This window comes from Paractinoplanes bogorensis (assembly GCF_018829635.1).
Lineage (GTDB): Bacteria > Actinomycetota > Actinomycetes > Mycobacteriales > Micromonosporaceae > Actinoplanes > Actinoplanes bogorensis.
On the sequence record NZ_JAHKKG010000007.1, the window covers coordinates 284,017 to 341,687 of the forward strand.

General features: G+C 70.8%; 52 protein-coding genes (2 of these 52 only partly in view). 34 read left to right on the forward strand and 18 right to left on the reverse strand.

Annotated elements, in window-relative coordinates:
* The 5 genes from KOI35_RS23755 to KOI35_RS23775 form a co-directional block, all read left to right on the forward strand.
* On the forward strand, positions 1-571 hold the end of the coding sequence (locus KOI35_RS23755) for an alpha/beta fold hydrolase (RefSeq protein WP_215790161.1). It extends 911 nt beyond the left edge of the window; the window shows 571 of its 1,482 coding nt (coding positions 912-1,482); the start codon falls outside the window, past its left edge; it ends in the stop codon at positions 569-571.
* A 46-nt stretch (positions 572-617) separates the two neighbouring features.
* Entirely contained in the window at positions 618-2,387 is a 1,770-nt protein-coding gene (locus KOI35_RS23760; protein ID WP_215790163.1) for an ABC transporter ATP-binding protein, read from the forward strand.
* A complete protein-coding gene (locus tag KOI35_RS23765) occupies positions 2,384-4,303 on the forward strand; it encodes an ABC transporter ATP-binding protein (RefSeq protein WP_215790164.1) in 1,920 nt (639 codons plus the stop codon). The genes KOI35_RS23760 and KOI35_RS23765 overlap by 4 nt, the downstream gene beginning before the upstream one ends.
* Before the next feature lie 49 nt (positions 4,304-4,352).
* Positions 4,353-6,140 carry a gamma-glutamyltransferase gene (gene ggt / locus KOI35_RS23770; protein WP_215790166.1) on the forward strand — a complete coding sequence of 596 codons (1,788 nt, stop codon included), beginning with the start codon at positions 4,353-4,355 and terminating at the stop codon, positions 6,138-6,140.
* Between the two features lie 110 nt (positions 6,141-6,250).
* Positions 6,251-7,552, forward strand: coding sequence for a hemolysin family protein (locus KOI35_RS23775; RefSeq protein WP_215790168.1), 1,302 nt, complete (start codon positions 6,251-6,253; stop codon positions 7,550-7,552).
* Between the two features lie 143 nt (positions 7,553-7,695).
* Here the strand turns inward: KOI35_RS23775 and KOI35_RS23780 are convergent, their stop codons facing one another.
* Both KOI35_RS23780 and KOI35_RS23785 read right to left on the reverse strand, forming a co-directional pair.
* The gene (locus KOI35_RS23780; RefSeq protein ID WP_215790170.1) at positions 7,696-8,340 is read right to left on the reverse strand and encodes an alpha/beta fold hydrolase; all 645 of its coding nucleotides are present in this window, start codon (positions 8,338-8,340) and stop codon (positions 7,696-7,698) included.
* A 54-nt stretch (positions 8,341-8,394) separates the two neighbouring features.
* Complete coding sequence (locus tag KOI35_RS23785) at positions 8,395-8,751, reverse strand: hypothetical protein (protein ID WP_215790172.1); 357 nt, start codon at positions 8,749-8,751, stop codon at positions 8,395-8,397.
* A 118-nt stretch (positions 8,752-8,869) separates the two neighbouring features.
* On the opposite strand from KOI35_RS23785, the gene KOI35_RS23790 reads away from it, so the two are divergent.
* From KOI35_RS23790 to KOI35_RS23835, 10 genes are all read left to right on the forward strand, one after another.
* Positions 8,870-9,664, forward strand: a complete 795-nt coding sequence (locus tag KOI35_RS23790; protein WP_215790173.1) for a hypothetical protein — start codon at positions 8,870-8,872, stop codon at positions 9,662-9,664.
* A gap of 71 nt (positions 9,665-9,735) precedes the next feature.
* Positions 9,736-10,185, forward strand: a complete 450-nt coding sequence (locus tag KOI35_RS23795; RefSeq protein WP_215790175.1) for an SRPBCC family protein — start codon at positions 9,736-9,738, stop codon at positions 10,183-10,185.
* Positions 10,182-10,532 carry an ArsR/SmtB family transcription factor gene (locus tag KOI35_RS23800; protein ID WP_215790177.1) on the forward strand — a complete coding sequence of 117 codons (351 nt, stop codon included), beginning with the start codon at positions 10,182-10,184 and terminating at the stop codon, positions 10,530-10,532. The genes KOI35_RS23795 and KOI35_RS23800 overlap by 4 nt, the downstream gene beginning before the upstream one ends.
* A 91-nt stretch (positions 10,533-10,623) precedes the next feature.
* On the forward strand, positions 10,624-11,559 hold the full coding sequence (locus tag KOI35_RS23805) for a TolB family protein (RefSeq protein ID WP_246613640.1): 936 nt from the start codon (positions 10,624-10,626) through the stop codon (positions 11,557-11,559).
* Positions 11,560-11,605: 46 nt separating this feature from the next.
* Positions 11,606-11,971, forward strand: coding sequence for a hypothetical protein (locus KOI35_RS23810; protein ID WP_215790179.1), 366 nt, complete (start codon positions 11,606-11,608; stop codon positions 11,969-11,971).
* A gap of 10 nt (positions 11,972-11,981) precedes the next feature.
* Positions 11,982-12,656, forward strand: a complete 675-nt coding sequence (gene trmB / locus KOI35_RS23815) for a tRNA (guanosine(46)-N7)-methyltransferase TrmB (RefSeq protein ID WP_308121131.1) — start codon at positions 11,982-11,984, stop codon at positions 12,654-12,656.
* Between the two features lie 41 nt (positions 12,657-12,697).
* Entirely contained in the window at positions 12,698-14,767 is a 2,070-nt protein-coding gene (locus KOI35_RS23820; protein ID WP_215790181.1) for a sensor histidine kinase, read from the forward strand.
* 59 nt (positions 14,768-14,826) lie between these two features.
* Entirely contained in the window at positions 14,827-16,230 is a 1,404-nt protein-coding gene (locus KOI35_RS23825) for a selenium-binding protein SBP56-related protein (RefSeq protein ID WP_215790183.1), read from the forward strand.
* The gene (locus KOI35_RS23830; protein ID WP_215790185.1) at positions 16,230-16,868 is read left to right on the forward strand and encodes a hypothetical protein; all 639 of its coding nucleotides are present in this window, start codon (positions 16,230-16,232) and stop codon (positions 16,866-16,868) included. The genes KOI35_RS23825 and KOI35_RS23830 overlap by 1 nt, the downstream gene beginning before the upstream one ends.
* Before the next feature lie 3 nt (positions 16,869-16,871).
* Positions 16,872-17,753: a GNAT family N-acetyltransferase gene (locus KOI35_RS23835; RefSeq protein WP_215790187.1), complete on the forward strand. Its 882-nt coding sequence runs from the start codon at positions 16,872-16,874 to the stop codon at positions 17,751-17,753.
* Positions 17,754-17,992: 239 nt separating this feature from the next.
* Here the strand turns inward: KOI35_RS23835 and KOI35_RS23840 are convergent, their stop codons facing one another.
* On the reverse strand, positions 17,993-18,181 hold the full coding sequence (locus tag KOI35_RS23840) for a hypothetical protein (RefSeq protein WP_215790189.1): 189 nt from the start codon (positions 18,179-18,181) through the stop codon (positions 17,993-17,995).
* Positions 18,182-18,908: 727 nt separating this feature from the next.
* Positions 18,909-19,514 (reverse strand): hypothetical protein, encoded by a 606-nt coding sequence (locus tag KOI35_RS23845; RefSeq protein ID WP_215790836.1) that lies wholly within the window; start codon positions 19,512-19,514, stop codon positions 18,909-18,911.
* Positions 19,515-19,771: 257 nt separating this feature from the next.
* Here KOI35_RS23845 and KOI35_RS23850 point away from each other — a divergent pair, with 257 nt between their 5' ends.
* On the forward strand, positions 19,772-20,695 hold the full coding sequence (locus KOI35_RS23850) for a WGR domain-containing protein (protein ID WP_215790190.1): 924 nt from the start codon (positions 19,772-19,774) through the stop codon (positions 20,693-20,695).
* A 22-nt stretch (positions 20,696-20,717) separates the two neighbouring features.
* On the opposite strand, the gene KOI35_RS23855 is transcribed toward KOI35_RS23850, so the two are convergent.
* Together KOI35_RS23855 and KOI35_RS23860 are read right to left on the reverse strand one after the other, a co-directional pair.
* Entirely contained in the window at positions 20,718-21,332 is a 615-nt protein-coding gene (locus KOI35_RS23855; RefSeq protein ID WP_215790193.1) for an NADPH-dependent F420 reductase, read from the reverse strand.
* Between the two features lie 2 nt (positions 21,333-21,334).
* Entirely contained in the window at positions 21,335-22,069 is a 735-nt protein-coding gene (locus KOI35_RS23860) for an SDR family NAD(P)-dependent oxidoreductase (protein ID WP_215790195.1), read from the reverse strand.
* Between the two features lie 99 nt (positions 22,070-22,168).
* On the opposite strand from KOI35_RS23860, the gene KOI35_RS23865 reads away from it, so the two are divergent.
* On the forward strand, positions 22,169-22,762 hold the full coding sequence (locus KOI35_RS23865) for a TetR/AcrR family transcriptional regulator (protein ID WP_215790196.1): 594 nt from the start codon (positions 22,169-22,171) through the stop codon (positions 22,760-22,762).
* Here the strand turns inward: KOI35_RS23865 and KOI35_RS23870 are convergent.
* Positions 22,751-23,866: an amidase gene (locus tag KOI35_RS23870; protein ID WP_215790198.1), complete on the reverse strand. Its 1,116-nt coding sequence runs from the start codon at positions 23,864-23,866 to the stop codon at positions 22,751-22,753. The genes KOI35_RS23865 and KOI35_RS23870 overlap by 12 nt on opposite strands.
* Positions 23,867-23,914: 48 nt before the next feature.
* Between KOI35_RS23870 and KOI35_RS23875 the strand changes: the two genes are divergently transcribed.
* A complete protein-coding gene (locus KOI35_RS23875) occupies positions 23,915-24,655 on the forward strand; it encodes an alpha/beta hydrolase (RefSeq protein WP_215790200.1) in 741 nt (246 codons plus the stop codon).
* Here the strand turns inward: KOI35_RS23875 and KOI35_RS23880 are convergent.
* Both KOI35_RS23880 and KOI35_RS23885 read right to left on the reverse strand, forming a co-directional pair.
* Positions 24,652-25,557 (reverse strand): proteasome assembly chaperone family protein, encoded by a 906-nt coding sequence (locus KOI35_RS23880; RefSeq protein WP_215790201.1) that lies wholly within the window; start codon positions 25,555-25,557, stop codon positions 24,652-24,654. The two genes, KOI35_RS23875 and KOI35_RS23880, sit on opposite strands and share 4 nt — an antisense overlap.
* A gap of 58 nt (positions 25,558-25,615) precedes the next feature.
* A complete protein-coding gene (locus tag KOI35_RS23885; RefSeq protein WP_215790203.1) occupies positions 25,616-27,952 on the reverse strand; it encodes an EAL domain-containing protein in 2,337 nt (778 codons plus the stop codon).
* A 122-nt stretch (positions 27,953-28,074) separates the two neighbouring features.
* Here KOI35_RS23885 and KOI35_RS23890 point away from each other — a divergent pair, with 122 nt between their 5' ends.
* Both KOI35_RS23890 and KOI35_RS23895 read left to right on the forward strand, forming a co-directional pair.
* On the forward strand, positions 28,075-28,782 hold the full coding sequence (locus KOI35_RS23890) for an EcsC family protein (protein WP_308121132.1): 708 nt from the start codon (positions 28,075-28,077) through the stop codon (positions 28,780-28,782).
* 63 nt (positions 28,783-28,845) lie between these two features.
* Complete coding sequence (locus tag KOI35_RS23895; protein WP_215790207.1) at positions 28,846-29,418, forward strand: fibronectin type III domain-containing protein; 573 nt, start codon at positions 28,846-28,848, stop codon at positions 29,416-29,418.
* Here the strand turns inward: KOI35_RS23895 and KOI35_RS23900 are convergent.
* The 7 genes from KOI35_RS23900 to KOI35_RS23930 all read right to left on the reverse strand — a co-directional run bounded on the left by KOI35_RS23900 (position 29,405) and on the right by KOI35_RS23930 (position 36,358).
* Entirely contained in the window at positions 29,405-30,232 is an 828-nt protein-coding gene (locus KOI35_RS23900; RefSeq protein ID WP_215790208.1) for an NAD-dependent epimerase/dehydratase family protein, read from the reverse strand. The genes KOI35_RS23895 and KOI35_RS23900 overlap by 14 nt on opposite strands.
* On the reverse strand, positions 30,229-31,215 hold the full coding sequence (locus KOI35_RS23905; protein ID WP_246613716.1) for a cytochrome P450 family protein: 987 nt from the start codon (positions 31,213-31,215) through the stop codon (positions 30,229-30,231). The genes KOI35_RS23900 and KOI35_RS23905 overlap by 4 nt, the downstream gene beginning before the upstream one ends.
* 65 nt (positions 31,216-31,280) lie before the next feature.
* The gene (locus KOI35_RS23910) at positions 31,281-32,903 is read right to left on the reverse strand and encodes a class I adenylate-forming enzyme family protein (RefSeq protein WP_246613641.1); all 1,623 of its coding nucleotides are present in this window, start codon (positions 32,901-32,903) and stop codon (positions 31,281-31,283) included.
* 11 nt (positions 32,904-32,914) lie between these two features.
* On the reverse strand, positions 32,915-33,646 hold the full coding sequence (locus tag KOI35_RS23915; protein WP_215790211.1) for a glycosyltransferase family 2 protein: 732 nt from the start codon (positions 33,644-33,646) through the stop codon (positions 32,915-32,917).
* Complete coding sequence (locus tag KOI35_RS23920; RefSeq protein ID WP_215790214.1) at positions 33,643-34,632, reverse strand: 3-oxoacyl-ACP synthase III family protein; 990 nt, start codon at positions 34,630-34,632, stop codon at positions 33,643-33,645. Before KOI35_RS23920 ends, KOI35_RS23915 begins: the two co-directional genes overlap by 4 nt.
* On the reverse strand, positions 34,632-36,113 hold the full coding sequence (locus KOI35_RS23925; protein ID WP_215790216.1) for a cation:proton antiporter domain-containing protein: 1,482 nt from the start codon (positions 36,111-36,113) through the stop codon (positions 34,632-34,634). The genes KOI35_RS23920 and KOI35_RS23925 overlap by 1 nt, the downstream gene beginning before the upstream one ends.
* Before the next feature lie 14 nt (positions 36,114-36,127).
* The gene (locus tag KOI35_RS23930; RefSeq protein ID WP_215790218.1) at positions 36,128-36,358 is read right to left on the reverse strand and encodes a cation:proton antiporter regulatory subunit; all 231 of its coding nucleotides are present in this window, start codon (positions 36,356-36,358) and stop codon (positions 36,128-36,130) included.
* A gap of 189 nt (positions 36,359-36,547) precedes the next feature.
* Between KOI35_RS23930 and glgX the strand changes: the two genes are divergently transcribed.
* The 7 genes from glgX (at position 36,548) to KOI35_RS23965 (ending at position 48,101) form a co-directional block, all read left to right on the forward strand.
* Positions 36,548-38,659, forward strand: a complete 2,112-nt coding sequence (glgX, locus tag KOI35_RS23935; protein ID WP_215790841.1) for a glycogen debranching protein GlgX — start codon at positions 36,548-36,550, stop codon at positions 38,657-38,659.
* Positions 38,660-40,930 carry a malto-oligosyltrehalose synthase gene (gene treY, locus KOI35_RS23940; RefSeq protein ID WP_215790220.1) on the forward strand — a complete coding sequence of 757 codons (2,271 nt, stop codon included), beginning with the start codon at positions 38,660-38,662 and terminating at the stop codon, positions 40,928-40,930.
* Positions 40,927-42,657 (forward strand): malto-oligosyltrehalose trehalohydrolase, encoded by a 1,731-nt coding sequence (gene treZ / locus KOI35_RS23945; RefSeq protein WP_215790221.1) that lies wholly within the window; start codon positions 40,927-40,929, stop codon positions 42,655-42,657. Before treY ends, treZ begins: the two co-directional genes overlap by 4 nt.
* A gap of 64 nt (positions 42,658-42,721) precedes the next feature.
* On the forward strand, positions 42,722-43,852 hold the full coding sequence (locus tag KOI35_RS23950; protein WP_215790223.1) for a transporter substrate-binding domain-containing protein: 1,131 nt from the start codon (positions 42,722-42,724) through the stop codon (positions 43,850-43,852).
* Positions 43,849-44,931: a hypothetical protein gene (locus KOI35_RS23955; RefSeq protein WP_246613642.1), complete on the forward strand. Its 1,083-nt coding sequence runs from the start codon at positions 43,849-43,851 to the stop codon at positions 44,929-44,931. The genes KOI35_RS23950 and KOI35_RS23955 overlap by 4 nt, the downstream gene beginning before the upstream one ends.
* Before the next feature lie 71 nt (positions 44,932-45,002).
* Positions 45,003-45,725 carry a PP2C family protein-serine/threonine phosphatase gene (locus tag KOI35_RS23960; protein ID WP_215790225.1) on the forward strand — a complete coding sequence of 241 codons (723 nt, stop codon included), beginning with the start codon at positions 45,003-45,005 and terminating at the stop codon, positions 45,723-45,725.
* A 63-nt stretch (positions 45,726-45,788) separates the two neighbouring features.
* On the forward strand, positions 45,789-48,101 hold the full coding sequence (locus KOI35_RS23965) for a putative bifunctional diguanylate cyclase/phosphodiesterase (protein WP_215790227.1): 2,313 nt from the start codon (positions 45,789-45,791) through the stop codon (positions 48,099-48,101).
* 56 nt (positions 48,102-48,157) lie between these two features.
* Here KOI35_RS23965 and KOI35_RS23970 read toward each other — a convergent pair whose 3' ends face one another.
* The gene (locus tag KOI35_RS23970; RefSeq protein WP_215790229.1) at positions 48,158-48,541 is read right to left on the reverse strand and encodes a 6-carboxytetrahydropterin synthase; all 384 of its coding nucleotides are present in this window, start codon (positions 48,539-48,541) and stop codon (positions 48,158-48,160) included.
* A gap of 56 nt (positions 48,542-48,597) precedes the next feature.
* On the opposite strand from KOI35_RS23970, the gene KOI35_RS23975 reads away from it, so the two are divergent.
* Positions 48,598-49,290, forward strand: a complete 693-nt coding sequence (locus tag KOI35_RS23975; RefSeq protein WP_215790231.1) for an HAD family hydrolase — start codon at positions 48,598-48,600, stop codon at positions 49,288-49,290.
* A gap of 59 nt (positions 49,291-49,349) precedes the next feature.
* On the opposite strand, the gene KOI35_RS23980 is transcribed toward KOI35_RS23975, so the two are convergent.
* Entirely contained in the window at positions 49,350-52,109 is a 2,760-nt protein-coding gene (locus KOI35_RS23980) for an ATP-dependent RNA helicase (protein ID WP_215790843.1), read from the reverse strand.
* A gap of 239 nt (positions 52,110-52,348) precedes the next feature.
* Here KOI35_RS23980 and uraD point away from each other — a divergent pair, with 239 nt between their 5' ends.
* The 6 genes from uraD to aceB all read left to right on the forward strand — a co-directional run.
* On the forward strand, positions 52,349-52,855 hold the full coding sequence (gene uraD / locus KOI35_RS23985) for a 2-oxo-4-hydroxy-4-carboxy-5-ureidoimidazoline decarboxylase (RefSeq protein ID WP_215790233.1): 507 nt from the start codon (positions 52,349-52,351) through the stop codon (positions 52,853-52,855).
* Positions 52,845-53,207 (forward strand): hydroxyisourate hydrolase, encoded by a 363-nt coding sequence (gene uraH / locus KOI35_RS23990; protein ID WP_215790236.1) that lies wholly within the window; start codon positions 52,845-52,847, stop codon positions 53,205-53,207. Before uraD ends, uraH begins: the two co-directional genes overlap by 11 nt.
* Positions 53,208-53,213: 6 nt before the next feature.
* On the forward strand, positions 53,214-54,074 hold the full coding sequence (gene pucL, locus KOI35_RS23995; RefSeq protein ID WP_215790239.1) for a factor-independent urate hydroxylase: 861 nt from the start codon (positions 53,214-53,216) through the stop codon (positions 54,072-54,074).
* Positions 54,071-55,471, forward strand: a complete 1,401-nt coding sequence (locus KOI35_RS24000; RefSeq protein WP_215790241.1) for an 8-oxoguanine deaminase — start codon at positions 54,071-54,073, stop codon at positions 55,469-55,471. Before pucL ends, KOI35_RS24000 begins: the two co-directional genes overlap by 4 nt.
* Positions 55,472-55,828: 357 nt before the next feature.
* Positions 55,829-57,322: a DUF1996 domain-containing protein gene (locus KOI35_RS24005; RefSeq protein WP_215790244.1), complete on the forward strand. Its 1,494-nt coding sequence runs from the start codon at positions 55,829-55,831 to the stop codon at positions 57,320-57,322.
* A 263-nt stretch (positions 57,323-57,585) separates the two neighbouring features.
* Positions 57,586-57,671, forward strand: partial view of a malate synthase A gene (aceB, locus tag KOI35_RS24010; protein ID WP_215790246.1) — the 5' end (the start) only. The gene runs 1,462 nt beyond the window's last position; 86 of the gene's 1,548 nt are visible here — the first part of the coding sequence; it begins with the start codon at positions 57,586-57,588; its stop codon lies off the right edge, out of view.

A 57,671-nucleotide genomic window follows, 5' to 3' on the forward strand; every position in this document is an offset into this window, starting at 1 on the left:
GTTCTCGGCCTTCTACGACCCGCAGTGGTACTCGTTCGCCTACTACCTGCGCGACGCGTCGGCCGCCGCCGCGACCCCCGTGAAAAGCCGGGCCGCCGGACCGCCGACGACCGATCTGGTCCCGTACGTCTTCCCCGCGGTCATCTGCGAGGACTGGAACCTGCGGATCACCGGCTACGCCGACCTGAGCCGCCGGATGCACGCGCTCGCCCTGGCCGCCCCGCAGATGCTGATCTCGCCGCTGGCCCTGACCGCGATGACCGGCTGCCTGGGCTGGCCCTCGGCCCCGGACAACCCGCAGGCGCCGACGACGCCCCCGCCCGGGCTGGGGCCGGTGCTGCTGGTCAACTCGCGGCACGACCCGGCCACCGCCTACACGTGGGCGCAGCACGTGGCGGCTCAGCTCGGTGCGCCGACCAGCCTTCTCACGTACGACGGGTGGGGTCACGTCGCGTACAACAAGAGCCCCTGTGTCGCCGGAGTCGTCGACCGCTATCTGCTCAAGCTCCGCCCGGTCGCCCCCGGCGCCCACTGCCCGCCGGTCGAACCGGAGCCCTCCGGCGTGGGCTAGTATCTCGTTAGCAAGGCTAACTAGATCCACCCGGCTGGAGGCGCCGTTGACCCGCCGCGCACCTCGGGCGTCCATCGACCCGGACGCCGCCAAGAGCTGGTTGCGCCGGGCGCTACCGCTGGTCAAGGCCCATCGGGCCCTGCTCATCACGTCGCTCACGCTGTCCTTCGCCGGCCTGATCGTGCAGGTGCAGATCCCCAACCTGGTGCGGGTCGGCATCGACGACGCCATCGTCGAGAAGACCGCCCAGCTCAGCACGTACGTGTGGTGGATCGTCGGCCTGGCCCTGCTGCAAGGCCTGATCAACTTTCTGGCCCGGCTCTATCTGCTGCGCACGGCGTACGAACTCGAGTACGACCTGCGCAACATCGTCTACACCCATCTGGTCCGGATGCCGTTCGGCTTCTACGACCGGGTGCAGACCGGCGAGCTGATGTCGCGCTCCGGCTCCGACATCCGGGCCGTGCAGCTCTACCTGTCGTTCGGCCCGTCGATCCTGGTGCAGTGCCTGATCGCGGTGGTCGCGTTCGGGCTGATGCTCTCGATCAACGTGCCGCTGGCCGTCGTCGCCATGGTCACCATGCCGATCATCGGGCTGCTCGGCGTCGGCATGCGCAAGGCGGTCTTCCCGGTGTCCTGGATGATCCAGGCCCGGCTGGCCCACCTGGCCACCGTGGTCGACGAGAACATCCAGGGCGTCCGGATCGTCAAGGCGTTCGCGGCCGAGGGACGCCAGCTGCGGCAGCTGGCCGAGAGCGCCGACCGGATCCGGTGGGCCTATCGGCAGGACGCGCGGATCCGCAGCCGCTGGAACCCGGTGCTGGACAACCTGCCCCGCCTCGGGCTGGCCCTGGTGCTGCTGGTCGGCGGCATCATGGTGATCGACGGGCACACCACCGTGGGCACGATCGTCGCCTTCAACTCGTACGTGCTGATGCTCCAGCCGCCGTTCCGGCTGCTCGGCATGATGATCATGATGGGTCAGCGGGCGTCGGCGTCGGCCCGCCGCATCTACGACATCCTCGACACCCCGAGTGAGATCGTCGAGCGCGCCGACCCGGTCGACGTGCCGTTGCGCGGAGATCTTGCGTTCGAGGGCGTCAGTTTCGCGTACGGGAACGGAACTGTCGCCCTTGATGGTCTTGATCTGCGCGTGCGACCGGGCGAGACGATCGCCGTCGTGGGCGGCACCGGATCGGGCAAATCCACGCTGGGCCGGCTGATCGCGCGGTTCTACGACGTCACCGGCGGACGGATCACGATCGACGGGCACGACGTGCGCGACCTGGCGCTCAGCTCGTTGCGGGAACAGGTGGGCATCGTGCCCGACGAGCCGTTCCTGTTCTCGCTGTCCCTGCACGACAACATCGCGTACGGGAATCCGGACGCCACCCGCGAGTCGGTGATCGCCGCCGCGGTGGCCGCCGGGGCCGACGAGTTCATCACCGAGCTGCCCGACGGCTACGACACGGTGGTGGGCGAGCGCGGCTACACGCTCAGCGGCGGTCAGCGGCAGCGGGTCGCGATCGCGCGGGCGCTGCTGGTCAACCCGCCGGTGCTGGTGCTCGACGACGCCACCAGCGCCATCGACGTCACCGTGGAGCAGCGGATCCACGCGTCGCTGCGCGAGCAGATGCGCGGCCGGACGACCCTGATCGTGGCCCATCGGCTCTCCACCATCGGGCTGGCCGACCGGGTCGTGCTGATGGAGGCGGGCCGGGTGATCGCCGACGGCACGCACGCCTCGCTCCTCGCCTCGGAGCCGCGCTACGCCGAGGTGCTGGCCGCGTCCGTGTCCTCGGAGGCGACCGCATGAGCATGTACGGCGGCGGGTTCGGCGGCTTCAACGTCGGCGGGCGGTCGACGGTCGGCGCGGCCGGGCGCAAGGGCAACGGGCTGCCGTTCGCGGGCATCCCCGACGACCTGCGGGCCGGTGTGGCGCGGCTGGAATCGCGCGAGCCCGAGCACGGCGACCCCGGTGTCTCGTTCGACCCGGCCGGCGACTCCGGCGGGCGCATCTCGATGACCCGGCTGCTGATCGGCCGGCCCGGGCTGCTGCTGGCGGCGTCGCTCGCGATTCTCGTCGAGACGCTGCTGCTGCAGGCGGGCCCCTACCTGCTGCAGGTCGGCATCGACCACGGCATCGCCGACCGCGATCTGCGGGTGCTGATCCTGGCCACGGTCGCCTTCGTGGTGGCCGTGCTGCTGACCGGGGTGGCCACCGCGATCCGCATGCGCAAGAGCGGGCTGCTGGCCGCGGCGGCCACCCGTGACCTGCGGATCCGGCTGTTCGCGCACCTGCAGCGGATGTCGCTCGACTACTACACCCGTGAGAAGGCCGGGGTCACCATGACCCGGATGACCTCCGACGTGGAGTCGCTGCAGAGCCTGCTGCAGGACGGCTTCGCCCAGTTCCTGATCCAGGGACTGACCATGGTCGTGGTCACCGCGGTGCTGTTCCACTACAACGTCGAGCTCACGCTGATCACCCTGGCCCTGGTCGTGCCGCCACTGGCGATCGCGTCGCTGTGGTTCCGGCACGCGGCCGACCGCGGGTACGACCGGCAGCGCGACGCCATCGCGACGATGTTCGCCGACCTGTCCGAGAGCCTCAACGGCGTCCGGGTGGTGACCGCGCACAACCGGCAGGAGCGCAACGTCGTCGCCCACCGCGACGTGGTCGGCGGCTACCGGGACGCCAACGACTGGACCGGCAAGATCAATTCGATCTACGGGCCCGGTACGTCGGTGATCGGGCTGATCGCGATGGCCGTGCTGCTGCTGATCGGCGGGCGGATGGTGCTGCGGGGGTCGCTGACCATCGGCGAGCTGACGGCGTTCGTGCTCTACATCAACTCGTTCTTCCAGCCGGTGCAGCAGCTCGTCCAGTTGTATACGCAATACCAGCAGGGGAAGGCCGCTATCGGCAAGATCCGGGGGCTGTTGGCTGTTCGGTCGTCGGTCGCTCAGCTTCCTTCTGCCGTGGAGCTTCCGCCTCTCTTCGGCCGGATCGTCTTTGAGGACGTCACGTTCGGCTACGACCCGGAGCGCCCGGTGCTGGTCGGGTTGAATATGGACATCTCACCCGGCGAGACCGTGGCGTGCGTGGGCCCGACGGGGGCCGGCAAGTCGACGCTGGCCAAGCTGGTGACCCGCTTCTACGACCCGACCTCGGGCCGCATCACGATCGACGGGCACGACCTGCGTGACGTGACCCTGGCGTCGCTGCGCACCCAGATCGGGGTCGTGCCGCAGGAGCCGTTCCTGTTCGCGGGCACGCTGCGTGACAACATCGCGTTCGCCCGCCCGTCCGCGACCGACGACGAGGTCTGGGCCGCGGTCGACGCCGTCGGCCTGCGCGAACTCGTCGAACGCGCCCCCGAGGGCCTGGACACCCCGCTCCACGAGCGCGGCCAGTCGGTCTCGTCGGGGGAGCGGCAGTTGCTGGCGCTGGCCCGGGCGTTCCTGGCCGAGCCGCGGGTGGTCGTGCTCGACGAGGCCACGTCCAGTCTCGACCTGCGCTCCGAGCTGCGGGTCGAGGCCGCGCTGGACGCTCTGCTCGAGGGGCGTACGGCGATCCTGGTCGCGCACCGGCTGTCCACCGCGATGCGCGCCGACCGGATCATCGTGGTCGACGACCACCGGATCATCGAGTCGGGGACGCATGCCTCGTTGGTGGCGGCGGGCGGCGCGTACGCGGCGATGTTCGAGACTTGGGCGGCACATTCCTGACGGATCTGGTAGGCAGAGATAGACCGTCATCCAAATGCTCGGAGGATCAATGCGGATTCTGCCGGTTCTCGGCGTGACATCCCTGTCCGCCGCACTGTTAGTGGCGCCCAGCCCTGCCTTCGCGGGCGGCGCACAGCCGCTCGGCCCGACCGCGACCGGCTACGGCGGCGCGGTCTCCACAGTCGACCCGACGGCCACCGCGGTCGGCCTCGACGTGCTGCGCAAGGGCGGCAACGCGGTCGACGCGGCCGTCGCCGCCGCGGCCACGCTCGGCATCACCGAACCGTTCTCGGCCGGCATCGGCGGAGGCGGCTTCTTCGTCTACTACGACGCTCGCAAGCGCAAAGTCTCCACGATCGACGGTCGCGAGAGCGGCCCGGCCACGATGAAGGAGACCCACTTCATCGACCCGGCCGACAACACGCCGTACGACTTCCAGGAAGCTCGCGTCTCCGGCCTCTCGGTCGGCACGCCGGGCACGCTCGCCACCTGGGACGCCGCCGCCCGCAAGTGGGGCTCGAAGTCGCTGTCGAGCCTGCTCGAGCCGGCCGCCCGGGTCGGCGACAAGGGCTTCCCGGTCGACGCCACGTTCCGCCAGCAGATCGCCGACAACGCCGCCGCGTTCGGGCAGTTCGATGCGACCAAGGCGCTGTACCTGCCGGGTGGCGCGCCGCCCGCGGTCGGGTCGACCCAGCGCAACCCCGATCTCGCGGCCACCTATCGGTTGATCGCGCGGAAGGGCATCGACGTCCTCTACGAGGGCGAAGTGGGCCGCGACATTGTGAAGACTGTGCAGAACCCGCCGGTCTCCTCGACGCCGGTCGGCACCTGGGCCTTCCCGATCCGCCCGGGCACCATGACCAAATCCGACTTGTCAAACTATAAGCTTCGATTCCCGGCTCCGACCAAGTCGAAGTTCCGTGACCTGACCGTCTACGGCATGTCTACGCCGTCAAGCGGTGGCGTGGCGGTCAGCGAGGCGCTCAACATCCTCGAGACGGCCGGCCTGTCCCAGTCGGATGTGACCAAGGCGCTGCACTACTACCTCGAGGCGTCGGCGCTGAGCTTTGCCGACCGCAATCGCTACGTGGGGGCGTACACGCCGCAAAAGGTCTTGGACAAACTGGTCACGGACTCGTGGGCCAAGCAGCGCGCGTGCCAGATCAAGCCGAACGCCGCGCTGGTCAAGCCGGTTCCGCCGGGCGACCTCAACGCCACCGGATGCACCCCGGCCACCGTCGGCGGCCCGACCGAGCAGGGCCAGAGCACGACCAACCTGACCGTGGCCGATCGCTGGGGCAACATCGTCGAATACACGTTCACGATCGAGCAGACCGGCGGCAACGCGATGGTCGTACCCGGTCGCGGCTTCCTGCTCAACAACGAGCTGACCGACTTCAACTTCACCAACACGCAGGCGCCCGCCGCCGACCCGAACCTGCCCGGCCCCAACAAGCGCCCGCGCAGCTCGATGTCGCCGACGATCGTGCTCAAGGACGGCCAGCCGTTCCTGGCCCTCGGTTCGCCCGGTGGCGCGACGATCATCACGACCGTCCTGCAGATCCTGCTCAACCGGGTCGTGCTGGGCCAGTCGCTGCCCGACGCGATGGCGGCTCCGCGGGCCTCCCAGCGCAACTCGGCGGGAATTCAAGCAGAGCCTTCCTTCCGTACGACCTATGGCCCGGCCCTGACCGCACTGGGTCACACGTTCGGGCCTGACGTGCCCGAACTCGGCGCCGCGACGGCGATCGAGTTCACCCGGGGCGGCGGGTTCATCGCCTCGGCCGAGCCGGCCCGTCGTGGCGCCGGAGCGGCCGGCGTCGTCCACCCCCGCTGATCCCATAGGAAACGGAAAGGGCCGCGCTGGTTCTTTCCTGGGATGTTTTTCAGCTTGCTCCCGTACGGTCTGATCTTTCGGCCGTACGGGAGCAAGGGAGTGGATCCGCCTTGGGCGGCTATGGGTGGCAGGTCGTTCTTGTCGTAGTTCTCGTTCTGGTGAATGCCCTGTTCGCGGGCAGCGAGATGGCTCTCGTCTCACTGCGCGACAGTCAGCTCCAGCGTCTCGAGCGTCGTTCCAGATCCGGCGCCACACTGGCCCGGCTGGCCCGCGACCCCAACCGGTTCCTGGCCACCATCCAGATCGGCATCACGCTGGCCGGTTTCCTGGCGTCGGCGGCGGCCGCGGTCTCGCTGGCCCAGCCGCTGATCGCCCCGCTCGGCTTCCTCGGCGGCGCCGCCGAACCGGTGTCGATCGTGATCGTCACCATCATCCTGACGTTCTTCACCCTGGTCGTCGGCGAACTCGCCCCCAAGCGGATCGCCATGCAGCGGGCCGAAAGCTGGGCCCTGATGGTCGCCCGGCCCCTCGACGTGCTGTCGATGCTGTCCCGCCCGGTGATCTGGCTGCTCGGCAAGTCGACCGACATGGTGGTCCGGCTGCTCGGCGCCGACCCCAATGCCGCCCGCGAAGAGGTCTCCACCGAAGAGATCCGTGACCTGGTGACCCAGCAGCAGGAGTTCACCCCCGAACAGCGCACCATCATCAGCGGCGCCTTCGAGATCGCCGACCGGGTGCTGCGCGAGATCCTCGTACCCCGCCGCGACGTGGTGACGGTCCAGGCCGACGTGCCGGCCCAGGAGGCGCTGGGCAAACTGGTCGCCGGCGGTCACTCCCGGGCGCCGGTCACCGGTCCGATGGGGCTCGACGACGTGCTCGGGGTGGTCCATCTGCGTGATCTGGTGCAGGCCCAGGGTCCCGTACGCGACCACATGTTCACGCCGATCTTCCTGCCCGACTCGCTCAAGGTGTCCGACGCGATGCTCCAACTCCGCGTCCAGCGCCAGCAGCTGGCCCTGGTGGTCGACGAGCGCGGCGCCATCGACGGCATCGTGACCATGGAAGACCTGGTCGAAGAGGTGGTCGGCGAGATCTACGACGAGACCGACCGCGACGTGCTGTCGGTCGTCCACGACCCCGACGGTTCGATGCTGCTGCCCGGCACGTTCCCGGTGCACGACCTGCCCGACATCGGCGTGGACGCCACCAACCTCCTGGACGGCGACTACACGACGGTGGCCGGCCTGGTGCTGTCACGCCTGGGCCACATCCCCACCACACCCGGCGAGACCGTACGCATCGACGGCCACTCAGCCGAGGTCGTCGAAATCACCGGGCGGGCCATCACCCGCATCCGCTTGCGCACCCTGGCCACCTCGCCGGCGCCCGCGCCGTCGCCAACCGAGAGCTGATCCGCGCGGCCACGGCCGGTTGTCCACAGTTCCGGGTTGTCCACAGCGGGCGGCCGCAGCCTGCCCGCTCGGCCGATTTCTCCTGGATAATGGGTGCGGGGGCCGCCCCCTGAGGGAGGGCGGGCGCTGCCATGATCGGCTCGTCAGAGCAGGGCGCGTAGGCGGCCGGCGAAGGCTTCCGGGTCGGTGAGGTGGGCGAACGCGCTTTCCGGAGCCGGGCCCGATGCGCCTGGCCCGGAGCCCGCGACGGCCAGGCGGCGGGTGGGTGGTTGCGCCTTCCAGCTTCCGTACGCCTTGAGCAGCGCCGGATCGCGCCGCGGCTCGGCGAACGACCGGTAGTGCTCGGGGACGGTCGACACCCCCGACGCCGAGACGAGGTCGTCGACCGAGCCGGGCAGGTCGCCGGTCGGTTCGTCCAGGGTCAGCAGGCAGTGCGTGGCGTACGCGTCGGCGAACGCGATCGCCAGCCACGACGCGGTGCCGTGCCCGACCACGATCGGTGCCCGGTGCAGCTGCAGGTCGTGGACCAGGCCGGCCAGGTCGGCGGCGATCCGCTCCAGGCTGTAGTCGGTGCGGTGCGGGCACTGGCCGTGCCCGGGCAGGTCAGGGGCGATCACGGTGCAGTCGCCGGCCAGTTCGGCGGCGACCGGCCACCACATCGTCCGGTCGAAGAGCAGGCCGTGCAAGAGGACTACGGGCCGGCCGAACTGGCCCCACCGGTCGTACACGAGTCGGTTCAGCGGGCTGTTCGTGGCATGGGTGGAGCGGCGCGGGGGCTGGGGGTGCATAGCGACGGTCCTTCTTTCGTTTCGGCAGGAAACGGGCGCGGAAGGGCGCGGTCGCTATACCCGGAGCACCGGGTTTGAAGCTTGGTCGTCGCGGCAGTCCCCACCTGGAGGACCAACGAGATCGACGGCTACCAGGGCGTGGCCGTCGGTGGGCAACGTGCACCGAACGGTGACGTTGGCGGCGGGCCGCAGGCGCGAGTTGGGCACGGAGGTCCACTCGCCACCGTGCTGATGCTCGTGCGTGGAATCAACGGACTCGGTGGGCTCGGAGGCGAACGCGGCGACCGCGTGATCGTGCGAGTGGGCGCGGTGATGCTCGGCGCCGGCCGACACAAGGGCCGTGCCGGCGAGGGCGATGACCAGCATCAAGACCGCGAACAGGCCGGCGCGGGTGCGTCCGGCCCTGGTCATGGTGCCTAGCGTACGTCGGCTTCCGGACCGCCGCTCTTCGCAAGATCACGGGGCAGCGCGAACCGGCACGATCCGGCAGAATCGCGACGTGGTGCGGTGCGAGCGTTGCGGAGTCCCGTTGGAACGGCACGGCCAGGGGCACACCTGCCGGTCGGCTCACTCGGTTCCGAAGGGCCCGCCGCTCGGCTGGCATGTCGCGACCTGGGTGACGGTCGGGCTGTGCGTGCTCCTCGCCGTGTGCTCGATGGCGCTGTCGGCGATGCGCCTGCGGCTGCCCCCGCCCGGCGAGCCGATTCCGCGCACCGACGATTTCCTCGTCTTCGGCCTGCTCAGTGTGGCCTGGTTCGTGCTGGCGGCGGGCGTGCTGATCGCGTTCCTGGTCTTCGGCCGCAGCACCCGCCGGGTCAAGGAACGCTTCTCCGACGAGACCCGCTGGTACGAGCGCCCTCGTATCGTGGGCCGTCTCTACGGCGCGATGGTGCTCGTCTCGATCCTGGTCCAGCTGTTCTCCGGGGCCGGTTGGCGGCAGATCCTGATCGCGGTGACCGTGGTCCGGATCGTGGGCATCGCCCTGCTGGCCGGCTCGGTCCTGCTGACCTGGGCCCGCGTCCTGCGCCTGGCCGCCGACTCGGCCGCCCTGTCCCGGGCCGCCGCCGCGACTCCGCCCCCGGCGAGCCGCTACTCCTTCCCCGACGACGCGGGCCCGGGCCCCGACGACGCGGGCCCGGGCCCCGACAGCCCGGGCGGGGCTTGGCCGCCGGGCGCAGCCTCCAGCCCGATCGTCGAGCAGTCCCGCGGCCTCGCCCCGCACAAGGTCCCGCTGACCGCGCAGGCCTCCGAGGCCGACTGGAACCCGCACCACTGGGACCCCGAGATCGAGGACGACATCAACCGTCGCCGACGTGCAACCTAGGGGTTGCGCATCCGGCAGAATGTGCAACCCTGGAGTTGCACATTAGCGGGCGAGCTGACGGAGGCAAGGTCATGGGTAACGACAGGATCGAGCGGGACACGTTCGTGCAGGCGCCGATCGAGCGCGTCTGGGCCGTGATCACCGAGCCCGGGCACGTCGGCGCGTGGTTCGGCACCGGGGAGCCGGCCGAGATCGATCTGCGCCCCGGCGGCATCATGCGGCTCGACCACGGTGAGTATGGCGTCTTCCCCACTCTGATCGTGGCCGTCGACGCCCCGCGCTACTTCTCCTACCGGTGGGCCAGCGCCTTCCCGGGCGAGGTCGCCTCCGAAGACAACGCCACCCTGGTCGAGTTCTTTCTGGAGCCCGAGGCCGGCGGCACCCGCGTACGGGTGGTCGAGACCGGGTTCGCCGCGCTGACCATCCCGGCCGAGCGGGAGAGCACGGCCGGCTTCGACAGTCACGACGAGGGCTGGCGCGGCATGGTGGAGAACCTGCGCGAGTACGCCGAAAAGCCGTGATAGAGGTCCTCGCCGCACTGGCCGAGCCGACCCGCTGGCAGTTGCTCGACCAGCTGGCCGCGCAGAAGGAGGCCACGGCCACCAGGCTCGCCGAGGGTCTGCCGGTCAGTCGTCAGGCGGTCGTGAAGCACCTCGCCGTTCTGGAACGTGCCGGCCTGGTCGCCGGGCACCGGAGCGGCCGCGAGATGCGCTACGTCGTACGGGCGAAGCGGCTCGATGAGACGGCCCGCTGGATGGCCGCGGCCGCCCGCCGCTGGGACGACCGGCTGGCCCGGATCAAAGAGCTGGCGGAGACGGACTCACCGGAAAGGAGGGAATCTCCGAGTTTCGGTTCGGGAATCGCTTAGGAGCACAACGGTTACGACGATCCTCTCGATGTACAAAGCAGGCGGGCGTCGGGGGGCGTACGAGATGAAGGTCTTCGGCAGAGCGGCGGCATTGGCCGGAATCGTTGCCACGGCGCTGGTGCATCCGGCCGCCGCCCAGGCGGCCGCGCCATCGCTGCCGAGCCTCGTCGCGTACGTACGCACCGGCGACATCTATGTCAGCCAGGGCGCGGGGGAGAAGCGGCTCACCACCGGTGCCAACCAGGCCCGCCCGCGATGGTCGCCGGACGGCAGGTCGATCGCCTACCTCAAGGCCGGCTACCTGTGGGTGATGCGGGCCGATGGCAGTGGCAAGCGCCGGCTCACCACCCGGGCCGCGGCCGGTCCGTCGTGGTCGCCCGACGGCAAGTCGATCGCGTTCGCGTCGCTGTCCTGCTCGGGCGGCCCGGGGGTCTATTCGATCGCGGCCGCCGACCCGAAGGCGACGCCCAAGGTGCTCTTCCCGCGCGACTGCCGGGGCGAGGATCTGCCCGCCGAGCCGGCCCCGGTCACCGCTCGTGTGGCGTCGCTGACCGAGCGGCTGCGCACCGACGACGCGGTGGCCTGGTCGCCCGACGGCACCCGGGTCGCGTTCCGGGGTGGCGACTGCGAGTCGGTCTACGACGCCTGCCTGAGCGTGGGCACGGTGGCCGACGGCGGCGAGCAGGCCGTGGCCGCGTACGGCGGGGGAAGTCTGCAGACCAGCGGTTTCGCGGTCGTGCCGAGCTGGCGGGCGGACGGGGTCAAGCTCTCGTGGACCGCCTATCAACAGGGCGAGACCAAGGCCGACGACCAGCCGCTGCACGTGGTCGAGTACGACACGAAAACCCGGTCCAAGCGGGATGTCGGCGGCACCCTCGACCGCGAGATGGCGTACCTGGGAAAGAACCAGGCGGCGGTGACCGGGCAGTACCGCAACGGCTCCTGGGTCATCGTGGTCGACCTGGCCAAGGGCACCCGTACCCCGTTCCGTGAGGGGTCCCAGCCCAGTGTGCAACCAGCTCGCTAAGCAGGTGCAAACGGGTTGCCGATGGGTAGGGCGACAGGAGGCACGCATGAGCATCTCCGGACTGGGCAACGCCCGGCCGCTACCCCCGCCGGTCCGCCCGGCCCGAGCCGCGAAGCCGGACACGGAACGTGACGACGATTACCTGACCGGCCGTGACCGGGAGCTGATCTTCCAGGTGACCGGCCAGCGTGACCCGCTCAAGCAGTCGGCCACCGCGTTCGCCGCGATCCTCAGCGCCGAGCGTGCCGCCGGCCGTCTTGCTCCTGGTCAGGAGGCTACGGCGCTCTATCTCAAGGACCTCAACCGGCGCTACGAGCGTACGGGCGGACCGAACCCCGTGGCCGGGCTCCTGCCCAAGGCCCTGGGATATCTGCAGGAGGGCGGCAGCGGGCGGATCGACGTCTCTGCGTAAAAATGGGGGCGTGACGACCCACCACCCGCCGATCCGCACCTTCCATCCGCGCCGGGGCCACCTGAGCCCCCGGCGTGTCGACGCGCACGCCGCGCTCTGGCCGGTGGTGGGCCTGACGATCGAGGACGGCGACCGCACGCCCCTCGATCTCGACGAGCTGTTCGGGCGCACCAATCCCAAGGTGCTCGAGATCGGCTTCGGCATGGGTGACGCCCTGGCCGCGATGGCCGCCGCCGACCCGGACCGCGACTACCTGGGCATCGAGGTGCACACGCCCGGCATCGGCAGTCTGCTGGCCCACCTTCAAGATCAAAACCTTTCCCACGTACGGGTGGCACTCGGCGACGCCATGCAACTGATCCACCGTCTGGGGCTGGGCCGGCTGGACGCGATCCACGTCTTCTTCCCGGATCCCTGGCCCAAGTCACGTCACCACAAGCGCCGGCTCATCCAGCCGGCCAACGTGGTGCTGCTGCGTGACCGTCTGCGCCCGGGCGGAATCCTGCACTGCGCCACCGACTGGCCGCACTACGCCGAGGGCATGGCCGAGGTGCTGGCCGCCGATCCGGAACTCGAACTCGTCGACCACGACCGCGGCGCCCGCCCGGAGACGAAGTACGAGCGTCGCGGCACTCGCGCGGGCCGGCCGATCACCGATCTGCGCTTCCGTCGCCGTACCTCATGATTTGCGGCTTTTCTGCAATTAGCGACGTATAGCCTGCGGAGGTGGGTGAGCGGCAAGACGACACCGGCCGCCAAGCCTGGCCCGGCGGCCTCGACGAGGGCCTGCTGCACGAGGTCGCCGAGCTGCATCCGGCCTCGTTCGACGGCGGCGGCGCCGATGAGCTCGCCGGTCTGCTGGCCCGCGCCGCCCACGCCCCGGTCGGGCTGATCCACCTGGTGCGCGGCGACACCCTGCGGATCTACGGCGGGCACGGGCGCGACGGCGTGTGGGACCAGCCGGAAGCTCCGCTCGAGGGCACCCTGGCCTCGGCCGTGCTGGTCGCCGGCGCCCCGCTGGTGCTCAACGACCTCACCGAGCGCGGGCGGAAAGGCGCTTACCTCGGTCATCCCGTACGGGACAAGAAGGGCGCCGTCCTCGCGGTGTGCTGTGCGGCCGACTTCGAACCGCGGACCTGGACGGACGACGAGATCGCCTCGGTCGCCGAGGCCGCCCACGTGGCCGGGCTGCTGCTGACCGAGCAACTCGCCCGCTACGAGCTGGCCCGGCAGCGCCGCTTCCTCGACGCGGTGCTCGACAGCCTGCACGACGGCGTGATCGCCTGCGACGACCAGGGCCGCATCGTCTTCGTCAACGAGCGGATGCGCCGGCTCTGGGGCGAGTCGAGCCTGCCCGCCGACAGCTGGCTCGAAGGCCTCACCGACACCGAGGGCAACCCGCTGCGCCGCGACGACCTCGGCCTGTTCCGCGCGCTGCAGGGCGACCACCTGGTCGACAGCGAGGTCGTGCTGCACGGGCCGGACCGGCGCGCCCGGCACTACCTGGTCGACGCGCACCCGATCACCGGGCCCGGCGGGCGGACGGCGGGGGCGGTGCAGGCCGTCCAGGACGTGACCCGGCGTAAGCGGGTGGAGCGCTTCCGGACGTGCGAACTGGCCGTCACCACCGCGCTGGCCGACGCGCCCAGCATCGAGGCGGCCGGTCCCCGCGTGCTCGAGGCCGTGGGGACCACGCTGGGCTGGGTGCACGCCGAGTTGTGGCTGGTCGACGAGCCCGCCGCCGTGGTCCGGTCGGCCGCCCGCTGGAGTGCGCCGGGGCGGCAGACCGACATCGAGGTGCCGGTGGATCTGGCCTACGGGGTGGGCCTGGCCGGGCGGGCGTGGCAGGTGGGCAAGCCGCTGTGGATCCGAGACGTGGGACGGCCGCAGAGCCTGATCTCGGCCGAGACCGCGGCATCGGGTGCGTTGCATACGGCGCTGGCTGTGCCCGTACGGGAAGGATTTGAGACTCTGGGGGTTCTGACGGCGTTTGCCGACACGGTCGAGGATCCCGAGGACGAACTGCTCGCGCTGATGTCGGGGATCGCCGCGCACATCGGGCAGTTCGTCGAGAAGCACCGCGTCGAAGACCTGCAGCGCCAGCTGATCCGCAGCAAGAACGAATATCTGGCGCTGGTCGGGCACGAGCTGCGCACGCCGTTGACCTCGATCAGTGCCTACACCGAGCTGCTGCGCGAGGCCGACGAGAAGAGCCTGGTGGCCGACGGTCCGCGCCTGCTCGAGGTGATCGAGCGCAACACCAACCAGCTGCGGGACATCATCAACGAGTTGCTGGAGCTCTCGGCCCTGGACGGCGGGCACGCCGACATCCACCTGGCCCCGATGGACCTGGCCGAGGTGGTGCGCGACTCGCTGGCCAAGGCGCGGGCCGCGGTCGAGGGCGCGCCGCTGGTCATCGACGACGAGTTGCCGGACAAACTGGTGCTGCCGGGCGACCGCAAGCGGCTGCGCCAGGTGGTCGACAACCTGCTCGGCAACGCGGTCAAATACAGCCCCGACGGCGGGCACATCGGCGTGAAGCTGCGGGCGGCGGGCCGGGCGGCCGAGCTGGCGGTCTCGGACACCGGGCTCGGGGTGTCCAGCGACGAGCGCGAGAAGCTGTTCACCGGTCTCTACCGCACCTCGCGGGCCCGGGACTCGGCGATCCCCGGCACCGGCCTGGGCATGACGCTGAGCCGGGCCGTGGTCGGTAAACACCACGGGAGCATCGAGCTGGTCGACCACGAAGGCCCTGGTACCACGGTGCTGGTCCGGCTGCCCATGGACGCCCGTTGACAATGTGCTGACACATGTGACCCTGGTAACACGCTGGTCATCGGGCCAGGATGAAGGTCATGACCCGGTGGACTCCCGATCCGACGTTCTATCCCTCCCCGAGTGACGCGGCCGGAGCCCCGGCCGAGCAGCTGGCCTATGTGGCCGCGTTCGACCGGTCGGCCCAGCAGCCGGACGCGATCGCCGTCGTCGACACCGATCCCGGCTCCGATTCGTACGGCCAGGTGGTGGGCTGGACCGACCTGCCGCACACCGGCGACGAGCTGCACCACTTCGGGTGGAACGCGTGCAGCAGCGCGCTCTGCCCGACCGCGCCGCATCCGCACGTGTCGCGCCGCTATCTCATCGTTCCCGGCCTCCGGTCGTCGCGCATCTACGTGATCGATGTGCTGGACGACCCGCGTTCACCGCGGATCGTCAAGGAGATCCCGGCCTCGTCGCTGGCGGCCGCCGGTTACTCGCGGCCGCACACGATCCACTGCGGACCCGACGGCATCTATGTGTCGGCGCTGGGCAACGGTACCGACGGTGACGGGCCGGGTGGCATCGCCGTGCTGGATCACACGACCTTCGACGTACGGGGGAAGTGGGAAGTTGATCGTGGGGACCAGTTCCTCGCGTACGACTTCTGGTGGCACCTGACCCGCGACGTGCTCGTCACCTCGGAGTGGGGCACACCCGACATGATCGAGAACGGGATCGTGCCCGAGCTGCTGCTGGGCCGTAAGTACGGGCACCGGCTGCACTTCTGGGACCTGGCCAAGCGCACCCTGGCGCAGACAGTCGACCTCGGTGACCAGTACCAGATGACGCTGGAACTGCGCCCGGCCCATGACCCGTCACGCGAATACGGCTTCGTCGGCGTGGTGGTCAGCGTCGAGGATCTGTCCGCCTCGGTCTGGGTGTGGCACCGGTCCGAGGGCGAGTTCGCCGTGACCAAGGTGATCGACATTCCGGCCGAGCCCGCTCCGGCTTCGTCGTTGCCGCCCGCCCTGCAGCCCTTCGGCGCCGTTCCGCCGCTGGTCACCGACATTGACCTCTCGGTCGACGACAAGTTCCTCTACGTCTCGTGCTGGGGCACGGGTGAGCTCAAGCAGTACGACGTGAGCGATCCGTTCCATCCGGTCGAGGTCGGTTCGGTACGCCTCGGCGGCATCGTCGGCCGGGTCGCGCACCCCTCTGATCCCTCGTCGCCCCTGTCGGGTGGCCCGCAGATGGTCGAGGTCTCGCGGGACGGCAAGCGGGTCTACGTGACCAATTCCCTGTACGGGTCGTGGGACGACCAGTTCTACCCCGACGGCGTCGGGGCGTGGCTGGCCAAGCTCGACGTCGGCTCGTCCGGTGGGATGACCCTGGACGAGCGCTTCTTCCCGCACGGTGACGAGTTCCGCGGTCGTCGCGTGCACCAGACCCGTCTGCAGGGCGGCGACGCCAGCTCCGACTCGTACTGCTTCCCTTCTTGATGAGTTGGGGTCAGATCGCGGCTCTGGCCGGGCTCGGCGCCTTTCACGGCCTGAACCCGGCCATGGGCTGGCTCTTCGCGGTGGCCCGGGGCATGCAGGAGCGTTCCCGTACGGTCCTGTTGCGCTCGCTTCCGCCCATCGCCCTGGGTCATCTGGCCTCGGTCGCCATCGTGGCCGCGGTCGTCTCGGCCACGTCCTCGATCGTGGCCGCCAACATCGTCGGCATCGTGGGCGGCTCGGTGCTGGTCGCGTTCGGCCTGTGGCGCCTGCTCTCGGAACGCCACTTCCGCTGGGCCGGCATGCGCCTGTCGAACACGCAGCTGATCGGCTGGAGCTTCCTGATGTCGTCGGCCCACGGCGCGGGCCTGATGTTGCTGCCGGTCCTGGCGACCACGCCCATGCCGGCCTCCGAGCATTCCGGGCATCTCGCCTCGCTGGGCCCCATGGCCGCCTTGGAAGGTGTGTTCGCCTCCGGCATCCACACGGTCGCGATGTTCACTGCGATGGCGATCTGTGCCGTGCTCGTCTACGAATACGTCGGCCTGAACATCCTGCGCCGGGCCTGGTTCAACGTGGACAAACTGTGGGCCGGCGTGATGGTCGGCGCCGGAGCCCTGACCATCGCCCTTACGGTGTAGGCGATGACTTCCGGCCTCCACGAATTCCGTCCCGATCACGACGGCGACGCCCTCGCCGCCCTGCTGACCGCCGCGCGCGGCTTTTCCGACGTGGCGGCGATGATGCGCCGGGACGCCGGCCTCGACGACTTCCGTGCTCTCATCGCCGACGACGGCAGCGCCTACGCCCGTACGTTCCGTCAGCCCTGGTTCACGCCCGGCCTCTACGGCACAGGCGTAACCGTCCACCCTTCGGCTCGGCGACGGGGAACCGGCACCGCGTTGCTGGCCGCCATCACCGAGACTGCCCGCACACTGGGCGCCACCGCACAGATCGGCACCGTCCCCTCCGAAGGCCGGCCGGAGGCGCTGGCGTTCGCACTGAGCCGAGGCTTCGCCGTAGACCGACACATGACCAGGTCAGTCGTAGACCCGACCTCGATCAACCCGGCCCTGCTGACAGCGCCGCCACCTTTCGGCATCAAGATTCGTTCGCTGGACGACTTAGGCGACACCGACGAGAACCGCCGAGCACTGTGGACCATCTGCGAGCGGATAGCCGCCGACTTCCCGAACGAACGCCGGCAGCCCCGCACATACGAACAGTTCGGGCCTTTCCACGCGGCCGGGACGTTCGTGGCCCTGGATGGCACGACGTGGGCCGGCGCGGCCACGGTCGGGCCCACGTTCTACCACCACTTCACCGGGGTGGATCGGGCTTACCGGGGCCGGGGAATCGCCACGGCGTTGCGGCGAGCCACGATCAATTACGCGCTCGCCGTCGGCGCCCCAACCCTGGAAACCCACAACGACTCCACGAACGCCCCGATGCTCGCGATCAACCGAGCATTCGGCTACCACACCAAGCCCGGCATAACCGACGTATACCGGGTCATCAGCCCCTGATCGCGTTGGCCGGAGCGCCCTCCATGTTCGCCATCCTGCGCCCGGGGATCCGTATTCTCGCCGAGCGGCTCGTCCCGGCGCCGGCGGTGTCGGGGGCGGACCGGCCGTTCGTGTCGCGGGACCATTCGCGCGCAGCTCGACCTGTCCAGGAGTCCGGTTCTGACCGCGGGCGTAGCTCTCACCGGCTTCAGCAGGGCCGAGGCCGAGTAGATCTATGGGCAGGCGGGCCTTCTGATCCACTACGGCTCGGACATCGCCGACCAGGTGAACGCCATGTCGACCATCGCCGCCGGGGGAACCCGCCCGACGCCCCGTTCCGTCCCGGCGACGAGGTCCGCCTGGCGGGCGCGACGCCCGAGGCGCCGGCCACCGCGGACGAGAAATGCTCCGCTCATCGTCCGCCACGTGAGCCGAAGCCCGATGGTCACCGTCCAGTCCGACCTGGCCGGTTGGTAACCGTGCCGGCCACCGACCTGGAGCCTTCTCCCAGCTGAGCAACGCCGCAGCCACCCATGCGGTCGCCCGGTCCGCGGCAGCACTCAGCTCGCGGCGGCGCCCGGCTCTTGACGGCGCTCAGCCCGCGACGGCGCTCAGCCCGCGAGAGCGCTCGGCTTGCGACGGCGTTCGGCTGGTGTCGGCGCGTGCTCGTGGCGGTGTCCGGCTCGTGGCGGTGTCCGGCTTGCGGCGGCGTTCGGCTCGTGTCGGCGCGTGCTCGTGGCGGTGTCCGGCTTGCGGCGGCGTTCGGCTCGTGTCGGCGCGTGCTCGTGGCGGTGTCCGGCTTGCGGCGGTGTCCGGCTTGCGGCGGCGTTCGGCTCGTGTCGGCGCGTGCTCGTGGCGGTGTCCGGCTCGTGACGGTGCTCGGCTCGTGACGGTGCTCGGCCCGTGTCGGTGCTCGGCCCGTGTCGGCGCTCGGCCTGCGACGGCGCTCGGCCCGTGTCGGCGCGTGCTCGCGGCGGCGCCCGGCCTGTGACGGCGCGCGCTCGGGGCGGTGTTCAGCTGGAGACTGCGCCCGGCCCGGGGCGGCGCACGCCTGTTTGTGTCGACGTCCATTTCGTGGCGCTGGACGGCGTGACGGGCGCGACCGCCCCGGCGCGGACATGGCGGTCGAGCCGGGACGGTCGCGGGTCATGCTGCGCGGAACGCAGCGGTGGGCGGTCAGGCGGCCGGGGTGCTCCACATGGCGGTGAAGGCGGCCGCCTCGCCGGCCAGCCAGGTTTCGATGTCGGCGGGCTTGGCCGAGGTGTCGAGGCGGTGGACCTCGCCCCGGCGCAGGTCGACCAGGATCGGCTCGGCGTTGGGGAGGATCTGGTCCATGTGGCGGGCCATCAGGTGCAGCATGGCCGTCACGGTCTCGGGCGTCGGCGGCGCCTCGTCGAAGTGCAGGCGGACGGCCTCGCGCCGGCCGTCGTCGTACTTGAGGCCGAAGTGGGGGTTGATCTTCACGACCAGCGGGCCCACCGAGGCCAGCGCGTCGCGGGTCTGGGCCAGGCCGACCAGTTCGGGGTCGCCCAGGGACGCCAGGTAGGTCTTGGCGCCGGTGCTGACCGACCCGTAGAGCGGCTTCCACCGCTCCTTCACCAGGTCGACCACACCGGACAGATAGCTGCCGCCGGTGCGGAACGCGATGTCGGCCTTGAGAGCCTTGACGAGCTGACCGTGCGGGTTGAAGCCGGACCGCCGCTCACGCGCACGACGCAGCCCGCCGACGAACGTGGCCTTGGCCGGGCCGGTGCGCGTCACGTAGCGGGTGAAGCCGAGCATGGTCGCGTAGGGCGGGAGGACGGGCACGGGGTTGGTCGAGGGAACGCTCAGAACGGGCGCGGTCACGTCGATCTCCTAACTGGCCCTGACAAGATCAACAGCGCACTCGACACGCCGAAGATCAGCAGCTCACAGGCCCTGATTCGTACATACATTCTAATCGACGGGTACGACATTCCCAACCTCGCAGCCGCGTACTCGTTGCTGTCGCGTCCGCGCGAATCCGACAACCGGGCGGGGCCGCCTATCGTGGCCTGGTGACCGACTGGCGGAGGTTCGAAAAGGGTGCGGAGTACTTCTCGATCCGTCGGGAGGGGATCCGCTGCTTCCTGCGCTGGGGCGCGGACGGCACGAAGCGGGGCGGCTCGCTGCGGATGACCTGTGACGACGAGCAGCACGCCGAACGACACATGGCCGGCAAGATCCGCGAGCGGCTGCGCAAGGGCTTCGTGGAGGTGGCCGGGCAGCCGGCGCCGACCGGTGACCCCGAGGCGCTGGTGGCCGAGACCATCGGCGTCGCGCCGCTCGGGGCGTTTCGCCCGGTCCCCGGCTATCCGGACGTGGTCTGCCACGAGATGACCTTTGCGGCCTCGCCCGGCCGGGGGTTCTACCGCTACCTCGTGCTGCGTGACGCCGGCCGCAGCGCCATCAGCTTCAACGTCCGCGAGACCACCCATGATCCGATCGCGGTCGCCGCGTTCCTCGACCTTCTCGTGACCGTACGGGAGCCGCCCTTCGACGGCCGTTCGCACGCGAAGCTGCCCCTGCCCGAGCCGGTCGGGGAATTCACCCACGCGCTGCTGTGCTCACCCGCGCTGGCCCAGATGGCCGACGCCTACCCGGCGATCAGCGCGCGGGTCGCCGGCGCCTTCCCGATCCATGACTGCGAGATCGGCGACGACGATACCGAGGTGCTGGTTGACGCACGTATCCACGGGCACGGCGCACTGAACTACGCCGACTGGGCGCGCGGCCCGAAGCCGGTGGTTGATCTCCGCCTGATGCGGGAGAAGACCTTCAAGGTGTACGACCAGGGCCGGCTGGACCGGGTCCTGCGTGAACTGCCCGGCGCCGCCGCGGACGGCTTCGTGGAACTGCGCTCCTACCGCGGCGACGTCCTCCGCCTGACTCCGGCCGACACCGACGCCGCTGAACAGGCGGCAGCCTTCATCGTCGCGTAACGGCCGGGCAGATCAGGCCGGCTCAGCTTGGTGGCTGGGCGGCCAGGGCGATGTCGAAGCCGCCACCGTTGCGGGCCACGCCCACGAGAAGGATGCCGGCCCACTCCAGGGCGGAGGTCATCTCCAGCCCGCCCGCGTCGAGGGGGCGCATGTCCAAGCTCGACAGAAACGCTGCCACCCGCGCCCGTGCCTCGGCACTGTCGCCGGCCAGGAACGCGTCCATCGGTTTGTCCTGGGCCAGGACGCCGCCGAAGATCGTGTTGAAGGCCTTCACGACGTGGGTGCCCGCAGGCGCGGCGGCGGCGATCTGCTGGGCGATCGAGTTGCCCGGGGTGGTCGCGAGGCCGGTGGCGTCAGCGTTGAACGGGTTGGTGATGTCGACCAGGGTCTTGCCGGCCAGCGCCTCGCCGTAGGAACGAACGACGTCGACCGCGCCCGCGGAGAGGACGGCGAGGATGACGATGTCGCCCGCCGGTGCCGAACCGTAGGTGCCCACGGTGGCTCCGATCCGGTCGGCCAGCGACCGGGCGGCAACGGTGTCACGGCTCATGATCTCGACGGTGTGGCCGTGTTTCGCCGCGCGGGTGCCGATGGCGGTGGCCATGTTTCCCGCGCCGATGATGCTGATCGTGGTCATGGTCAGATCACCGTCGTTCCGCCGTCGACGACCAGTTCCTGGCCGTTGACGTAGCTCGAATCGTCCGAGGCGAGGAACAACGCGGCGGATGCGATCTCCGCGGGCCGGCCCATCTCGCGGCGGGGGATCACGGACTCGAACTGTGCCTTCAGGCCGGCGTCCATCACCTCCTCCATGAGCGCGGTGGAGACCTGGCCGGGGGTCAGCACGTTCACCCGGATCTTCCGGTCGCGCAGCTCGGACACCCACACCCGGGCGAAGGCGGGCAGTACGGCCTTGCTCGCCGCGTACACGCTCCAGTCGGGGTAGCCCCGCAGCGACGCGTTCGAGCCGGTCATGAAGATCGAGCCGCCGTCGTTGATCAGCGGGAGCGCCTTCTGGACCGTGAACAGCGTGCCGCGTGCGTTCAGCGAGAAGGCGGCGTCGAAATGGGCCGGGGTGATCTCGCCGAGCTGCCCCTGCTCGCCCGTGCCGGCGCTCGTCCACAGCACGTCGATCGAGCCTTTCTCCTGCTTCACGGTGAAGAACAAGCGGTCCAGGTCGTCGAGGTCGGCCGAGTCGGCCTGCACGCCGGTCACGTTGCGGCCGATCAGCTGGACGGCGTCGTCCAACGCGTCCTTGCGGCGGCCGGTGATGAAGACGTGGGCTCCCTCGTCCACGAACAACCTGGCGCCGGCCAGCGCCATGCCACTGGTCGCGCCGGTGATCACGGCGACCTTGCCATCGAGCTTTCCCACGAGCACTCCCCATCGTTAAGTACACCGAATCGTGTGCCTAAGGTAGCGACCGATCAGAGCTATGTAAACCGATCCGTACCGCCGCGTTATGCTGGTCACGTGACGGAGCTGGAGAAGGGCCCGACCGGGCAGCGCCGGGGCCGGGGCGCGCGGGAGCGCATCATCAGCGCGTCCCAGCAGCTCTTTCGCGACCAGGGCATCAACAGCACCGGCATGGACCAGCTCAGCGCGGCCGCCGAGGTGTCCAAACGCACGCTCTACCAGCACTTCGCCGGCAAGGACGAGCTGATCGCCGAGTGCCTGCGCCGCTTCGACCCGGGCGTCCTGCCCGAGGTGTTCGAGCGCGCCGACCTCACCCCGCGCGAACGACTGCTCGCCGTGTTCGAGATCCACGCGCCGCTGTGCCCGTTCATCGCCGCGGCCGTCGAGATCCCCGACCCCGAGCACCCGGCCCGCGTTCTCGCCCGCGACTACAAGCTGGCTTTTGCCGCGCGGCTCGTCGACAGCGCCCGCGAGGCCGGCGCCGCCGATCCCGAACAGCTCGGCGAACAACTCGCGCTGCTGCTGGACGGCGCCTCGGCCCGCAGCCGCGTGCTCAACACCGAGACGCTGGCCACGGCCGCCGCCATCGCCGCCGTCCTGGTCGACAACGCACTGCCGGCCGAGGAGGGCACACGTGCGTCAGTGCGGTGACCGGCCTCGAGAAGATAGTGCGAGTGCGGTCGCGCCGAGCAGTTCCTCGCCGTACGCCGGGCCGACCAGTTGCAGGCTGACCGGCACCGGGAAGCCGGGCGACCGCACCGGCATCGCCAGCGCGGGCACCCCGGCCAGGTTGAACAGGGCCGTCAGCTGGGTGAGCGGAAAACCCGCATAGCCGGCCAGCGGCGGCGGCATCGCGGGCAGTGTCGGCAGGGCCAGAACGTCCACCTCGGACAGCAGGGCCGCGACCTCGGCCTGCCACTTCGCGCGACCGGCCAAAGACGAGGCCACCTCGGCCTGGGTCACCAGGCGACCGGCGCGCAGGCCGCCCTCGACGAAGTCGCCGACTCCCTCGACGCCCAGCAGCGCGTGGTGAGCCGTCCACAGCTCGTGGACGACGATCGTGCCGAAGGCGTCGAACGCCGCGTCCCAGCCGGGCAGACGCACCTCGCGAACCGGGATCCCGGTCGAGGCCAGAGCGGCGTCGACCGCGTCCTCGATCGCCGGGTCCACGCCGTCGATCCGCAACCGCCCGACCACCCGCGCCGGGGCGTCCGCGACGGTGAAGCCGGGCTCGAGCAGACCCATGCCGGTGATGACGCCGGCGACGTCGCGGGCCAGCGGTCCGACGGTGTCCAGAGTGGGGGCCAGCGGCCATACCCCGGAGGACGGCACGCGTCCAGCCGTCGTCTTCAATCCCACGATCCCGCAGCACGCGGCCGGAATCCGCACCGATCCACCGGTATCGGTGCCCAGCCCGATGTCCGCCTGACCGGTCGCGACCGCCACCGCACTGCCGCTCGACGACCCACCCGGAATGAGGTCGGGCGCCAGCGGATTGACCGGCGTCCCGAACACCGCGTTGTCACCGACCGGGCTCACGCACATCTCGGTCAGCGTGGTCTTCCCGACGATGTGGGCACCGGACGCCCGCACACCGGCCAGGCACAGCGCGTCGGCCGCGGCGGGCAACGCCCGATCCCGTACGGCCGCGGACCCGGCCGTCGTGATCTCGCCGGCCATGTCGATGGCGTCCTTAACGGCGATCCGGAGGCCTGGGGCAGGCGGAGGGGCGAAGCGCTTGATCCAGATCGTCACCCCGTCGAACCTACGCGTGCCGCGGCGGGTCGATGGAAGACTGGGCCGATGGCGCTGATCAACGTTGACTTCTATGCCGAGTCGCTCGATCTCGGCACGTCCATGACCGTTGTGCTGCCGCAGGAGGGGGACTCGCCGCCGCCGCTGCTCTACCTGCTGCACGGCCTCACCGACGATCACACGGCGTGGACCCGCTACACGTCGATCGAGCGTTACGCGTACGACCACCAGCTCGCCGTCGTCATGCCGCAGGTGCATCGCAGCTTCTACGCCGACGAGGCGTACGGGATGAAGTTCTGGACCTTCCTGTCCGAGGAACTGCCCCGGGTCGTGCACCGGTTCTTCCGGGTCGCCGAGGGGCGCGAGCAGACGTACGTGGCAGGCCTGTCCATGGGTGGCTACGGCGCCCTCAAGTGGGCGCTGCGGGAGCCGCACCGGTTCGCCGCCGCGGCCAGCCTGTCGGGGGCGGTCGATCTGGCCTGGTTGCAGAAGCACGACGACCGCCCGCACATCCGCGAGGTGATGGACCGGGTCTTCGCCGGCCGTGACGTGACCGGAACCGGCGACGACCTGTTCCACCTGCTGGAGCGGGCCGACCGGGCCGAACTGCCGCGCCTCATGCTCCGCTGCGGCACCGGCGACCACCTGTTCGAGCAGAACGAACGCCTCGTACACGCCTGTGCCCGCGCCGGCATCCCGCTGGACAGCGAGTTCGAGCCGGGCGGGCACGAGTGGTCGTACTGGGACAGGCACATCCCGCGAGCGCTGGACTTCTTCTTAAAGAGCTAGTCCTCGCGGCCCTGCTGCTCGGCCAGGAAGCGCTCCAGCTCGGCGCCCAGTTCCTCGGCCGTCGGCAGGGGGCGGTCGGAGTCGGCCAGCAGGTTGCCCTCGCGACCGCGCAGGAAGGCGTCATATTGCGCCTCGAGTGACGCCACCAGGCGGCTGGCCTGCTCGTCGTCGGCGACCTGCTTATCCACGTCTTCCCGGACGGCCTTGGCCGCCTCGCGCAACTCACCGGTCGGCAGGGCCAGGCCGGTGCTGGCCGAGACCGAGTCGAGCAGCAGCTCGGCCGCGGCCGGGAAGGTCGTCTGGGCCAGGTAGTGCGGCACGTGGGCGGCGTAACCCATGGCGTCGTGGCCGCTCTCGCCCAGCCGGAACTCGAGCAGGTTGCCGACGCTGGCCGGCACCTGCACCTTCTGCAGCCAGGGCTCGCGGTCGCCGAGCAGCGACTTGTCGGTGGCGTGGGCGGTGACGCTGACCGGACGGGTGTGCGGCACGGCCATCGGGATCGCGTTCAGCCCGACGGTCAGCTTGACGCCGAAGCGCTCGACCAGGCCGGTGACGGCCGCGATGAACCGTTCCCACTGCAGGTCGGGCTCGGGGCCGGCGAGCAGCAGGAACTCGGTGCCGAGCTGGTCGCGCACCACGTGCAGGGCCAGGCTGGGCTCGTCGTAGCTGACCCAGTGGTCCTCGTCGAAGATCATCGTGGGGCGACGGGACCGGTAGTCGAGCAGCTGGTCGAGGTCGAACGTCGCGACCACCCGGCTGTCGAGGGAGTCCAGGAGGTTTTCCCGGGAGAGCTGGATCGCGCTGCCCGCGTCGACGAATCCGGTGAGGGCCTGGACCAGCACCGGCTCGTCGAGCTCGGGCAGCTCGTCGGACAGCTCGTAGAGCTCGTCAGGATCGAGCACGTCGAGGACCTCCTGTGTTCCGTAAGGGGTAAAACCTGCGAACACCGGAGCCCGCGGTTTAATTCCGGATACCCGACGATCTTGCCAAGCGTCCGTCGACCAGGCGCGCGCGCACCTCGGCCGGCGGCAGCGGGCGGGAGAAGTGGTACCCCTGAGCGAAACGGTAGCCCAAGCCGTAAAGCGTCTCGGCCTGCGATTCGGTCTCCACACCCTCGGCCACGGCCTTGAGGTGCAGGCCGTCGGTGATCTGGATCATGGCGGTGGCGATCACCGCCTCCTCGGACGCGCCGCCGATGCCGGCCACGAAGGACTTGTCCACCTTGAGGGTGTTGGCGGGAACCGTGCGCAGCAGGCCGAGCGACGAGTGGCCGGTGCCGAAGTCGTCCAGCGCCACCTTGACGCCGAGCCGCACGATCTCGAGCAACGTGTTCAGCGCCACACCGCCGTCGAAGACCGCGGTCTCGGTCACCTCGACCACGAGCCGGTCCGGGCTCACACCCGAGAACGACAGGGCCTCGCGCACCTCACCCGCGAAACCGGGTTCGCGCAGCTGCCGGGCCGACACGTTGACGCCCAGCTCGCGCGGGGCGACGCCGGGACCGAACTCGGCGTCCCAGGCGGCCATCTGACCCAGCGCGGTGTGCAGGATCCAGGTGCCCAGCGGCACGATCAGGCCGGTGCGCTCGGCGATCGGGATGAACGTGTCCGGCCCGATGAAACCCTGCTCCGGGTGCTGCCAGCGGATCAGCGTCTCGAGCCCGGTCCAGGAGCCGCCCGGGAGCCCGACGATCGGCTGGTAGACCAGGCTGAACTCGCCCGCGTCGAAGGCCCGCCGCAGGTCCGCCCCGAGCTTCTGGTCGGCTTCGTGGGTGCGTTCGAGGGCCTCGTCGTACAGCAGGAACTTGCCCTTGCCGCTGTCCTTGGCCGCGTACATGGCCAGGTCGGCGCGGCGCATCAACTCGGCCGGCGTGGTGCCCGGCCGGGCCTCGGCCACCCCGATGCTGGCCCCGACGAGCAGATCATGACCCTTCGCCCGTACGGGCATGGTCATGGTCTCCTCCAGCCGGTTGAGCATCTCGATCGCGTCGGGCCCGGTCACCCCGGGCAGCAGCAGCCCGAACTCGTCGCCGCCGAGACGGGAGGCCACATCGTCGCCGCGCACACTGGCGGCCAGCCGGGTGGACACCGCGACCAGCATGGCGTCGCCGACGGCGTGCCCGAGCCGGTCGTTGATCACCTTGAAGTCGTCGAGGTCGATCAGGGCCAGGCAGAACGGCTCGTCCCGGTCGAGCATGGCCTGGGCCGACTGCTCGAACAGGGCCCGGTTGGCCAGCCCGGTCAGCCCGTCGTGGGTGGCCCGGTGGGTGAGCTCGTCCTGATACTCGTTGAGCTGGGTCAGCTGCTGGTCGACCCGGCGCAGCAGCCGGCCGTTGTCGCGCAGCGCGCCGACCTGCCGCGCGACCACCAGCGCGGTCAGCAGCGTGGCGGCCAGCGCGACGATCGTCACGGTCAGGCCCGACTCGCCGCTGACCTTGAGCAGCAGCAGGTCGGTGGCGGCCACGGCGGCGTACGGGACCAGGCTGAACAGCCGGCGCCGGGGACGCCGGACGGGCTCGCCGGCGACGCGGCGGTGCCGGTCGGCGGCCAGCGCGACGCAGATCATGGTGGCCGGGATGAAGATCATCGAGCCGCTGAAGCCGGACCGCAGCTCGACCACCAGCGGGAACAGGCCGCCGCCGGCGGTGCCGACCGCGGCCGCGGCGGCGAACCAGCGCAGCGTGCCCGACTCCAGCCCGCCCATGCCGGTGACCGCGACCTTGACCATGGCCAGGGCCACGAGCAGGCCGAGCACGGCGAGCAGCAGCATCGGGACTGTGGTGCGCTGGGAGTCGCCCTCGGCGGCCGAGCGGGCCATGAAGTACCAGGCGAACACGCCGACCGTGACGGCGATGGTGAGCGCGTCGAGGACGAACCGGACGCTGGTGCCCTGACGCTCGAGCGGCAGCCGCAGCAGCGCCCAGATGATCACCGCGATGGCCAGGGCGTAGCAGACCGAGCTGAACAGGTCGTGCTGCTGCCGCGGGATCAGATCGGGCGCGACGGCGGTCACCCGGGCGTCACCGACGACGCCGAACGCCACCAGCCCCGCGGTGAGCGCCACCGAGCGCCACAGCCGCCGGACGGCCCGGTTCGAGGCGACCACGCCGGCCGTACGCCAGCATGTGACGGCAGCCACAGCGGACATCACAATGCCCGGAAGCCAGTTCCAGACCGGGCTGAACAGCTGAAGCGAGGAGTTGCCGGCGTACAGCAGGATGGCCATCACCTGCAGGACCGCGCCCGCCGCCAGCAGCGGCGTCAGGCGTAGCCGGGTCGTCGGGCGCTCTTCGGTCACGCTCCGGGTAATCGGTATGACAGGTCTCAGCCTGAGCACTTTGCCGCCGAGGGGTCGCGTGCACGTGCATGTGCACGGCACAATGGAACAGGAACGTTCCCTTCCCCCCTCGGAGCGATCTGGTGACCGACTCTTCGAACCAACCCGACGTGATCACCGAAACCGACGCGCCGCCCGGCTCGCTGTGGCAGCGGATGAAGGCCGATCCGCAGTACGCGCCTGAGCACCTCGCCCTCGAGGCGGTCCGCCGGCTCGGTCCCGAGGCCGCGGCCTGGGCCGAGCGTGAACGCGCGAACCATCCGGAGCGCACTCCCGACCAGCTGGCCGACAGCGCGGTCAAGCGGTTCACCAACCTCGCCCGCATCTCGGGTGCCGTCTCGGGCGCCACCGGCCTGCCCGGCGCGGTGCTCGACGTGGGCGTGCTGGCCTGGAACCAGGCCCGCATGGTGCTGCACATCGCGGCCGCCTACGGGCACGACCCGGCCGCCCCCGAGCGGGCGACCGACCTGCTGGTGCTGCAGCGCGTGCACAAGGTTGCCGCCACGGCCCGCCTGGCGCTGGGCGTCGCCGCCGGCCGCGAGCGCGCCGCGCATCTGTTCGCCGGGGCCGGCACGCGTCCGCTGACCGGCGTGATGATGCGGCTCGGCGTCAAGCTGGCCCAGATGGCGGGCGTCCGCGCGGCCAAGCGCATGTTCGCCAAGGTGATCCCGGGCGCCTCGATCGTGCTCGGCACCTGGGCCAACTCGGCCGCCACGAAAGACCTGGCCCGGCGCTCGCGCGAGCTGTTCGGCAAGGCTCCGGCCGTGCCCGGTCAGCGGGTGAGCCGCTAAGAGATCGGCGGCCGCGGTCGATCGGATCCGTGAAGGGGGTTCCGATCGGACGGAGGGCTGCGGGTGCGTCGTCGGCTGGGTCTCGTCGTGCTGGCACCGCTCCTGCTGACCGGCTGCAGCAAGGCCGCGAGCCCGACCGCCACGCCGAGCCCGAGCGGCCCCGCGTGGATCGTGCTGGCCTCGGGCAGCGCCACGCCCTCACCGGCACCGCTCTACGCCTCGGGTTCGGTCGCGCCGTTCCCGACCGGATACCTGCCGCTGCCCACGACCAGCCCCACCCCGAGGCCGACCGGCAGCTACGGCTGTCCGCCGGTCAAGAACAACATCATCAACGGCGCGAGCGCCACCGCGAGCACCACCAGCGGCACCGTGACCTGGTACAACCCGGCCACCTCGGACATCGTGGAATACCGCATCACGGCAATCAGCCAGGACGCCAAGGTCGGCCTCCAGCGCGACATCGGCTGGACCGTGGTCACACCCGGCGCGACCTGCGGCTACATGACCGCCACGATCGTCGGCCTCGACCGCAAGACCCGCTACATGTTCTCGGTCGACGCGGTGACCACCCGCTCGGACAGCGACGCGACCTACGACAAGACGGTGGCGCGATCCCAGGTGGTCACGACGTCCTGAGCCCCGGTGCGGGTGTCCAGCCCCGGGCCCGGGCCTTGCCGATGTCGAGCACGAGACCGTCGGTGACCTGATCAATCCCGTACGGGGAAATGGTTGGGGAAATCAGCGAAGCCACCCGGGCGAGCCGGACCGGGACGTGGCGCACCGGCACACCCAGCACGGCGGTGACGGCCGCATCACGTCGGTAGGGCTCGGCGTCGGCGATGTTGTAGGCGCCGGGTGGCCAGTCGCGGGCGGCCAGGCAGGCCGAGGCCAGATTGCCGACCGCGGTCAGACTGAGCGGCACATCCGGGCCGGGGAGCCAGGCCGCACCGGCGCGAACGGTCCGGCGCAGGCGGGGCAGCAGATGCGGATCGCCGTCGCCGTAGACCGCGCGGGGCCGCAGCACGACCGCCCCCGCGGCGAGCGCCAGGCGTTCCCCGGCGGCCTTGGTGCGCCCGTACGCGGTCCGCTGCCGATCGGTCGGATGATCCTCGCGGATCGGGTGGTCGTACGGCCCGGGACGGTAGACGCTGGCACTGCTCACCCAGACCACGGTCGTGTCGCCGGTCGCGTCGAGGAGCCGCCGGGTGCCATCGACATTCACTTTCCCGTACGCGTCGTCGGCGCCCCGATCCCCGACGGCTGCGGCCAGGTGGATGATCAGGTCGGCCGTCTTGACGTCGGGCGTGCTCCCGGCGGCATCCCAGTAGACGTGCCGTCCGACCGGTCCTGGACGCCGGCCCAGGCACACGACGTCGTTGCCCTGCGCGGCCGCTTCCCGCGCCACGGCGCTGCCGCAGAACCCGCTCGCCCCGGTTACGGCGATCCTCACGCCGTCCGGCCCCTGATGATCAGCTCGCGCCAGCTCGGGAGCGCCGCGTGGCGGTCGGCGCGGGCTCGCACCACGGTCGGGCGGTAGGGCGCCAGAGCCGCCAGCAGGTCGGTCAGCTGGGTGCGGGCCAGCGCGGCGCCCGGGCAGGCGTGCGGGCCCACACCGAAGACCAGTTGAGCCGTACGGGCTGGGGCCGGCTCTTCGGGGTCGGGGTCCCGGGTGTGGGCCTCGGCGGCGTGGCGGGCGATCAGGACAAGGCGGTCGCCGGGTCTGATCGGGCAGCCGCCCACCGTGCCGGTTCCTGCTGCCACCCGGGGGAGCAGGGGAGTGGGTGCGGTCACGCGCAACAGTTCGTCCGCGAGTGCGTTCTCGCCGGCGTGGTGCCACAGGTCGTCGTCGCAGGCCCACGCGACCGCTCTCGGCAGCGCCGCCACCGTGGTGTTGATCGCCGCGACCGCGAGCATCGCGTGGAGACCCCGTGGTTCGCCGACCAGACGGAGAAGCCGGTCCGCCGCCGCGCGCTCGTCCGCCGGTCTCCGCGGCCCCGGCACGTGGGCCTTCGCCGCCGCCGAGGCCGCCTGCTGGGCCGCCTCGGCGAGCTCGACCGGATCGACGTCCAGCTCGAGCAGCGCCGCCGCCGTGGCCCCCGCGATCTCGACCGAGAGCGGCACCAGATCGACCGTGCCGCCCGCGTCCAGCACGGGAAGCCGGTCGTCGAGCAGCTTCATCCAGATCGGCCGGAGCTTGGCCACACCCGCCGCCCCGAGCAGCGCCGACGTGTCCCGCCGGGTTCCCCGATGCTCGTCGCCGTGCTGGTCGAAGAGCGCCCCCGACCCGGCCAGCTCACCCGCCGCGCCCCCGGTCGTGCCCGCGGCCGTGCGGTCGAGCGGGATCTTGGTGAGCGCCGCCCGGAACGCTTCCGCTTCGTGCACCACCACCGTGCGCCCGAGCCGTTGCGCCGGTTTGCCGCGGGTGGCCGCCATCAGCGCGAACAGAACCGGATGGCTGCGCAGGTAAACCCGTCGGTCGCGGCGTCGTCCCCGGCTGATCAACGGTCGTCTTCCGATGGCCCGTTCGAGCGCTCGTCCGTGGTTTCAAGATCGGGCTTTGGAGCAGCCGCCGCCTCCCCCACCCGCCCAGGGACGGGGGAGAAGCTAGCGCCTGGAGCGGGGCAAACCGGGCGATCGGCGTCGCCTGTGGACGAACGGAAGACGGCGATTTCCGGGCGAGACCGGCCGAACCAGCGCCGAAAACGACTGTGGGGCTCGTCACCTGTGGATAGAGCGGCGGCGGCCACTGCGGCCGCCGCGCGCCGGTCGGGCTTGCGGGAACGGCCGGACAACGGAATCGGCGCGAACACGACCGCGTCGGGTCGTGCGGAACCCATCCGGGTCAACGGTGCCCGCAGAGCCTCGCGGACCGAGCGCTCATCAAAGCCGGCGGCCAACTGCACCACGGCCACCACCCGCTCGTCGCCGTCCACGGCGGGGACGCCCACCAGCAGTGCCAGAGCAACGCCGGGCACGTGCAGGGCGGGCTCGTACAGGCCGGGATAGATGTTCTCGGCGTCGCGCAGGATCATGTCTTTGGCGCGGCCGCCCAACACGATCCGGCGGTCGGAAACCCGGCCGATGTCGCCGGTCGCGACCCACTCGAACGGGTCCGAACCCAGATAGCGGTCGGCCGCCATCGGGCCCGACAACAGCAACTCGCCGTCGGACGAGACGCGGGCGTCGACCCCGGGCAGCAGGTCGCCGACCAGGTCGCCTTCGCCGTCGAACGCGGATTTGGCCGACGACTCCACGGCGGCGGCCGGGAACATCTCGGTCAGCGCGTAGACACCCCACGCCTCGGTCGCGCCCGCCTTGCGCACGGCGGCCAGCAGGGAAGCGCTGACGGGGGCCGAACCGCTGTAGACCCGGCCGGTGAAACGGCAGCCGTCAGCCAGCGCCGCGCGCAACTGTGGGGGAGTGAGATAGACGGCTTGCGGTGAAACGGTGCGCAGCGCGCGCCGGGTGGGCAGTGCCACCGGAGCGCCGGCGGCCAGTGCGGGCAGCAGCACGAAGAACGTGCCGCCGAGGATGGGTGCGCCGGGGATCGGCCGTACGAGGTCGTGCGCGGCCTTCATACCGGCCGAGATCGAGGCGCGGGTGTGGACGACCGCGCGGGGACGGCTGGTCGTGCCGGAGGTGAACACGACTACGGCGTCGCCGTCACCGTCGTACGGGGAAGGCAGTTGACCTTGAAGGGGCTTCAATAGAGGTGCCGAGCCGGGCAGACGGCGGCCGATGGTTTTGACGGTGCCGAGCGAGCGCAGGTCGGGCAGCGCCAGGTGGGCACGACGGGCCAAGGGAGCGGCCCAGCCGGCCACGGCCTGAGCGGCGGAGTCGGCCAGCACCAGGCGGGGCGCGGCCAGAGCGAGGCGAGCCCGTACGACGTCGGGGCCCGCGGTCGGGTCGACCACGGCGATGCGCAGGCCGAGGTGGTACGCGGCGAGCAGGGTGGCCAGCGAGCGGGCGCCGGGGCGTACGGCCAGAGCCACCGTGTCGCCGGCGACGAGTCCTTCAGCGGCGAGCGCCACCGCATAACCGCGCACCAGCCGGGCCAGGTCGCCGCGGGAAACACCGGGCAGCGCCGGACGATCGTCGTCCGCACGCAGATCAGAGATCAAGGCAGAGATCATCAGCGCGGATCCGCGGAGTGCGAGCCACTGCCCTGGTCGAGGTACCAGCGGGCGGTCCCGACGACCCCGTACGCCTTGATCCGGCGCGTGGAGTTGGCGACCACCATGTGCCGGCTGTGCACGATCGCGGGCGTGGTCCGCCGCACGCGGTTGAGGAAGGTGCGATCCGTCGGGGAGGGGCGCCGGGGCATGCCGCCGCACGCCTCGTACAGGGAAGCCGTGATCGCCATGTTGTTGCCGGCGTGCATCCGGTACGGCGCTTTGTACTCGCTGCTGCGATGCGCGGGACGCACGCGGCCGAAGCTCGCGGCCAGTGTCACGAGCACGCGGAAGAACGCCCGGCCGAGGGGGCCGTGCTCGTCGCGCCGGGCGGTGATCCGGCCGCAGGCGAGTCCCTGTGACGAGACCAGGGCGGCGCGGGCGGCGGCGACCCAGCCGGGAGCGGGCAGGCAGTCGGCGTCGGTGCGGGCCAGATGGACGGCGCCGGCCGCGATCGCGTGGCGGAATCCGGTGTCGACCGCGCACCCGACGCCTTTTTCACGTTCCGTGATGACGTACGTGGGAAACGGGCCGTGGAAATTTTCGACGGTGGAACGGGTGGCGTCGGTCGAGCCGTTGTCGACCACCAGCAGCGTGAAGTCGGTGTCGGTCTGCGCGGCCAGGGCCTCGAGCGTCGCGCCGATGCGGGCGGCCTCGTTGTAGGCCGGCACGATCACCCAGAGGCTGGTCACGACACTTCCCAGACCATGGTCATCAGGCTCACGCCCCCACCCAGGCCGACCATGAGCACGCGGTCACCAGGACCGAGTTCCGCCCGTACGCGGCTCAACTGCACGCCGATCGACGCCGATGCCATGTTTCCGAGCTCACTCACCGTGACTTCGAGTTTGTCGCGCGGGACGCCGGTGACCGCCACGAATCGGTCCAGATAGGGCAGCGTCACCTGGTGGACGAGGACCTTGGCGTAGTCGGACCAGCCCCATCCCGTACGGGCGGCAACCCGCTCGATCAGTCCGGCGCCGATCTGTTCGAACACGTCCCGGAGCTTGCCGCCGTCGCCGGTGAAGTAGGTGTGCTCGAGGCTGCGCGGGTGCCGGGATCCGCCGCCGAAGATGCCGCCGACCTCCCAGTGCTCGGAATGGGTCTCGGTGTCGACGTCGACGATGCCGCCGGTGGCCACCGGCTCGACCAGCACGGCCGCGCCCGCGTCGCCGAACGTGTAGCCGGCGAACGCCGTCCGGGCCTGGGCCAGCCCTTCGAGCCGGGGCCGCATCGCCCGCGTCGGCGTCTCGCCGGTCACGACCAGGGCGCGGCGGGCCCGACCGGCCAGGATCATCGAGCGGGCCAGGTCGATGCCGTTGAGGAAGCTGTTGCACGCGTTGGTGACGTCCAGCGCGTGGGCCCGGCTGCCCAGCGCGTGCTGCACGACGTGCGCGGTGGCGGGTTCGGTCATGTCCCGGGTCGCGCTGGCGAACAGCAGCAGGTCGACGTCGAGCGGGTCGGTTCCGGTGTCGGCCAGCACCTTGGTGGCGGCGTCGATGGCCAGGTCGGAGGCGTACTCGTCGTCGGCCGCGACCTGCCGCTGCCGGATGCCGGTGGTGCGCCGGAACAGCCCGGCCGGCACCGGGAGCCCGCCGGCGACCCGCTCCTGCAGGTCGTCGGTGAGCTCGGTCCGGGCCGGCAGGGCGTAGGCGACGCCGGTTATGCCGACGTTCATCAGGACTTGCTGCTGGAACCGGCGGGCTCGCGGACGAGGGACTGGTCCTCGTAGCAGTACTGCCAGCCGTCGCCGTCCTCGAGCGAGCGGATCAGCGGGTGCCGGCTGTCCTCGTAGTGGGCCGTCGCGTGCTTGTTGGTCGAGTCGTCGCAGCACGCCACGTGGCCGCAGATCAGGCACATGCGCAGCTGCACCCACGTGTCGCCGATCTCGACGCACTCCTTGCACTCGTCCTCGTCGGTCTCGGTGATCTGGATCCGGTCGAGGTGGGTGCAGGCCGTGCTGATCGTTTCTTCCCGTACGTATCGCCAGCGGTCATGCAGCAGCCGGTCGGGGATGACGCGGGCCAGGTACTTCGAGTTCGCGGCCAGGATGGGTGCCACCACCGCCAGGATCAGCACGTAGAGCGCGATGAACGGGCCGATCCGGTCGTCCAGCCCGGCGCCGAGCGCGAGCGTGGCCAGGATCAGCGAGAACTCGCCGCGGCCGAGCACGGTCAGGCCGACGTTGGCCGCGCCGCGCTGGTTGAGCCCGAACAGCCGGGCCGTGATCAGACCGGCGGTGACGTTCGTGACCACCGTGATCGCGATGGCGATCACCACCGGCACGATCACCGAGCCGACCGCGCCGACGTCGATGCTCAGGCCGAACGCGATGAAGAAGATCGCCGCGAACACGTCCCGCAACGGCACCGCGATGCGTTCGGCCCGTTCCCGGATCGACGTGCGGGCGACGACCAGGCCGATCATCAGCGCGCCGATCGCGTCGGAGACGCCGATCTCGGCCGACAGCCCGGCCACCAGCACGACCAGGCCGATCATGATGATCGCGGTGATCTCGTCCTCGCGGCTGTCCAGCACCATGCCGATCCACTTGGCCCCGAATCGGGCGATCGCGAACAGCAGGATCAGGTAGCCGAAGCTGATGCCGATGTTGAGCACCAGTTCGCCGGCCGAGCTCGCGCCCTCCAGGATCGGGCTGAGCAGGGCCAGGTAGAAGGCCAGGAACAGGTCTTCGATGACGATGATGCCGAGGATCACCGGCGTCTCGGCGTTGGCCAGCCGGCGCATCTCGATGAGCAGCTTGGTGGCGATGGCGGACGACGAGATGCCGACCGCACCGGCGATGACGAAGGCCTCCTTGGTGCCCCAGCCCATCGAGAAGCCCAGGGCCAGCCCGGCGCCGATGTTGATGCCGATGTACGCCCCGGCCGCCCAGAACAGGCGCTTGCCGCTGCCCAGCACCTGTTCGACCGGGAACTCCAGGCCGAGGTGGAACAGCAGGATGACCAGCCCGAACAGGGCCAGCATGTCGAGGTCTTCGGGGTGGTCGAACGCGACCGGGCCCCCGGTGCTCGGTCCGAGCAGGATGCCCGCGAGCATGAAGAAGGGAACGGTGGGCAGGCCCATGCGCCGGCCGAACCGGGCCAGCAGGCCGGCCACCAGGATCAGGGCGCCCAGCCCGATGAGATTCGCGTGCACGTGGTCCGTTCCGCTCAGTCCGTGAAGAAGGTGCCGGCCAGCACGGCGCCGATCTTGCGGGCCTGCTCCTCGGTCAGCTCGACCACCGCGGTCGGCTCGTCGCCGCGCGAGGTGAACACGTAGAGGTGGCGCTTGCCGTCACGGGACACCACGATCGAGACGCGTTCGCCGTTGCTCGAACGGAGATCCACGTCATAGCGGGTGCCGAGGCCGGGAAGCTCCTGGATGTGCACGCCTTTGCCCATGACCGCAGATCCTATGGGCTGCCGCAGGCCCCTGACCAGGCACGTGCTCCCCGATCGACTGGGAACCGGACAGTCACGCGGACGTCGGCGCAGGCATCGGAAAGAATGACCACAGGATTAGTCGGTGACGGGCTGGGCAACATCGAAGCGCCCGTCACCGCCGGCGGTGACGAAGGGTGGGAGTACGACATGCAGGTTTGGCCTGGTCACCGGTACCCGCTGGGTGCCACGTACGACGGCACGGGCACGAACTTCGCGATCTTCTCCGAGGGGGCCGAGGCGGTCGAGCTGTGCCTGTTCGACCCGTCCGGCAACGAGCGCAAGGTCCAGTTGCACGAGCAGGACGCGTTCGTCTGGCACGCCTACCTGCCCGGGGTCGAGCCTGGTCAGCGGTACGGATATCGCATGTACGGGCCGTACGACCCGTCCCGTGGCCTTCGCTACAACCCGCACAAGCTGCTGCTGGACCCGTACGCGCGGGCGGTCGACGCGGACATCGACTGGCACCCGGCCATGTACGCGTACGACATGGAAAATCCGGACCAGATGTCGGATCTCGACTCGGCGCCCTACATGGCCAAGGGCGTGGTGGTGAACCCGTACTTCGACTGGGGCAACGACCGCCGGCCGGACATTCCGTACCACCACTCGGTGATCTACGAGACACATGTGAAAGGTCTCACCGAGCGGCATCCCGACGTCCCCAAGGACATGCGCGGCAGCTACTCGGCGATCGGCCACCCGGCGATCATCGAGCACCTCAAGAGCCTGGGCATCACCGCGGTCGAGCTGATGCCGGTGCACCAGTTCGTGCACGACAACCGGCTCGACGACCTGGGTCTGCGCAACTACTGGGGTTACAACACGCTCGGGTTCTTCGCGCCTTACCACGGCTATTCGTCGACCGGCACGCTCGGCCAGCAGACCCAGGAGTTCCGGGGCATGGTCAAGGCGCTGCACAAGGCGGGCATGGAGGTGATCCTCGACGTGGTCTACAACCACACCGCCGAGGGCAACCACCTGGGCCCGACGATGAGCCTCAAGGGCATCGACAACCGGACCTACTACCGCCTGGTCGACGATCAGCCGCAGTTCTACATGGACTACACCGGCACCGGGAACAGCCTCAACGTCCGCAGCCCGCAGAGCCTCCAGCTGATCATGGACTCGCTGCGCTACTGGGTCACCGAGATGCACGTCGACGGCTTCCGCTTCGACCTGGCCTCGACGCTGGCCCGCGAGTTCTACGACGTCGACCGGCTCTCCACCTTCTTCGAGGTGGTGCAGCAGGACCCGGTGGTCGGTCAGGTCAAGCTGATCGCCGAGCCGTGGGACGTCGGCCCCGGCGGTTACCAGGTGGGCAACTTCCCGCCCAACTGGACCGAATGGAACGGCAAATACCGCGATACCGTACGCGATTTCTGGCGGGGCGAACCGGCCACGCTGGCGGAGTTCGCGTCCCGGATCACCGGCTCGGCCGACCTCTACCAGGACGACGGCCGCAAGCCGTTCCACTCGATCAACTTCGTCACCGCGCACGACGGGTTCACGCTCAACGACCTGGTGGCCTACAACGACAAGCACAACGTCGCCAACGGCGAGGAGAACCGGGACGGCGAGAGTCACAACCGGTCGTGGAACTGCGGCATCGAGGGCCCGACCGACGACGCCCAGGTGCTCGAGCTGCGGGCCAAGCAGCGGCGCAACTTCCTGGCCACGCTGATGCTGTCGCAGGGCGTGCCGATGATCTCGCACGGCGACGAGCTCGGCCGCACCCAGCAGGGCAACAACAACGCCTACTGCCAGGACAACGAGCTCGCCTGGATCGACTGGGGCAACGCCGACGAGACGCTGCTCGAGTTCACCCGCAAGCTCACCGCGTTCCGGCACCGCCACCAGGTGTTCCAGCGCCGGCGCTTCTTCACCGGGCTGCCGGTGACCGCCCGCGGCGGCGGCGACCCGCTGCCCGACCTCGAGTGGTTCACCCCGGACGGGCGCCAGATGGCCGGCGACGACTGGGGCAACGACTTCGGCCGGGCGGTCGCGCTGTTCGTCAACGGCGAGGGCATCCGCGAGCGCGGCCAGTACGGCCAGCGGCACGTGGACAGCTCGTTCCTGCTCTTCTTCAACGCGCACGATGCCCCGATCGAGTTCGCCACTCCACCCGCTGAATACGGCGAGAAGTGGGAAAGGGTCATCGAGACGGCGGAGCCGTCCCCGGATCGCCCGTCGGTCGTCGAGGCCGGTCACAAGATCTGGGTGCCCGACCGCTCGCTCATCGTGTTGGACAGGACGGTCTGAATGCCCCCTTCCGGAACCTATCGAGTCCAGGTCCGCCCCGAGTTCCCCCTCTCAGCCACCGCTGAGCTGGCCGATTACCTGGCCGACCTCGGTGTCAGCCACCTCTACACGGCACCTCTGCTGACCGCGACTCCCGGTTCCGAGCACGGGTACGACGTCGTGGACCACTCGCAGGTGAATCCCGCCCTCGGGGGCGGGGCTGCGTTGTCCGAACTGTCCAGTGCGCTGAAGGCGGCCGGCCTCGGCCTGGTCGTCGACATCGTGCCCAACCACGCCGGGGTCGGGGTGCCGCACGCCAACCCGACGTGGTGGGACGTCCTTCGTCGTGGGCGCGACTCCGAATTCTCCGATTTCTACGACATCGACTGGTCACGTGGGCGGCTGCTGCTACCCACACTGGCCGATTCCCCGGACGCCCTGAACGACCTGCGTGTCGAGGACGGCGAGCTGCGCTATTTCGACAAGCGCTACCCGATTGCCGACGGCACCGACGGGGGCACGCCCCAGGAAGTGCACGATCGGCAGCACTACGAGCTGGTCAACTGGCGGCGCGGCGACAGCGAGCTCAACTACCGCCGGTTCTTCTCGATCGTCGACCTGGCCGGGCTGCGGGTCGAGGACCCCAAGGTCTTCGACGCCACCCACGCCGAGATCCTGCGCTGGTATCGCGAGGGGATCGTGCAGGGCATCCGGATCGACCATCCGGACGGGCTGCGCGACCCCGGGGCGTACCTGGACCGCCTGCGCGCGGCCGCCCCGGAGGCCTGGATCGTGATCGAGAAGATCCTCGAACCGGGCGAGGAGATGCCGGACTGGCCGGTCGCCGGCACCACCGGCTACGACGCGCTGGCCGAGGTCGGCGGCGTCTTCGTGGACACCGGCACCGAGGCCTTCTTCGACACCCTGCAGCACCACCTGACCGGCGGCGAGACGTCCTGGCAGGACCTGGTGCACGAGACCAAGTTCACCGCGGCCACCAAGCTGCTGGCGGCCGAGCTGGCCCGGATGGCCCGGCTCGCCCCCGAGATCGAGGCCGCCCCGCGGGCCCTGGCCGAGCTGGCCGCCTGCTTCCCGGTCTACCGTTCCTACCTGCCGTTCGGTTCCCGTCACCTGGCCAAGGCGCGCGCCGAGGCCGGTCGCCGGCGGCCCCAGCTGATCCCCGTGCTCGACCAGCTCACCGGGCGCCTCCGTAACCCCTCCGACGAGCTGGCGGCCCGGTTCCAGCAGTACACCGGCGCCGTCATGGCCAAGGGGGTCGAGGACACCGCGTTCTACCGGTGGACCCGCTTCACGGCCCGCAACGAGGTCGGCAACGACCCGGTCGACTTCGGCGTCACCATCGACGACTTCCACGACGCCAACGACGACCGCCGCCGCAAGTGGCCGGAGACGATGACGGCGCTCTCCACCCACGACACCAAGCGGAGTGAGGACGTACGGGCTCGCCTGGCCGTGCTGGCCGAGGTGCCCGGCGACTGGACCGAGGTGGTGCGCCGCTGGGTCCGCGTCGACCCGCTGCCCGACCCGGCCCTGGCGCACCTGGTCTGGCAGGCCGCCGTGGGGGCGTGGCCGGTGTCGCGGGAGAGGCTTCAGGCGTACGCGCTCAAAGCGGCCAAGGAAGCGGCCAGCGCGACCAGTTGGACCGCCCCCGACGAGCGCTTCGAGACGGCCCTGCGCGCGATGGTCGACCGGATCTACGACGACCCGGCCCTGCACCGCGAGGTGACCGACGTCGCCGCCTCGATCACGCCGCCCGGCTGGTCCAACGCGCTCGGCCAGAAGGCCGTCCAGCTGACCATGCCCGGCGTGCCCGACGTCTATCAGGGCAGCGAGCTCTGGGACTTCTCGCTGGTCGACCCGGACAACCGCCGCCCGGTCGACTTCGGGGCCCGCCGCGAGCTGCTGGGTCGCATCGACGACGGCTGGCTGCCGCCGGTGGACGAGACCGGCGCGGCCAAGCTGCTGGTCACCAGCCGGGCCCTGCGCCTGCGCCGGCAGCGGCCCGAGCTGTTCACCGGCTACCGCCCGGTTCGTGCCGAGGGGCGGGTCGGGGAGCACCTGCTCGGCTTCGACCGCGGCGGTGCCGTGACGATCGCCACGCGTCTGCCGGTGGGATTGTCACGCCACGGCGGCTGGGGAGACACCATGCTGTCACTCGACGGCCACAGCTGGACGGAAGTGTTCACGAATACGAGCTACGGCGGGAGCCAGCTGGCGGTGGCCGAACTGCTGCGTACCTATCCCGTTGCTCTTCTGGTGAAAGAGAAATGACGCTTTTTGAGGTGTGGGCTCCGGAGAAGACCGTACGGCTTTCTCTTTCCGACGGGGAGCGCGAGATGGAACGCGGCGCTGACGGGTGGTGGCGGGCCGACGTGCCGTCCGCCGAACCCGGCGCCGACTACGCGTTCGTCCTCGAGGGCGAGAAACGGCCCGACCCCCGGTCGCCCTGGCAGCCCGAGGGGGTGCACGGGCCGAGCCGCGTCTACGACCACAGCGCGTACGCGTGGACCGACCAGTCGTGGACCGGCCGTCAGCTGCCCGGCTCGGTGCTCTACGAGATGCACGTCGGCACGTTCACGCCCGCGGGCACGTTCGACGCGGCCATCGAGCGCCTCGACCACCTCGTCGACCTCGGCATCGACCTGGTCGAGCTGCTGCCGGTCAACTCGTTCAACGGCGAGTACAACTGGGGTTACGACGGCGTGTGCTGGTACGCGCCGCACGAGGCGTACGGGGGCCCTGATGGCCTCAAGCGCTTCGTCGACGCCGCTCACGCCCGCGGTCTGGGCGTGGTGCTCGACGTGGTCTACAACCATTTCGGACCTTCCGGCGCGTACGCCCCGATGTTCGCCCCCTATCTGAGCCAGGCCGGCTCGAACCCGTGGGGATCGTCGGTCAACCTCGACGGCCCGGGCGCCGACGAGGTCCGCCGCTACATCGTCGACTCGGTGCTGATGTGGCTGCGCGACTACCACATCGACGGCCTGCGGCTGGACGCCGTGCACGCGCTGGCCGACCACTCCGCGATCCACCTGCTCGAGCAGATGGCGGTCGAGGTCGAGTCGCTCTCGGCCCACGTCGGGCGGCCGCTGTCGCTGATCGCCGAGTCCGACCTGAACGACCCCAGGCTGATCACGCCGCGCGAGGCCGGTGGCTACGGCCTCAACGCGCAGTGGGACGACGACGTCCACCACGTGCTGCACGCGCTGCTGACCGGTGAGCGGCAGGGCTACTACAGCGACTTCGGCTCGCTGGAGTCCCTCGAGACCGTGCTGACCGGCGCCTTCTTCCACGCCGGCACCTACTCCAGCTTCCGAGGGCGGCGGCACGGGCGGCCGGTCGACCGGACCCGTACGCCGGGACACCGCTTTGTCGCCTTCCTGCAGGACCACGACCAGATCGGCAACCGGGCGATCGGCGACCGGATCTCGGCCACGCTCTCGCCGGGCCGGCTCAAGGTGGGCGCCACGCTGCTGCTGACCTCGCCCTTCACGCCGATGCTGTTCATGGGCGAGGAGTGGGCGGCCAGCAGCCCCTGGCAGTTCTTCACCAGCCACCCCGAGCCCGAGCTGGCCGCCGCCGTGCAGAACGGGCGGCGCCGCGAGTTCGCCGCGCACGGCTGGGCCGAGGCCGAGGTGCCCGACCCGCAGGACCCGGAGACGTTCCGGCGCTCCAAGCTCGACTGGAACGAGCTCGCCAAGCCCGGGCACAGCGAGATCCTCGACCTCTACAAGCGACTCATCGCGCTGCGCCGGGCCCGGCCCGAACTGACCGACCCGTGGCTCGACCAGGTGCAGGTCTGGCACGGCGACCAGCACCTGGTGATGCGCCGCGGCCGCACGGCGGTGGCGGTGAACCTGGCGTCAACTCCCCAGACGGTGTCTCTGCGAGACACCCCCTCGAAGGTGTTGCTGGCCACCGAGCCGGGCGTGGTGCTGCAGCGTGACCGGGTCGAGCTTCCGGGGGAGTCCGCCGTCGTTGTCGCCTTCCGGGGGTAGGCCCGAACTCACCCTGTGACATTCGTGGGGCACTATTGGCCCGCCACGACTGGGGGGTGGGGCAATGTCCGACATGGGCAGCGGGCGCAACGGGACGTCGGGCCGGTTCGCCTGGCCGCTGCGGCGGCGTACGCCCGCGGGGCCGGAGGGCACGGCCGAAGACATCGCGGTGCAGGACGTCGCCGAGCGGGAGGCGTTCGACCGGCGGCTGCCCCCGCCCGAGCCGGAACCGCTGATCGATCCGCCACCGCGGTTCAACCTGGCCATGTTCCGGCTCGCCGCGCTCGGGCTGGCGCTGGTGCTCACGCTCGGGCTGGCCCTGGTCCGGGTCTTCGGCAGCGGGCCGCCGTCGGTCGCCGAGCTGCGCGCCCAGGCCGGCGTGGACACCTGGACCGTGCTGCCGATCGGGGTCAAGGACGACCAGCCGGGCACGGCGATCCGCGACGAGAACGGGGTGTGGAGCGGCTTCGACATCGACATCGCGTACATGGTCGCCGAAGATCTGGGCTTCCGCCGGGACGACGTGCGGTTCTACGGGATGGAGAGCGAGGACCGCGCCCGCATGCAGGCGGTCGACCTCAAGGGCAACCGGGTGCCGGTCAAGATGGTGATCGCCAGCTACAGCATCACGGCCGACCGGGAGGCCCGCAAGGACGTCACGTTCTCGGAGCCATACCTCTTCACCGAGCAGTCGGTGCTCACCCTCACGGGCAAGCACAAGCCGATCTCGACGCTGCGCGATCTCAAGGGCGAGCGGGTCTGCTCGCTCTCCACGGCCACCAGCGCCAGCGCGCTCGAGCGGGCCGGTGCCGATGTGATCAGCCGCAACCGGATGCGTGAGTGCATCGCCGACCTGCGGGCCGGCACGGTGAAAGCGGTCTCGACCGACGCGGCGATCCTGGCCGGGTTCAAGGCGCAGTCACCCAAGGAGTTCGACCACTGGGACCTCGGGCTCGACGAGACCGAGTCGTACGGGGTGAACGTCGGCGAGAACGAGGCGCTGAAGAAACTCGTCGACCTGACGCTCTACCGCTCGTACTACGACCCTGCGGACGACCGCTGGGAGAAGGCGTACCAGCGGAACCTGCAGTCCGAGACGAAACTGAACGGCAAGACGCCGATCGCGATCGCCCAGCAACCGCGGCCGACCCGTCCGGACGTACGGGAACTGCCCTGGGAAGACGTGTTCCGATGAGCGACGTCTTCACCAAGGGCGCCCCGATCGTGCCCCGCCGGCGCCGGGCCCAGCTCAACTGGCTGCTCACCGTGCTGCCGGCGTTCCCGCTGGTGCTACTCGTGCTGCGACTCTGGTACCTCAGCCGCCAAGACCTGCCCACGATGCTGCTGCTGGTGCAGTACATCTCGCCGCTCGGCATGATCAGCGCGCTCTTCATCACGCTGATCTGGACCATCCCGGCCGTGATCCTGGTGCTCCGACTGCTCGGCGGCATCCTGCTGGTCAGCACCCCGGACGACGCGGGCCGCTCGCTGCTCGCGGTGACCGCGCTGCGGATGCCGGACTGGGTCGTGCTGCTGGCCGCGATGCTGGCCGGCTTCACCTGGCAGCTCCGCCTGCTGCCGACCCTGGCCATGCTGGTCGTGGCGATCCTCGGGCTGACCGCGGCGCAACGGTTCCGCGGCGGCGAGCGCTGGCTCATGGTGTGGATCCAGCTCGGCGTCCCGATCCTGGTCGGCGCGATCGTGCTGATCTTCGTATGGCCCGGCATCGTCGAGGCGCTGCGCACCGGCGAGACCTCGACGGCCCTGATGCTGGGCGTGCCGCCGCTGCTCGGGCCGCTGCTCACGGGTGGTGTGCCGGGGTGGGCGGCGCGGCTCGTCACGCACTGGCCGGCCGTCGCCGCCGCGCTGGTCGCGCCGCTGGTCATCGGCGTGGTCTTCCTGCGGGCGCCGGTGCTGCCGAACAGCGCCGTCGAGGTCGGGCCGGAAGACGGCGCCGTGAAGGTGGTACGCGGGCAGTTGATCAGCGTGGATGACACGTCGACGACTGTGTTGCGCAGCGGGGGACAGGTAACGTTCCTCCCCAACGACCAAGTACGTTCCAAGACGCTCTGCCCCGAGCCCGTACGGCCGCCGGAAAGCGTGGTCGAGGTCCGTGGCTGGGCGTTGTCCGAATCGGTACTCTCGTGGATCGCGCCGACCCGCCCGGTGACCGAGGTCGATCCCCGGTGCCTCGGCCGGCCCATGAATCCCCGCCCCAGTCCCTCTCCGACCACCCCGCCCGCCAACCCTGCGACCACCCAAAAGACGAACTAAACCCGGACTGCCGACGGCGCGCCGCCGACCGCGTGCAGACAGGGTTGCGATGATCTGGGAAGCTGCACGCCATGACCTTGCACCTGCGGTGGGCCGCCGGCACCGATCAAGGACATGTCCGGAGCAACAACGAGGACTGTTACTACGCCGGTGACCGCCTCCTCGTCGTCGCCGACGGCATGGGTGGAGCGGCCGCCGGTGACCTCGCCAGCCGCGTCGCCATCGAGGCGATGACGCCGCTCGACGTGCCGATCGAGAACGACCAGCAGATGGACGCCCTGCACAAGGCGCTCGAGAACGCCAACGGCCGGATCGCCGAACAGGTCGAGGCCGACAACGCTCTGCAGGGCATGGGCACGACGCTCACCGCGGTCATCTTCTCGGGCAGCCGGGCCGCCATGGCCCACGTCGGCGACTCCCGGGCCTACCTGCTGCGCGACGGCCGGCTCAACCAGCTGACCAAAGACGACACGTACGTCCAGATGCTCGTCGACCAGGGCCTGATCAAGCCCGAAGAGGTCGCCGGGCACCCGCGCCGCTCGGTGGTCACCCGCGTGCTGCAGGGCGAGCCGGTCAGCCCGGCCTACGTGATCGTCGAGCCCGAGCCGGGCGACCGGTGGCTGCTGTGCAGCGACGGCCTCACCGCCGTGGTCACCAACGAGACCATCGAGCAGGAGATGCTCTCGGCCGACGACCCCAAGTCGTGCTGCGAGCGGCTCATCGACCTCGCCCTGCGCGGCGGCGGCCCCGACAACGTCACGGTGATTGTCGCCGATCTGACAGCCGGGGACTGAGCACTCTACGTCTCGCCCGTGGCTGCGGTAGGTTACAGCCGCTCAGCTCTTTTGGTGGTGATGATGACAGCGCGACTCCTGGTCACGCTGGCGATCGTCGCAGGGGTGACGGTGCTCGGCGTGTTCGCCGGGCCGTCGTGGTGGCGTCTCTACGCGGACGCCGCGCAACTGATCGTGGGCGCGGTCGCGGCCTCGGTCTGCTTCGCGGCGGCCCGCCGCCGGACCGGCCTGCAACGTCGCTGGCGGATCTTCGCCGGCATCGGCCTGGCCGGCTGGGCGCTCAACCGGCTGTGGTGGGTGATCCAGGATCTCATCGTGCCCGACCGGACCATCACCATGATGTCCGACATCGGGTTCTTCATCCTGCCCGCGTCCCTGCTGGCGGTCCTGCTGGTCGCCCCGTTCACCCGGCCCCGGCCGGTGCCCACCTCGGCCCGCCGCGACCAGATCGCCCTGATCATCGACAGCGTGCTGATCGCGGGCTCGCTGCTCGCCCTGACCTACACGGTGGTCCCGCGCGACTGGTTCCGGTGGGACGGCCAGCCCACCTCGCTCATCGTGGCCGCCGCGGCCTACCCGATCGCCGACCTCGTGCTCGCCACCATGGCGGTGCTCCTGCTGCTCACCCGGCCCGACTCCCGGGCCGCCCGCAAACCGCTGGCGCTCGGCGGCCTGGCCGTGGTCGCGTTCGGGGTCACCGACACCTTCCGGCTGATCCACCTGGCCGACGGGCCGCTGCCACCCTGGGAGACCGCCGGGCACCTGCTCGGCCCGGCGCTGCTCGCGATCGCGGCGCTCTCCGCGCCGTCCCCGTCGACCCTGGAGGCTGCGCCCGACGCCGGTGACCGCGAGTGGCTCCACCTGCTTCTCCCGTACGTGCCGGTGACCGCGACCGGCGTCATGATCGCGATCAACACGGGGGCGGGTAACCCGCTCACGCCGTTCGAGGCCTACCTCGGCTGGTTGGGTCTGGGCCTGGTCGTGGCCCGGCAGATGTTCACCATCGTCGACAACACGGTGCTTCTCGACCGGGTGTCGGAGGGGCAGCGGCGGCTGCACCATCAGGCATACCACGACCCGCTGACCGGGCTGGCCAACCGCGCCCTGTTCCGCGAACGTCTCACCGCGGCCCTCGGCACCCGCCCGGTGGCGGTCCTCTTCGCCGACCTCGACGACTTCAAGCTGATCAACGACAGCTTCGGCCACGCCATGGGCGACCGGGTGCTGCGCGCGATCGGCGACCGGATGCAAGGCTGCGTGTCCCCCGACGACCTGGTCGCCCGGCTCGGCGGCGACGAGTTCGCGGTGCTGCTCGACCACACCCCGGCCGACGCCGAACCGGCGGGTCACCGCATCCTGGCCGCGCTGCGCGAACCGTTCGAGATCGACGGCCACACCGTCGGGGTCGGCGCCAGCATCGGCTTGGTCGTCTCCGAACCCGGCGAGACCCTGACCGCCGACGCGCTGCTGCGCCGGGCCGACGCCGCGATGTATTCGAGCAAGCGGCGCGGCAAGGGCGCGATGGCCCGCTACACCGGCCGGGGCGACGGTGGACCCCACGCCGACCTGCCCCACCTGCTGGCCCAGGCCCTCGCCTCGGGCCGGCCCGAGGCGGCCGGCTTCGAGGTCTTCTACCAGCCGATCGTCCGCTTCACCGACGGCGCCACGGTCGCGGTCGAGGCCCTGGCCCGCTGGACGTCGCCGGTGGCGGGCCCGGTGCACCCCGACGTGTTCGTGTCGGTCGCCGAACGCACCGGCCTGGTCGCGGCGATCGACGACTTCGTGCTCGACCAGGCCTGCACCGACGCGGCGGCCCTGGCGATGCTCTACGGCCGTCCGATCGACATGCACGTGAACGTCTCCGCGGTCCGCCTGGGCCAGGCCGGACTGGAGGAATCGGTGGCCGGGGCCCTGGCCCGCACCGGCCTGCCCCCGTCCCGCCTGGTCCTCGAGATCACCGAGACCAGCCGGATCAAAGACCTGGCCCTGGCCGCCGACGTGGCGACCCGCCTACGAGCCCACGGCGTGCGGATCGCCCTGGACGACTTCGGGAGCGGCTTCAACGCGCTGGCCCAGCTGCACTCCCTGCCGGTCGACATCGTGAAGCTGGACGCCACCCTGACCGACGTCGACATCGCCCCCGACCGGGTCGAGGCCCTGTGCCGGTCGGTGCTGGCCATCTGCACCGACCTCGACATCGTGGTGGTGGCCGAGGGCATCGAGACGCCGTCGCGGGCCCACGCCCTGGCCACGGTGGGGTGTCCGCTGGGGCAGGGCTATCTGTTCGGGCAGCCCGGGCCCTTGCACCGCTTGCAGAGGCCCGTCATTCCGGCCCAGCACCGCCCACCGTCCTCGGCCGCCCACCTGGCCTCCTAAGGCCGTCGTCTGGCTCGACTGCGTGGCGGCGGGCTGGGCTGGGAGCGTCGCGGGTCTCAGCCGGCGCGGTATCGCGTGGTGACGCCGAAGTCGATGTCGGTGATCTCGACGTAGGCGACCTGGGGAAGCCGCTCCACGAGGCGCCCGTACAGATGCCGGGCGACCAGCTCGAACGTCGGCCGGAACTCGAACACCTCGGTCCACGGACGACGCTCGAGCTCCGCACAACACTCCGCGAGCTCGACGGCCGCCGCGTCGGTGTCGAAGAACCAGCCGCGCTCGGTGAGCTGCTCGTCCTCGAACGCGACACCCACCCGCACGACGACCTCGACACCGTTCCCGGACTTCTTCAGCAGCGACAGCCCACGCTGAGCCCGCACCGGCGACGCCAGCCCCTGCACGGCCCGGAACCGGCGCTCCACCTCGACCACGTAGCTCATTCCGACCTCCTTGTCGAGCGCTGCCCGGCGTCCCGGGTGGGCGGATAGGGTTCGGCATGCTGACCAACGGAATGCCCGAACCGATCGAGGGAGTCATCTTCGACTTCCACGCCACGCTGGTCGGGGGTGGCGACGCCGGTCGCTGGATCGACGACGCTCTGCGTCATCTGACTGAGTCCGACGCCGGCCGGCCGGATCTCAGCCCGGAGCGGCTCATCGCCCTGCGCGCGCACCTGGACCAGATCTGGCAGCACGCCCACACCATCGATCCCCGTAGCGAGCGCGACCTCAGTCAGGATCGGCACCGGGAGGTCTTCAGCCGGACCGTCGCCCTGTGCCCCGGCGTCAAACCCGACCTGATCGCCGCGTTGTACGCGGTGATGCCGGATCAGTGGGCACCCTTCGACGACGCCGTGCCCGTCCTGCGGGAACTGAAGTCGCGTGGCATCCGGATCGTGGTGCTGTCCAACATCGGGATCGACATCCGTCCGCACCTCGATCGGACCGGGCTGGGTGCTCTGCTCGACGGCGTGGTGCTGTCGTTCGAGGTCGGCCTGGTCAAGCCGGACCCGGCCGTCTATGCCCACACGCTCGAACTGCTCGGCGTCGCGGGTCACCGCACCCTGATGGTCGGGGACAGCCCCCGAGACGACGTCGGCGGCACCCCGTTGAAGATTCGAACGTTGATCCTTCCCCGTACGGATGGCCCGGTGCACGGTCTGGGCATGGTTCTGCGGATGGTCGGTTGATCGCCTCGGGGCCCGGACCCGGGACCGCCTCGGGGCCCGTCCCCGGGATCGCGGACGGGTCATCGGGAGCGTGGGTTGGTGCGGCGGGTGGGCTCGGCGGTGGTCGGGTCTTCGGGCCAGGGGTGACGTGGGTAGCGGCCGCGCAGCTCGGCTCGCACCTGGGGATAGCCCTGTTGCCAGAACGAGGCCAGATCACGCGTGACGGCGACCGGGCGACCGGCCGGGGAGAGCAGGTGCAGCAGGACGGGAACGCGACCGTCGGCCAGCCTCGGGGCGTCGCGCCAGCCGAACGCCTCCTGCACTTTCACGGCCAGCACCGGCGACTCGGCGTCGGCGTAGTCGACCCGGACCTTCGAACCGCTCGGTACCGGCAGCCGTTCGGGCGCCACCTCGTCGAGACGGCCGGCCACCGACCACGGCAGCAGGCGGCGCAGGCCCGATGCGACGTCGACCCGGCTCAGGTCGGCGCGACGGCGAGCGTTGCCCAGCTCGAGCCAGTCGTCGGCGCGGTCGAGCAGCGCCGCGTCGGACACGTCGGGCCACGGCTCGCCCAGCGCGGCATGCGCGAAGGCCAGCCGTTCCCGCAGCTCGATCGCTCCGCGCGACCAGCTCAACAGGCTCAGCCCCTCGCGACGCAGCCCGTCGAGCAGCGCACTCCGCACCAGACCGCGATCGGGGTCGGTGATCCGCCGCTCGACCAACGTGATCGCCCCGAGCCGCCGAACCGTGCGCGCCACGACATCCCCGTCCACCCAGCCGATCTCGGTGGCGTCGGCGAGCAGCGTGCCCGCCGCCTCGATCGCGGTCGCCTCGTCGAGCGGCACCGCCGCCCGGACCCGCGCCGTCCGAGCTCCCGCCGCCCGATCCGCCGAGGAGATGGCCAGCCACTCCACCCCGGCCAGCCCGCTGCCCGCTCCCAGCTCGGCCGCTGTCCCGCCCGCCATCAGATAGTCGCGGCCACCGGCCACCCGCACCCGGGCCACCCGCTCCGGATAGGCCAGCCCCACGACCAGCCCCGCCGCCAGATCATCCGGCAGCCCGCCGCCCCGACCGCGCCCGGTTGCCTGCTCGTTGGACTGCGGGCTGGTCTGGCCGCGTCCGGCTGCCCGCTCGTCGGTCTGCCCAGCGGTCTGGCCGCGCCCGTCCGCGGGCTGGGCCAGCCGCGCGCCGGTCTGGCTGCGTGTGGCCGCTGAGTCGTCCGGCCGCATGTCGGCCCGGCTGTCCCCGGACGTCAGCGGCCGTTCTTCGGGTGGCGTGCCTGGTGTGGGATCGCCGCTCGTCGTCGGCTCCGGGGCTGGGTCGGGGTTGGAGACGGCGGCGGCGGCGTCGGTGACGTCGGGGACTGTTTCGTCGGCTGGGTTTCGGTGCAGTGCGGCGGTCAGGCGGCCCACCTCGGTGCGCCAGGACGGGTCTTTGCTGCCGCGGGCTCGGCGCCACGCGGCGGTCAGGTCGTCGGTGGCGGCGCGGTCGTCGTCGAGGAGGGCCACGATCTCGGCCGCCCGGCGGGCGCCGACCAGGGGAGCGCCGTCGAGCAAGGCCCGGGCCAGCCGGGGATGCAGGCCGGCGTCGGCCAGGGCGCGGCCGCGGGCGGTGATCCGGCCCTCGGCGTCGACGGCGCCCAAGTCGTGCAGCGTGGAGACGGCCGACTGCAGGGCGCCGGGTGGGGGCTGGTCGGGCAGGGAAAGGCCGGTGCCGTCGGGGTGGCCCCACAGGGCGAGGTCGAGGGCGAAGCCGGTCAGGTCGGCGGCGGAGATCTCGGACTCGGGCTGGGCCGGGAGGCGGTCGTGCTGGGCGGGGGACCAGCAGCGGTAGACCCGGCCAGGAGCCTCGCGCCCGGCACGGCCCGCTCGCTGCACGGCGGCGGCGCGGGAGACCGGCACGGTGGCCAGGGCGCCCAGGCCACGGGCATGGTCCATGCGGGGGACCCGGCTGAGCCCGGCGTCGACCACCGCGCGTACGCCCGGGACGGTCAGGCTGCTCTCGGCCACCGCCGTCGCCAGCACCACGCGGCGCCGGGGACCGGGGCGCAGCGCCGCATCCTGCACCGCGCCGGGCTGGCGGCCGTGCAGGGGGATCACGTCGGCGTCGACGCCGACGAGCCGACCGGCCACGGCGTCGATCTCTCGTGCGCCGGGGAGGAAGACCAGCACGTCGCCGTCGCCCTCGGACAGTGCGCGCCGGGTCGTGGCGGCCACGTGGTCGAGCAGGCGGGGGTCGACCCGCAGACCCAGCGGCGGCGAGATGGGGCCGGTCGGAGGGGCCCAATGCTCGGCCACCGGGAACTGCCGGGCCGACGCCGCGACCACCGGCGCCGCGCCGAGCACCTCGGCCAGCCGGCCCGCGTCGGCCGTGGCCGAGGTGGCGAGCAGGCTCAGGTCGTCACGCAGGGCGGCGCGCACCTCGATCAGGAACGCCAGGGCGAGGTCGGTGTCGAGGTGGCGCTCGTGGCACTCGTCGAGCACGACCACGGACGTGCCGGCCAGCTCGGGGTCGCGCTGAAGACGACGAACGAGGACGCCGGTCGTCACCACCTCGACCCGGGTCTGGCGGGAGACCTGGCGATCGCCGCGGACCGTGTAGCCGACCTGGCCGCCGACGCGTTCGCCGAGCAGCGCGGCCATGCGGCGGGCGGCGGCCCGGGCGGCCAGGCGGCGGGGCTCGGCCACGACCACCCGGCCGGGCAGGGCGAGCGGCACCAGGGTCGTCTTGCCGGTGCCGGGTGGCGCCACCAGCACCGCCGAGCCGCCGCCGGACAGCACCTCGCGGACCCGCGGCAGGACCGGGCGGATCGGAAGGTCGGGCAGGGCGTCGTCGGCGATGAGCACGCGACCATCCTGACCGACGGGTCCGACAGTTCTCCCGGCGCCTGTGGACAACTCTGGTTATCCACAGGCGCCGGGAAAATGTCGGTGCGGCGTGGCAGGGTGTCCCTCGCCGAGATGGCCGGGAAACCGGACATGCCGCATGACTCGACGTGTGCGGTGTGTTAAATCCCGGCGCAAAGACTCACGGGTCCCGTGCGGGCCTGCTTGACTGATCGACACAGGAAGGGGTGCTGATGGACGCGGTCGAGGTGTTCAACTCGCTGCCCGCCGCCCGTCTCGAGGACGATCTCCTCGCCTGCCTCGCCGCGCCCGCGTGGGGTGCCGCGATCATCGCCAAGCGGCCGTACGGGGGCCGGGCCGACGTGCTGGCCGCGGCCGACGCCGCCGCGCGTGAGCTGAGCTGGGCCGACGTGCTGGCCGGCCTGTCCGCGCACCCGCGCATCGGCGAGCGTGCGGCCGGCGAGTCGAAGGAGGCCGCCTGGTCACGGCGTGAGCAGTCGGCCGCGGCCCGGAGCGCCGACGAGGTGACCAAGGCTGCGTTGATCGAGGCGAACCGGGCGTACGAGGAAAGGTTCGGTCATGTCTTTCTGATCTTCGCGAGCGGGCGCACGCAGGAGGAGATCCTCGCCGCCGCCCGTCAGCGGATCACCAACGACGAGGCCACCGAGCGCGGTGTGGTCACCGATCAGCTGCGCCGGATCGCGCTGCTGCGACTGGAACGGGTGCTCGATGCCCTCTGACGACGGCACGGCCCCGGAGTTCCACGCCAAGATCTCGACGCACATCCTCGACACGATGAGCGGCGAGCCGGCCCGTGATGTTTATGTGCGATTGGAGCGACGCGACTCCGAGGGGTGGGGGACGATCGCCGAGGGGCGCACGGACGACGACGGCCGGCTGCGCTACCGGGTGCCGATGCACGACTGGCAGGCGGGCGGCTACCGGCTGTCCTTCTACGTCGAGCCCTACCTCGGTGACGACTGCTTCTTCCCGGAGATCACGGTCGCCTTCCACGTCCGCGACCCCGAGCGGCACTACCACGTGCCGCTGCTGCTGAGCCGTTACGGATACACGACCTACCGAGGGAGCTGAACGCGCGTGGCGATCGTGCTCGGAGAAAACCGCTACGGCAAGGCCGAGACGCGGCTGGTCCGCGTCAGCCGCGAGGGCGAGACCCACACGCTGGCCGACTTCAACGTCAGCGTGGCGCTCTCGGGCGACCTGGCCGCGACCCACCTGACCGGCGACAACTCGGGCGTGCTGCCGACCGACACCATGAAGAACACGGTGTACGCCTTCGCGAAGGAGCACGGCGTCGGCGAGCCCGAGGAGTTCGCGCTGCGGCTGGCCCACCACTTCGTCGACACCCAGACGCAGATCCGGGCGGCCCGGGTCGGCATCGAGTCGTACGCCTGGGAGCAGCTGGGCCCGCACTCGTTCCAGCGTAGGGGCGATTCCACCCGCACGGTCGAGGTCACCGTCACGGTCGAGCAGAGTCAGGTGGTGAGCGGGATCTCGGGGCTGGTGCTGCTGAACTCCACGAATTCCGAGTTCCACGGGTTCCCGCGCGATCAGTACACGACGCTGCCCGAGACGACCGACCGCATCCTGGCCACCGCGGTCGACGCCCGCTGGCGGCACCTGCACGACGACGGGGACTGGGCGAAGTCGTACGCGGGGGTGGTCGACGCGCTGCTGAAGGCGTTCGTGTCGACGCACAGTCTCTCGCTGCAGCAGACGCTCTACGCCATGGGCAGCCAGGTGCTCACCGACCGGTCCGAGATCGCCGAGATCCGGCTCGCGCTGCCCAACAAGCATCACTACCTGGTCGACCTGTCGCCGTTCGACCTCACCAACGACAACGAGGTCTTCATCGCCGGTGACCGGCCCTACGGCCTGATCGAGGGCACGGTGACCCGCGACGACGTGCCGCCCGCGATCACGGAGTGGTATCCGTGATCGTCATCGAGAACGTCGCGGTCGCCACGGTCGACGCAGGCGACACCTACCACGCCGACGGCCACGTGGTGGTCGGCGACGACGGCCGCATTCTCGCGGTCGGAGCCGGTCCGGCACCGCAGACCGGGCCGGACGGCCTGGGCGGCGGCGCGGCGGGAGCGGCCGGCGGCGCCGGCGAAGTGCGGCGGGTCGACGGGACGGGGTGTCTGGTGACGCCGGGGCTGGTCAACAGCCACCATCACCTCTACCAGTGGGCGACCCGGGGGCTGGCGGTCGACGAGACGCTGTTCGGCTGGCTCACCACGCTCTACCCCATCTGGGGCCGGCTCGACGCCGACGTGGTCGGTGCGGCGGCCGGGGCCGGGCTGGGCTGGCTGGCGTTGTCCGGCTGCACGACGTCGATGGACCACCACTACGTGTTCCCGCGCGAGGGCGGCGATGTGCTCGCGGCCGAGATCGAGGCAGCGCGGCGGATCGGGCTGCGGTTCCACCCGACGCGCGGCTCGATGGACCTCGGGCGCAAGGACGGCGGCCTGCCGCCCGACAACGTCGTCGAGAGCACCGACGAGGCCCTCGCGGCCACCGAGAAGGCGATCGACGACTGGCACGACCCGTCGCCCGGCTCGATGCTGCGGATCGCGGTCGCGCCGTGTTCGCCGTTCTCGGTCACCGAGCGGCTCATGAGCGAGGCGGCCGAGCTGGCCCGTCGCAAGGGCGTCCGGCTGCACACACATCTGGCCGAGACCGACGACGAGGAAGACTTCTGCCGGGAGCGGTTCGGCTGCACGCCGACGGAATACGCGGAACGGCTGGGCTGGCTCGGGGACGACGTGTGGCTGGCTCACGGCGTGCACCTCGACGACTCGGCGATCGCCAAGCTGGGCGCCACCGGCACCGGCGTCGCGCACTGCCCGAGCTCGAACGCGCGGCTGGGCGCGGGCGCGGCCCGGGTGCGTGAGCTGCTCGACCATCGGGTGCCGGTCGGGCTCGGGGTCGACGGCTCGGCCTCGCAGGAGGCGAGCCATCTGGGGGAGGAGTTGCGGCAGGCGCTCTACACGGCGCGGATCCGGGGCGGGCCGACGGCGCTCAACGCGCGCGAGGCGTTGCGGCTGGGCACGATGGGCGGGGCGCGTTGCCTGGGACGGGACGACGAGATCGGGACGCTCGAGGTGGGCAAGCTGGCCGACCTGGTCGTGTGGCGGCTCGACGGGCTCGGTCACGCGGGCATCGACGATCGGCTCGCGGCACTTGTGTTCGGGCCGGCCGCGCCGGTCGAGCTGGCGCTGGTCGGGGGCCGGCCGGTGGTCGAGCGGGCCGAACTCGTGCACGCGGATGCCGAGACGCTGGCCCGCGAGGCCGCCCGGGCCCACCGGCGCCTGCTCGACGGCGAACGTTGAACGGTCGGCCACGCGGATGCCGAGACGCTCGCCCGCGAGGCCGCCCGGGCCCACCGACGCCTGCTCGACGGCGAACGTTGAACGGTCGGCGGAGGTGCGTGCGTATGGGACGGCGAGCGCCTGCCGGCGTACGGGAAACGGGTTTGACTCTCCGCGGTGACATCGTGGCGGCCGGTATTTAAGGAAGACTTAAGGCTTTCTCGGCGGAAAAATGTTATTCGGAATCGATATCGCGGCTACCTGGGGCGCTGGGAAATGCAATTCCTAATTCTTTCTCCACGCGTTGAAAGAACGCTCTGACCTCTGCATACTCGCTCTCGATACGGCCCAGCATGGCAGAGACGAGAGAGCATTAAAATGCGGACTGACCCACTCCACGTCGCCCCGCCCAATCCCCGCACCCGACGTCGCGTCACCCGCGTTGCCCTCGGCGCGGCCGTCGCCGTGGCCCTCGGTGGCAGTGGCATCTACATCGCCAACGCCAACGCGGCCGAGACCGACGTCCCCGGACGGCTGCAGGCCGAGGCCTTCTCGGCCCAGTCCGGTGCGCAGACCGAGGGCACCGGTGACCAGGACGGCGGCAAGAACGTCGGCTGGCTCGCCAACGGTGACTGGCTGCGCTACGACAACGTGACCATCGGCAGCACGGTCACCGCCCGGATCGCCTCGGACAACACGGCCGGCGGCTCGATCGAACTGCGGCTCGGGTCGCAGACCGGCACGCTGCTCACCACGATCCCGGTGGCCAAGACCGGCGGCTGGCAGAAGTGGGTCACCACGAGCGCCACCGTGAAGGCGCCGACCGGCAAGCAGAACCTGTTCGCCGTGATGAAGAGCGCGCAGAAGTCGGACTTCGTGAACATCAACTGGTTCACGCTGGGCGGCACCACGTCGACGCCGACCACGCCCCCGACGACGGCGCCGACCACGAAGCCGCCGACCGCCGCGCCGACCACCGCCCCGACGACGGCTCCGACGACGCCGCCCGCCACGGGTGCCGGCTGGGTCGTGATGGACCAGGCCAAGTGGAAGGCCCAGCTGGCCGAGTTCAACGCGATGACGCCCAAGGCGATCACCGGCAACCCGGTCCGGGTGGCCGAGTTCAACGCGTCCTGCACCGTCAGCCACAACAAGGCCGACGACCCGATCGTGCTGCCGGGCCTGCCGGGCGGCTCGCACATGCACTCGTTCCTCGGCAACAACGCCACGGACGCCTTCACGACGACCGACACGCTGCTGAAGAACACCGGTTCGAGCTGCAAGCCGGGCGAGGACCACTCGGCGTACTGGATCCCCAGCCTGTACGAGAACGGCAAGAAGGTCGAACCGCACGGCGTCACGGTCTACTACGGCTCGCGCCTGCCCGACCCGACCAAGACCATGCCGCTGCCGCAGGGCTTCCGGATGGTCGTCGGCGACGCCAAGCGCCAGGTCGACACGCCCAAGGGTGCCAACGGGCAGTTCTGGTGCGCCGGAGCCGGTGGCGAGGTCGGTCGCAGCGCCGACGGCAACTGGCCGGTGTGCGCCAAGACCGCCGAGATCACCTTCCACCTGACCTTCCCGGACTGCTGGGACGGCATCCACCTGGACAGCCCCGACCACAAGTCGCACACCGGCCCGGCCGACGGCCAGGGCAAGTGCAGCGGCAAGTTCCCGGTTGCCATCCCCTCGATCGCCTTCGTCATCGGCTACCCGACGTCGGGTTCGGCCGCCGGCTTCGAGCTCAGCTCGGGCAAGGCCAGCTCGATGCACGGCGACGTCTTCGCCGCCTGGGAGGACGCGGCCCTCGGCCACCGGGTCAAGGACTGCCTCGTGCAGAAGGCGAAGTGCGACACCTTCGGCAATCACTGAGGGTTGTTCAGGACCAACCTCGAGCTGCACCCAGCGCAAGGTGGTCGCCCCGGATCGCCCCCGTCCTGAACAACTCTCATTCAGGTAACCGGTGCGGGCGCGCGCCCACCGTCCCCGGCCGCGCCCGCACCCCGTAACAGGGACCGCCCATCTCGCAGGGACCGCGAGGTGGGCGGTTCCGTTTATCCACAGGCCGGTTGCGGGGCACCCCGACTCCACTACGGTTTGAGGGGAGCAAGCCGCATCGAGGGGAGCCGTCGCCCATGACCGAGATCCTGTCCGAGCAGGCCGTGGCGTTCGTGGCCGAGTTGAACCGGCGATTCCGGCCGCGCCGCGACGAGCTGCTGCG

Coding starts and splice junctions, on each gene's coding strand:
- uraH (WP_215790236.1), top strand. CDS start 52,845: ATGCCCTCTGACGACGGCACGGCCCCGGAGTTCCACGCCAAGATCTCG.
- KOI35_RS23960 (WP_215790225.1), top strand. CDS start 45,003: ATGACCTTGCACCTGCGGTGGGCCGCCGGCACCGATCAAGGACATGTC.
- ggt (WP_215790166.1), top strand. CDS start 4,353: ATGCGGATTCTGCCGGTTCTCGGCGTGACATCCCTGTCCGCCGCACTG.
- KOI35_RS23950 (WP_215790223.1), top strand. CDS start 42,722: ATGTCCGACATGGGCAGCGGGCGCAACGGGACGTCGGGCCGGTTCGCC.
- KOI35_RS23765 (WP_215790164.1), top strand. CDS start 2,384: ATGAGCATGTACGGCGGCGGGTTCGGCGGCTTCAACGTCGGCGGGCGG.
- KOI35_RS23785 (WP_215790172.1), bottom strand. CDS start 8,751: ATGACCAGGGCCGGACGCACCCGCGCCGGCCTGTTCGCGGTCTTGATG.
- KOI35_RS23845 (WP_215790836.1), bottom strand. CDS start 19,514: ATGCTCGGCTTCACCCGCTACGTGACGCGCACCGGCCCGGCCAAGGCC.
- KOI35_RS23795 (WP_215790175.1), top strand. CDS start 9,736: ATGGGTAACGACAGGATCGAGCGGGACACGTTCGTGCAGGCGCCGATC.
- glgX (WP_215790841.1), top strand. CDS start 36,548: ATGCAGGTTTGGCCTGGTCACCGGTACCCGCTGGGTGCCACGTACGAC.
- KOI35_RS23855 (WP_215790193.1), bottom strand. CDS start 21,332: ATGACCACGATCAGCATCATCGGCGCGGGAAACATGGCCACCGCCATC.
- KOI35_RS24005 (WP_215790244.1), top strand. CDS start 55,829: ATGCGGACTGACCCACTCCACGTCGCCCCGCCCAATCCCCGCACCCGA.
- treZ (WP_215790221.1), top strand. CDS start 40,927: ATGACGCTTTTTGAGGTGTGGGCTCCGGAGAAGACCGTACGGCTTTCT.
- treY (WP_215790220.1), top strand. CDS start 38,660: ATGCCCCCTTCCGGAACCTATCGAGTCCAGGTCCGCCCCGAGTTCCCC.
- uraD (WP_215790233.1), top strand. CDS start 52,349: ATGGACGCGGTCGAGGTGTTCAACTCGCTGCCCGCCGCCCGTCTCGAG.
- KOI35_RS23810 (WP_215790179.1), top strand. CDS start 11,606: ATGAGCATCTCCGGACTGGGCAACGCCCGGCCGCTACCCCCGCCGGTC.
- KOI35_RS23955 (WP_246613642.1), top strand. CDS start 43,849: ATGAGCGACGTCTTCACCAAGGGCGCCCCGATCGTGCCCCGCCGGCGC.
- KOI35_RS23970 (WP_215790229.1), bottom strand. CDS start 48,541: ATGAGCTACGTGGTCGAGGTGGAGCGCCGGTTCCGGGCCGTGCAGGGG.
- KOI35_RS23905 (WP_246613716.1), bottom strand. CDS start 31,215: ATGGCGGCCACCCGCGGCAAACCGGCGCAACGGCTCGGGCGCACGGTG.
- KOI35_RS23835 (WP_215790187.1), top strand. CDS start 16,872: ATGACTTCCGGCCTCCACGAATTCCGTCCCGATCACGACGGCGACGCC.
- KOI35_RS23965 (WP_215790227.1), top strand. CDS start 45,789: ATGACAGCGCGACTCCTGGTCACGCTGGCGATCGTCGCAGGGGTGACG.
- KOI35_RS23825 (WP_215790183.1), top strand. CDS start 14,827: ATGACCCGGTGGACTCCCGATCCGACGTTCTATCCCTCCCCGAGTGAC.
- KOI35_RS23875 (WP_215790200.1), top strand. CDS start 23,915: ATGGCGCTGATCAACGTTGACTTCTATGCCGAGTCGCTCGATCTCGGC.
- KOI35_RS23830 (WP_215790185.1), top strand. CDS start 16,230: ATGAGTTGGGGTCAGATCGCGGCTCTGGCCGGGCTCGGCGCCTTTCAC.
- KOI35_RS23930 (WP_215790218.1), bottom strand. CDS start 36,358: ATGGGCAAAGGCGTGCACATCCAGGAGCTTCCCGGCCTCGGCACCCGC.
- KOI35_RS23920 (WP_215790214.1), bottom strand. CDS start 34,632: ATGAACGTCGGCATAACCGGCGTCGCCTACGCCCTGCCGGCCCGGACC.
- KOI35_RS23780 (WP_215790170.1), bottom strand. CDS start 8,340: ATGCACCCCCAGCCCCCGCGCCGCTCCACCCATGCCACGAACAGCCCG.
- KOI35_RS23975 (WP_215790231.1), top strand. CDS start 48,598: ATGCTGACCAACGGAATGCCCGAACCGATCGAGGGAGTCATCTTCGAC.